The following is a 57,671-nucleotide window of genomic DNA, read 5'->3' as shown; positions in this document are numbered from 1 at the left end:
GGAGAATCGTTTGCTTTTGAAGTCAACGGTGTGCTTATTTTCTCTACAGGTGCCGACTATATTCTGGAAGACAATCTTCTACCTCGCGTGTCTAGGGATCGCACGGATCGCTTGCTCCAAAGCTGTGTCGCTGCCAATTTCAATACGATTCGCGTATGGGGTGGCGGGTATTACCCGGATGATTATTTCTATGATCTCTGCGATGAATATGGCCTCATTGTCTGGCAGGATCATCTGTATGCCTGCGGCATTTATGCTCTGACGGAAGCCTTCGAGGAGAATATCACTCACGAGACCATCGATAACATGAAACGTCTTCGCCATCATGCTTCGCTAGGCTTGTGGTGCGGCAACAACGAGCAGGAGCTGGCTTGGGACGAATGGGACTGGGAGAAGCATTACTCACTGCAGCTTAAGGCAGATTATATTAAGCAATATGAGGTGCTTCTACCGGCAATCGCTAAAGAAATTGATCCGAATACCTTCTACTGGCGTGCTTCACCATCCTCCAAAGGTAGCTTTGACAAGCCAAATGACGAGAATTACGGAGATATGCATTATTGGGGAGTCTGGCATGGGAAGGAACCGTTTACCGATTACCGGAAGCTATATCCGCGCTATATGTCTGAATTCGGGTTACAGTCGTTTCCGGGCCTGAAGACCATCGAGTCGTTCACGCTGCCGGAGGATCGCAATATCTTCTCTTATGTCATGGAGTCCCATCAGAAGAACAATACCGGGAATGAGAAAATTCTCTATTATATTGGGGAGACCTACAAATATCCGAAAGATTTTGATTCTGTATTGTATGCCTCACAGCTGATCCAAGCAGAAGGGATGCGTTGCGGCGTTGAGCACTGGCGTAGACATAGAGGTCGCTGCATGGGTGCATTGTACTGGCAGTTGAATGACTGCTGGCCGGTAGCTTCTTGGTCCAGTATCGATTATTATGGCCGGTGGAAGGCTATGCATTATGCGGCTAAACATTTCTTCGCGCCGATTCTTGTTTCTGCCCATGACGAAGGAACGAAGGTCTTCCTTCATGTCTCTAACGAAAGCAGAGAACAAGTTATTGGTGAACTGAGTTGGAGACTGCTTACTACGACATCGGAGGTCTTGCTGGAAGGCACAAAGCCAGTGGAGATTGCCGCGTTAAGTACTGCTGAGTTCGAACAGCTTGATTTCGGCCACATACTGGATACGAAAGGGAAGAAACGTGAGACTTATCTGGAATATTCTTTTGAGGTAGAGAGCGAGACAAAGAGTGGCGGCACGGTCCTGTTTGTGAAGCCGAAGCATTTTAGCTTCGTTAACCCTGAGCTTGAAGCTATGCTTACCGAGGAAGAAGAAAAATTTGTCATTACCGTGAAGGCTAAGACGTATGCTCGTTTTGTCGGCCTAGACTTCAAGGAGAGAGATGCCATCTTCAGCGACAACTATTTTGATATGTCGGGTGGTACAACTAGGACCATTACCATCGCTAAAAAAGATCTCGACAAGCCAGCTACGGTGGAAGAACTTCGTGCACAGCTTACTGTACGTTCCGTATTTGATATTTAATTAGGAAGATTCACAGGAAGTAGGCCCTTATCTTGGGGCCTCTTTTTTTATGTATTTTTTTTACTATAGCCGCTAATAATCATTTATTGGTCTGCAAAGCTTAATAACATGAAATTGAATTTTTTATAGATCAATATTTTACTACTTAAGGTATAGATATTAAGATTGTATCCCCTTCCAATTATCTTTAAAATAGACTTCAAACAACAAGATAAATTAAGTCAGTTATATTACAACAAGATCTGATAAGAAGAGTAGGAGGATATTATGAGCATTTATTATGATGACAGCCGCAAGGTGTTTCATTTACAGTCTGAGCAGTCCAGCTACGTTATTGAAGTCGTTAGAGGTGAGCTTCCAGCGCATGTCTATTGGGGTCCTAAATTAGAAGGAATAGTGCAACCGCTGAATTTGGTGGAACGTTGCTCTTTTAGCCCGACCTACACAATGGAGGACAAGAGAATCTCCCTCGACACTATTCCGAGTGAATTTCCGTCTTATGGGAATGGTGATTTCCGGGAACCAGCGCTTGAGGTTCATTTGGTAGATGGTACGACCGTTACGGATTTCCTTTATAAGAGCTATAAGATCAATAAAGGGAAGCCTGAGTTAAAGGGATTGCCTTCCACTTATGTTGAAAGTGAAGAAGAAGCAGAGACACTGGAACTTTTTCTTCAAGATGACAAAAGCGGGCTGATTGCTGTATTGAGCTACACCGTGTTTAATAATCAGGATGTGATCACACGTTCTGTACGGATTGAGAATCAAGGTAAGGACAATGTGGTGCTGAAGCGTGTGTTAAGCGCAAATGTTGACTTCCATGATTCTGATTATGACATGCTGCAATTATCTGGTACTTGGACAAGAGAACGTCATATCCACAAAAGACCACTCGTGCCTGGTATCCAACGAATTGACAGTAAGCGCGGCGCTAGTAGCTCCACGCAGAATCCTTTTATGGCTTTGCTTGCAAAAGATGCAACAGAGGACCACGGTGAAGTATACGGGTTCAGCCTTGTGTACAGCGGAAGCTTTCTTGCGCAAGCAGAAGTGGATCCATACGGTATTTCCAGAGTGGGCATCGGCATTCAACCGTTTAATTTTCAATGGTTGCTTGAACCGGGAGAATCCTTCCAGGCTCCTGAAGCAGTGCTGGTAAGATCCAGCCAAGGCCTTGGCGGATTATCAAGAACATATCACCGTCTGTACCGGACCCGGTTATGCAGAGGTGAATTCCGTGATCGGAAGCGCCCTATTCTCATCAACAACTGGGAAGCGACCTATTTTAATTTCAACGCAGATAAAATCAAAGAAATTGCTCAAGCAGGTAAAGATCTTGGCCTTGAACTGTTTGTCTTAGATGACGGCTGGTTTGGGAAACGAGACAATGATGATAGCTCCCTCGGAGATTGGGTAGAGGATCGCCGCAAGCTTCCAGAGGGTCTCGGAAAACTCGGGGAAGACATTACGGCAATGGGCATGGAGTTCGGATTATGGTTCGAACCGGAAATGGTGTCGCCAGAAAGCGATCTTTATCGCGAGCATCCGGATTGGTGTCTTCATGTACCAGGTCACAAAAGAACGTTAGCTCGCCAGCAGCTTGTTCTGGATTTATCCCGTAAGGATGTATGTGATTATATTGTGGAATCGGTTAGCTCCGTGCTGTCATCGGCTCCAATTACTTATGTGAAATGGGATATGAACCGGAATATGACGGAGATTGGGTCTGCTCTTCTTCCTGCAGAACGTCAACGCGAAACGGCTCACCGCTATATTCTTGGACTTTATGATGTGCTGGAACGTATCGTCACCCGTTTCCCTCATATTTTGTTCGAAAGCTGCTCCGGCGGCGGCGGACGATATGATCCGGGAATGCTGTACTATATGCCACAGACCTGGACCAGTGATGATTCGGACGCGATTGAAAGATTGAAGATCCAATATGGAACAAGCATGGTGTATCCTGCAAGCTCTATGTGTGCTCACGTATCGGCTGTTCCTAACCATCAGGTGCACCGTATCACACCACTCGAAACACGCGGTCATGTTGCGATGTCTGGTAACTTTGGCTACGAACTAGATATGACCAAGCTAACTGATGATGAGCGGGAGGATATCCGGAAACAGGTTTCTGAGTACAAGGAACTGAGAATGCTGATTCAGTTCGGTGATTTCTATCGACTGCTTAGTCCATTTGAGGGGAATCAGACTGCGTGGATGTTTGTTTCGGATGATAAAAAAGAAGCTTTTGCCACGTACTTCAGAGTTCTGGCCGAGCCTAATGCACCTCTCCGTAGATTGCGGTTGAAAGGACTCGACCCAGCTAAGAACTACAAACTTGAGCTTAACGGTGAAGTGTACAGAGGGGATGAGCTGATGCACTTCGGACTCTCACTTCCACAGCTTGAGGGCGATTTCAAAAGCTTATTATTTGTACTCAAAGAGGTTTAATAAGAAAAGGAGTAAGCCACTGGCTTGCTCCTTTGTTATATGGATCAATTTTCGAAAAATACATGTTTGGTTTGGAACGCTAGATCCTGTTCGCGGTAAGTCGAAGGATTGACCCCAAAATAGGACCGGAAAACCTTTCCGAAGTAGCTGGCATTATCAAATCCGCTTTCCGTCGCAATCTGGTTGATACTCAAATCTGTTGTTTTGAGTTTGGAAGCTGCCAACTCGATCCGCCGTCTTTTTAAATATTCAAAGGGTGAAAGATTGATGTTTTTTTGAAACAGTCTGCAAAGATGATGTTTGGAAACACCAACATGAGCGGCAACATCGTCTAAGCTTAGATTATTATTATGCAGATCATCCTTCATGAATTGAATAGCGGCGTGAAGCTTGTCATTTTTTATATAGGTGGTTAACAAATTTGGTTTCTTGAGGTATTTCTCCATGGACAAGATCCACTGAAAGACTTTTCCCGTTAAAAGATGCAAATCTCTTTCTTCATGAACCTGAATGTCCTTGAATGTACTCCACAATAAATCTATCGAAACCGATTCTTGGGGGAGTTCTACAATTGGACCGCAATGAGCAGCGAGTTGGTTCCAAAGTGAAATCGCTAAAGGCCCCCGTAGATTGAGCCATAAAACTTCCCAAGGCTCGGTGCCTTCTTCCGGATAATAATACCTGTGTATGCTGGGGACAGTCACTAGAAAAGCTTTGCCCTTCGTTAACCGATGAACAACCCCATCTATTTCAATTCTACCTTCTCCCGATAATGTGTACTGAAAAATAACACAACTTCTCTCCGTCCGGTTCTGGCCGTTGAAGGAGTAGGCAGGTGAATCGAGTTGTTCCCAACCGATAGAATCAAACAGAAGCATGGAAGCTTCTTCTTCCGAGCGAAAGGTGTAGGAGGAACGGAACATTAGCAAAATTCCTTTCTAGAAAAAGCTTTTGAGTACAGATCAATAATTTACTACTGTTGTTTACTCTATCAAAGTGTAAACTTTTTTCGTTGTCTGTTCAATCTCTGTTGAATACGCAGGTCTGGATGCTCATTTTTTATAGCACATGGATGCACTCTAATGAACAGTGATCTCGTTCGGTCTGGATTAGATTATTCTCAGCTTTAAAAAAATCAGATCCGGTGTGGTGGGGGAAATTACCTCACCTTTTTTGTTGCTTAAAATTCCCGATTACGCATATAATACAAACAAGTGTTCTTATTTTTATGGAGGCGATCGCATGCAAATCAGCATCGGCCAAATAATTGAAATTATATATCAGGATAAGGCGAGAAATATCAGCCAGCGGAAAATTGAAATACACAGTATCCGTGACGGACGCATACGAGCAAGCTGTCTGACTACAGGAACGCCTCGCATGTTCTTGGCAGCAAATATTCTTTCATGGCAGCCCGTGCAGGAAAAGCGTCATGCCTAAGGAGCGTGTCATACTACTGTCTGACTGCCAGGCATTTTACGCCTCTGTGGAGAAGGCTGCCCATCCTGAATATCGAGATAAACCTGTTGCAGTAGGGGATCCGACAAGAATGAACGGTATTGTGTTGGCGGCCTGCCCGCTTGCAAAAGCGAAGGGGGTAACAACGGCTTCGCGTGTAGGTGAAGCTTTAGCAAAATGCCCAGAGCTAATCGTAATAAGGCCACGCATGGGGACTTACATTAAAGTATCACTCTTGATATCAGAGATTTACCGAACATATACCGATCTGGTAGAACCCTACAGTATCGATGAGCAGTTTCTGGATGTCACAGGATCTCTTGCGTATTTCGGAGGATCGCTGCAGGATATGATTCATAAAATTCAGCACCATGTTTTACTTTCGACGGGAGTCTGGACACGGGTAGGTATTGGATCTACTAAGGTTATGGCAAAGATGGCGACAGATAACTACGCCAAAAAGATGAAGGATGGGATATATGAACTTTCTTTTGACCAATTAGAGACGACCCTTTGGAAACTTCCCGTGCAGGATATGTTTATGGTAGCGGCTAGAATGACCAAGAATTTTTGGCGTATGGGTATATCCACAATTGGAGATATTGCGCGAATGGAACTGTCAGAATTTAAGCGACGAATGCGAACTACCATGGGTAAGCAAAGTGATATTCAAGCGGAATATTATTGGCAAACTGCGCGCGGGCTAGATCCTAGTCCAGTGGTCACAGGAATGCGTCATCAAATCAAATCAGTGGGACATGGTAAGGCTCTGCGCTGGAATTTATACACCAGGCATACGGATATTGAGGTTGTGCTGCTTGAGCTCGTCATTGAAGTATGCCAGCGAGCCCGGCGGTATGGTTATATGGGATCGGTAGTATCTATTTCAGTTTTAGAGACGGACGGAGAGCGTTCAAATGCTTACGAGCGTCAGATGACATTGCCCGAACCCACATCACTAACACACGAAGTAGCTGCTGCTGCGCAAAAATTATTTGCAGACAACTGGTCAGGCCTTCCCATAGGTCGATTAGCGATTTCCTTGTCTAACCTATCAGATGATAGCGTCATCCAACTTACACTCTTTGATGACAGGGTTCGGGCTTACAACAAAGAACGTGCAATCGATCAAATAAAAGCTCGTTATGGCAGTAAAGCTCTAATCAGAGCTTCATCTATGCTTGAATCCGGTGTTGCCTTAGAAAGAGCTGAACAGATTGGAGGTCACTATAAATGAGTAAACTTGAGGGTAATGAACGCTGGAAAACGAAAATGATCATGACCGAGCATGTTGAGCAGTATGAGGAACAGCAGCGTGAGAACCCAGATAAAATGATAACTATGGAGGAACGTACGATGGTTCGAGACCTCATTTTGCTTCCTTATATAGATACTATGGTTAGCAAGAGTCTGAAGGAGATCGAGCCCTCCAGCAATATTCTTAAACGTGCCTATTTGATGGCTGGTCAAGCCATTCAACGCCGGATCATGCAGGATACTTATCGGCTGCAAAAAGAGCTGAAACAGCGGAATATCAGGGTGCTGGCAGATGAACAGGAGGAATTCTTGGTGTATTACAAAATCTTTTGCCGAGGATATCAGGAACGCTTTGGTTTAACTCGAGATGTTATGCGTACAGAGATAAGCTTAAGGTTGACTAAATACACAGCTGAACTCGGAGCAATATTAAAAGATCATTTGAAATAAAACAAGGCTTTGTCAGTAATTATACTGGCGTGGTCTTGTTTTATGTGAACCAGAAATTAATCCCGGAGACCTTCTACTGATGGAATAATCGCCCAGGGATATGATAAGCTCATGTAGAGTTATCATATCCCTAAACAGAGGAGGGAAATCTATGAGCCGTTTGATCACAGGGAACACTTATTATGGATTTCAGGTTGTTAATGAGGAATTTATCCCGGAGAACGAATCCAACGTATTCACGCTGGAACATCTGAAGAGCGGCGCCAGGCTGCTGTTCGTGCAGAATCAGGATGACAACAAGGTATTTAGTGTAAGCTTCAGGACCCCGCCTGAAGATAGTACGGGGGTCTTTCATATTTTGGAGCATTCCGTATTATGTGGTTCAGAGAAATATCCGGTCAAGGAACCTTTTGTAGAATTACTGAAAGGCTCGATGCAGACGTTCCTGAACGCATTTACGTTTGGGGATAAGACGATGTATCCAGTAGCGAGCCGAAACGATCAGGACTTCTCTAATTTGGTGGAGGTTTATCTGGATAGTGTTTTTCAACCAAATATTTATAAGCAACAAGAAATTTTTGAGCAAGAGGGCTGGCATTACGAGCTTCAGCATCCCGAAGATGAGTTAATCTATAAAGGCGTGGTTTACAACGAGATGAAAGGTTCATATTCCTCGCCGACTACGGTATTGATGGATAGAATCAAAAAGTCATTGTATCCGGACACGATTTACCGTCATTCTTCAGGTGGAGATCCACAGGAAATTCCTGCGCTAACCTATGAGCAGTTTCTCAAGGCGCACAGCAATTATTATCATCCGTCCAACAGTTATTTTTATCTCTACGGAGACGTTAATATTGAAGAAAAGCTGCAATTTATAGACCAGGAATATCTTGGGTCTTATGAACGAAATAGCTTCGATACTTCCATTGCGCTACAACAGCCCATTGGAATGACGGAGCTGGTAGCGGATTATCCGATTCTGGAAGCTGAAGCAGCCACTGATAAGACTTATTTGAGTCTAAATTATGTGATTGGAACTTCTACTGATCGGGAACTGAACCTTGCTTTTGATATTTTAAAAAGCATGCTGATGGACAGCAACGCAGCTCCGCTCAAGCAAGCCTTGCTCGAAAGCGGACTTGGCAAAGACGCGTTTGCTTTTTATTCCGACAGTATGGTTCAACCGCTGCTTGGTATTACGCTGACGCATTCCAATGCCTCCTCCAAAGATGCCTTTGTGGAGCTGGTGAAGACTACATTAAAGCGTTTGGTCCAGGACGGACTAGATGAGAAGCTGGTGCTGGCAGCGGTCAACAGTAAGGAATTTGAACTGCGGGAAGCGGACTTTAATCAGTATCCGAAGGGTCTTACTTACAATATCGAAGTGATGAAGTCCTGGCTCTATGACGGTCAGCCGACTACTCACATGCGCTATGAAGAGGTGCTCACAGCCATTCGGGAAAAGCTTGCGGACCGTTATTTTGAGAAGCTGATTGAGGACTATTTGCTGAACAGTGATCATTTCAGTGTGGTGGTACTGAACCCGTCCAAGACGATCGCAGCGGAAAAGGAAGCATCCACTCAGCATCAATTGAGTGAATACAAAGCGTCACTGCAACCAGATCAGTTGGAGCAGCTTGTTCAGAGTACACAGCATCTTCTGGCGCGGCAGAGTCGTGCGGATGCAGCCGAAGATTTACAGAAGCTACCGAGCTTGTCTTTACAGGATATTAACCGCAGCGTAGAACCTCAGGTGCCGACCTATGAACAAATCAATGAGGGAATAAAAGTGATCCACCATGAGGTAGCTACCCATAAGATTACCTACTGCAAGCTTTATTGGGATACGGGTGTTATAGCCCCTGAAAAGATTCCTTATTTGGTGCTATTGGCAGAGGTATTGGGACAAATGGAGACTGCGTCCTACAGCATCGAAGAGCTCACCAGTGAAATCGGGATCAAAACCGGGGGCATATATTTCAGGAATGAGCTCTATGGCGCTGCAAAAGCTACGGGGGCGAGCTATCAGCCTAAATTCTCTGCGCTGGTGAAGGTGATGGCGGGGCATATTGGTGAATCACTGGACCTGCTGCGAGAGATACTCTACACAAGTGCGCTCGACAATCTGACCAAGCTGCAGGAAATCGTCCGCCGGGAAGCCTCGCAGATGGAATCGATTCTGAATCAAAGAGGGAATGAGATTGCGGCCAGCCGTCTGATGTCCTATTTCTCGGACATGGGAGCGTATCAGGAACAACAGGGCGGCGTTACTTATTACCGCTTTATCCGCGAGCTTGCGGAGACGTTTGACCAACAGGGAGCTCAGGTGGCAGACACACTGAAGGGCATCTGTGGGGATTTGTTCAATAAAAACAATTTGATCATCAGCGTGACTGGTACGCCTGATTTGTATGAAGAATTCATAGCTAATGCAGCGAAGCTGGGTATCCAGGATCGGCCAGTAGTAAATAAGCCTAAGATTACGGCACAGGGACATGCGGACAATGAAGGATTCATGTCTTCCAGCCAGGTGCAATATGTGGTCAAAGGATACGACTTCACTAAGCTAGGATTCACATATTCAGGCAAAATGCAGGTGCTCAAGAAAATCATGAGCCTTACCTATCTGTGGAATGCCGTACGTGTGAAGGGCGGTGCCTATGGTGGAAACCTGGTTCTGCGCAGAGATGGGATGATGATGTTCACGTCCTACCGTGATCCGAATTTGCAGGAGACGCTGGAGGTTTATGATCAGGCGTACCGTTTTGCTGAGGGGTATGAAGCAGATCCCGACGAGATGACCAAAGCGATCATTGGCACCTTATCTATGCTGGATCAGCCTCTTAGTCCCAGCGCACAGGGACGGCGGGCGGACCGGCATTATTTTGAACAGGTGACGGAGGCCGAGCTGCAGCGAGAGCGGGATGAAATCTTGTCGACAACACCGGAAGATATCAGACAGTACACCGATTTACTTAAGGCTGTGACGGAACAGAACTATTTCACTGTAGTCGGCAATGCGTCCAAGCTGAAATCGACAAAAGCATTATTCGGAAGTTTAGAGGAACTTGTGAAGTAAGTTTCTCTAATCGCTCCTTTTCAGTACATGTCTACGGGCATGTGCTGGAGAGGGGCGTTTTTTAATAAGGTGAACTAAAAAAACATTCTACAAGGGAACAGTGGCCGGAAGTCCAAACATTCACCGCCGTCATGTACTTACCTTAAAGGAAGAATAAAACCAGTTTATTTAGTTAGAATATTGACAGTTAGAGTTCTAACTATTATGATAATGATGTTACTTAGAGTTCTAACTAATACGAATGCGGAGGAAATAATAATGAGCAAACCCGTTGAAAATACACCATTTTCTAATTTGATTCGAGAGATCGGGATGAAACTAAAAAGTACAGCTGACGCCAGGCTGAATGAGCTAGGGCTGAATTCACAGCAAGGACGCATGATCGGTTATATTTTTGAGCATCAAGAAAAAGGTGTAATTCAAAAGGATTTGGCGGAAGTCTTTAATAGAAAAGGGGCGAGTATCACCAGCATGCTTCAAGGGTTAGAAAAGAAAGGCTATATCAAGCGTGTCACACCTGAAAATGATGAACGGCAGAAGAGCATTTTTGTTTTGGAAAAGGGCGCTCTTTTGGTCGAGGAGTTCAATGAGATTTTCTCAGGGGTAGAAGCAAGCATTACAAAAGCACTCAGTCCGGAAGAAACAGCAAACTTAAAGTCTTTACTGCAAAAAGTTAATTCAAGTCTATAAACGTTCGGAGGGTTAATCATGGAAACAGAAGTCTCCAATCAATATTATTTAGAATCGGCGCCGATCAAGAAGGCAATTGCTCATTTATCCATTCCTATGATGATCGGGATGTCTGTTGGTACCATCTATAATGTAATCAATGCTTATTTCATTGGCTTACTCCACAATACTAGTATGCTGACTGCCATTACGCTGGGTCTACCCATCTTCACAGTCCTTATGGCCTTTGGGAATATGCTTGGCGTAGGTGGCGGAACATTTATTACAAGGCTCGCGGGGCAAAAGGATACGGAGAAGGGAAAGAAGGTTGCCGGATACACTTTTTATGGAAGCATTATAGTGGGTATTCTTATTGCTCTAATAGCGATGTTAGCGATTGATCCAATTACGCGATTACTAGGCGCAGATGCTGCTACTCTAGACTTTACTAAGGCTTATGCTTTGACCCTTTTTGCCGGTGGATTTGCCATTGTGCTTAATTTTGCCTTGGAACAGCTAGTCCGTTCCGAAGGTGCCTCCAAAGAATCGATGTACGGTATCTTTATTAGTACGGCTTTAAGTTTAATTTTTGATCCACTCTTTATTCTTGTGCTGAAATGGCATGTGGCAGGTGCTGCGTTGGCGATGGTTTTAGCGAATGTGGGTTCCGCGATTTATTATGTCTATTTTTTAGAAACGAAAAGTGAGCATTTAAGAGGATTTTTGAAGCATTTCAAGATATCTGTTCGAGATCAATTAGAAGTATACAAAATAGGTGTATCAGAGTTATTGCAATTTAGTTTTGTGATTGTGAGCACGCTTTTGTTAAATAACTTCGCGATTCAATATGGAGAAAATGTGGTTGCCGGATTTGGTGTGGCCTTAAGAATTGTGCAAGTTCCGGAGTTCTTATCAATGGGCTTATTCTTAGGTTTGATTCCGCTATTTGCGTTTAACTTTGCTAGTCAAAATATGGCGAGACTTAAATCAACAATTAAACATGCTTTTGCCTATATCGGAGGTATTGCTTTTGTCTTTGTAGGTCTAGTGTTTCTGTTTAGAGGAACGATCCTGCACTTCTTCTCTAATGACCCTTCAGTGTTAAGTATGGGAACTTATATTTTGGTAGCCATGCTGATTTCTGCTTTATTTAATGGATTTACAGGTTTGTTTATGAGTATTTTTCAAGCGACAGGACAGGGAGTACCAACCAACATTATGGCCATCACACAAGGCGTATTGTTTATCCCTATGATTATCGTGTTACATTCTGTTTTTGGACTTCATGGCGTGATCTGGTCAATGACCATAACAGAAGTTATAACGAGCTTAATGGGCGTCATCTTGTTTGTGATTTTTAGTAAGAAGCTGAAAAGCACGGGTGGGGATGGAAAAGGTGTTGTAGAGGTTGCGTCCGTGTAAAACGATCTTTACTTTACGTGGAAAAATAGAAATGTAGTGGATGGCGGGAGCTTGGCTCGCGCTTTTTTTGCAAATATAAGAAAATATAAGTTTTACAATATACTTTATGTCTTATATTTCTCGCATAAACGCCTTTGGCGTCCTTATAAGGACGCCAAAGGCGTTTATGCTTGGTTGTCTAGAAAACTTCGCAACTAAAGGATCGGTAAAATTAGTTCCAAAATGAACAATTCTAGTTCTTATGATTACGGCTTACTTTTTCTACAATTATGGATAAGTAAAGGAGGAGAACTATGATACGAAAATTTCATCTTAAAATGGATACGCGCGAAGCAATCGCTGGGTATTTATTCGTCGCTCCACTGATGTTGGGGCTGATCATCTTGACGTTGATCCCAGTGCTGGGCTCACTGCTGTTAAGCTTCACGAACTGGAACTTTGTGGCTGGGTTAGGGGGGATTAAGTTCGCGGGCATGGATAATTTCATAAGGCTGTTTCATGATGATGCTTTTATGAAAAGCTTGCTGAACAATCTGCTCTTTATTATCACAGTACCGGTTACGATCATCGTTGCTCTGCTGTTAGCGATCCTGATTGATAAACAGGTGTTCCTGAAGGACTTGTTTAAAGTGATTTACTTCCTACCCTACATCTCCAGTGTAGTTGCCATCGCTATGGTTTGGCAGGTAATGTTTCATCCCTCATTAGGACCTGTCAATCAATTCCTGATGTCACTGGGGTGGAGTAATCCGCCAAAATGGTTAGCTGATATCCATTATGCTTTGCCGTCGCTTATGTTGATCCAGATTTGGATTCAGCTCGGTTACAACATTATTATTTTTATCGCTGGGTTACAGAGTATTCCGAAGGACCTTTATGAAGCAGCTGATATTGATGGGGCTAATAGCTGGCGGAAATTCCGCAATATCACGGTTCCCTGCATTTCGCCAACTACCTTTTTCCTGCTGGTTACAGGGGTCATTGGTTCATTTAAAATATTCGATCTGATTCAAGTACTGACACAGGGTGGACCGGCCAACTCCACGACCGTTATCGTTTATGAGCTATATGACACCGCCTTCAATCAATTGAAGACTGGTTATGCCTCTAGCATGGCACTTGTACTGTTCCTCATCTGCCTAATCATTACAGCCCTGCAGATGTTAGCGCAAAAAAAATGGGTCAATTATTAAAGGCAGAAAGGAGAAATTACAGTGAGAAAAGAGCTTCTATCCAGAACCATCTGGACAATCGCAATGGGCCTGCTAGGCATCGCATTTCTTTTACCATTTCTATGGATGTTGTCCACTTCCTTTAAACTGGAGAAAGATGTGTTTGATTTTCCGATACAATGGCTGCCACAGCAGTGGAACCTCATTGAAAATTATAAACAGGTTTGGTCGGGTGACTTCGCTCGCTATTATGGAAATTCCATTTATATTACGCTAGCCACGACTATAATTAATGTGCTGATATGCGCACTGGCTGCTTATGGGTTCTCCAAGCTGCGTTTTCCGGGTAGAGATGCGATGTTTGTAGTTGTATTGGCCCTTTACATGGTTCCTCCGCAGGCTTCGCTGGTTCCACAGTTTCTACTATTTAACTGGCTGAATCTGATTGATACGCATTTAGGATTGATCTTAATTAACAGCTTTAGTATTATCGGTGCGTTTATGCTCAAGCAATTTTTTATGGGGGTAAACAACGAGTATCTTGAATCGGCGCGGATGGATGGAGCAGGTCATTTTCGTTCTTTTCTACAAATTGCATTTCCGCTGATCCGTCCCGCTGTAGCTACTTATGCTATTCTGCGTTTTATCTGGACCTGGAACGACTATCAGTACCCACTCATTTTTTTGAAATCTAAAGAGCTGTTTACTATTCAGTTAGGTATTCGGTTGTTTGGGGACCAATACGGGGATGTTTATTCCCTCATGATGGCTGGTGCGGTATCTGCAATTCTGCCACTGCTGATTATTTTTGCTCTCGGTCAGAAGCAGGTTATTGAGGGAATTGCCCTCGGAGGCGTGAAAGGATAATAAAAGTCAAAATAGTTTCTCTTCGGTAGAATATGAGAACTTTCCTCGTCTATCCTGCATGTTAGGATGTTCTTGTAAGCAGTTACATAGCTTTGGCTGTAAAGCGAGGTATACCCAACACATTTATAGGAGGGTCTATATGAAAAAGAAATTATTATCCGTGCTTATGATCACATCTATGGCGTTGTCATTGGCCGCTTGCGGTGGAAATGCGAAAACAAATAATGCAGGAGCAACAGATGCGCCTGATGCTGGTGGAAATAAGGAGCCTGCAGCAGAGAAGGTTACGCTGAAGCTGAGTACCTGGCAGACGGAAGCTAAAGCGAAGTGGAGTACGATTATCGCAGAGTTTGAGAAGGCGCATCCCGACATTCATGTAGAAGTGGATCTACTGAATGAAAAAGGCGATTCAGTAGCCTCTATGCAGAAACTGGATTTGATGGCCGCTGCAAGTGACCCGCTGGATATTGTCGAACTGCCGTATACCAACTATTCGCAGCGAGCAGATATCGGTGTGTTAGCGCCGATGGACGAATATATTCAGAAAGAAGGGTATAAGCTCTCCGATGAATATCTAGTGGACACTACGGTCAATGGCAAAGTCTATGCGTTACCGTCATCTATGCAGCGCTGGTTCGTGCTTCTTAACAAAGAAATGCTAGATGAGGCTGGTCTGCCGGTACCGACCGACTGGACTTGGGCGGATTTCGAAGAGTATGCCAAGAAATTGACCAAAGGTGAGGGCGCAACGAAGCGTTTTGGCGCATATCTGCACAATTGGCCAGATTATTTCCAACTCCAGCTGATGAGTAAACCTGAGGATAATACTTTTCTGAAATCTGACGGAACCTCCAATGCCCTGGACCCGCAATTTAAGGCTAATCTGCAGATGATGAAGAAAATGATGTACGAAGATAAGAGTGCTACTCCTTACGAGGATATTATTTCGCAGAAGCTTGCCTACCGGAATCAGTATTTTAATGGTTTAGCAGCGATGCTTCCGATGGGTGACTGGATGGTTGCGGAATCGGGTGGAACGGATGCCATTCCAGCAACCTTCGTTACCGCGTTTGCGCCGATCCCTCGACTGGATAGTGAGAGCAAACATTACTCACCTGTTCAGCCAACCTATATGGGGATCGCTGCTAAATCCAAGCATAAGGAAGCTGCTTACACCTTTGTACGCTGGTATACCTCAGAAGGACTGGAAATTGGCGGACGTGTCTTCTCTGGCTGGGCGAAATCGGATACGAACAAATTGGTGGATACGATTGTGAGTGGTTCTAAGGATCCATCTATGATTGATGTTGATTCCCTGAAATATACGATGGAGAATTCGGCACCTGGTGCGACGCAAGTTCCGGCTAAATATGCGGATGAAGCTAAGAACAACGTTATTCCAGAAGCGGAAATGTATCTCCTTGGCCAACAGGATCTGGATGTCACCGTTACCAATATCGATAAGAAAATTTCGGAAGTCGTTCAGAACAACAGCGGAAAGTAGGCGGAGACTGATTGTACGCTTCCCCAAGGGGGCTTATAATGTGGGGGCAGGAAAGCATTTCTGCCTCCTGCTCCAAATTTAAAACAGATATGGGGCCTGTCATCCGTGTTTAGAAAGCATCAATCACTTCGAATGAAACTTGTCTGGTCTTCAATGATTTGCGTACTGATCCCGCTAGTCTGCATTTACATGGTTACAGATTATTTAACCCGGGATCTGATTCTGGAGAAGGCCGTTGGCAGCGCAAGAGAATCTCTCAATGCGTCCAGTGCCAATATGAATGCCATTTTTGAACAAACGCTGGAGCAGTCCAATTTTGTGCTTCAGAACAGCGAAATCAGGCAGATGATGTCTGCTGTTCCAGAGTCGCTGCATTCAGCGAAAGAGATCATCCAGTATAACCGTATGTCGCGGATGCTGGATGATATGTTCGTTCTTTCAGAGTATTTGAAAGTGACACTGATCGGTAAGAATGGATTTATTTATACGAGTTATCCTTATAGCGACTTTAATCCGAAAACCTTTTATAGCGAGCGTTGGATGTCACTATTGAAACAAACTCAGCCGATTTCGACTTTCTGGAGAGCGGAGCACGACACCTACTACAACTATTCTGATAAGGGCTCAGCCAATTGGGTAACTATTGCGAGACCTATACAATCGACCTCCAGCAGCACGATCGGATATATGATTATCAACATCAATGAGCGTAAACTCCGCCCTTATCTGAACAATGACAATGGCAAAGAGATGATGCTTTTGGATGACAAGGGAACTGTAGTCTCACATGCTGATCCAGCCCGAATTGGTGAAACAATGACGTGGTGGAAAAAGGAAGGTCGGCTTGATACTGTCGAGATCAGTGGGGAGAAATTTTTGTATGTTGACCAGGAGCTGAGCAGCAACAGATGGCAGATGGTGAGCATTATCCCTATGAAGGCGGCATTGTCAAAGAATAAACAGATTTTATTTATCAGCTTAGCCGTGCAAATTCTATTCTTTACCTTCTTTTCCGTTCTCTTAACCGTTCTAATCTCTAAGCTGACTCAGCCCATCGTGAAATTAAGTGCTTTTGTAAAGCGAATAGGTCGTGGTCAATTGGACGAACGTTCGCTAATCCGTGGGAATAATGAGGCGGCTCAACTGGCTCGTACCATCGACCAAATGCTAGATCGAATCGAGTCGATGATTGAACAAATCACCTATGAGCAAACAGGAAAAAGAAAAGCTGAACTGGAAATGCTGCAGGCACAGATCAATCCGCACTTTATGTTTAATCTGTTGAATTCGATCCGGTTAAATATTCTGATGCAAGGAGACAAGGAGAACGCCGAGTTGATTGGTTCGTTGTCGTCTTTGCTCCGTATGACCTTTAACAGAGACAATGAGTTTATCCCGCTTCGTGAGGAGACAGATACGATATCTCATTATGTGACTTTGATGAATTTTCGTCATGCCAATCAGGTCAGGCTGGAAATGAATTTAGCAGACGGAACTGCTGAAGCACTGGTGCCTCGGTTTATGATTCAGCCTATGATCGAAAATGCCATCATCCATGGTTTCGAGCAGTTTGGTGGTGAGATCTTTATTGAAGCTCGTATTATTGCAACTACAGGAACCTTGGTTATCACCATTAAGGATAATGGTATCGGAATGTCACAGGAGAATTTAAAAAGACTTCGTGAAACCGCATACAGTAGTGAGCAAATTGCAGAAGAGGACAGAAAAGGATTCTCCGGCATAGGCTTACGTAATGTGGCCCAACGCCTCAGTATGATTTATGGTGCTTCATTTAAGTTGAATATATCAAGCGAACCTGATGTGGGTACGGAGATTTGTTTGGAGTTTCCACTGAACTACGGAAAGGTGGGTATAGAGAATGCTGACGGCAATTTTGGTGGATGATGACTATCCGGTTATCCGTTATTTGTCGCAAGCCGTGTCATGGAGTGAGCTCGGGATTGAACTCACCGGATGTTATTATAGCGGTCTTGAGGCTTGGGAAAAAGCACGGCAGAATCCACCGGATCTGATTATCACCGATATTGGCATGCCTAAGATGAACGGACTGGAGATGCTTGAGAAATTCAGAGCGATGAAGCCCGGAATTCGTGCGATTATTCTGTCCTGCCACAACGAGTTCAAATACGCTCAGCAGGCGCTGAAATTAAACGTAGGAGAATATATTTTAAAAGAATCACTGAATATCGAGCAGCTGGAACATGCACTCAGAACACTTGTGAAGGAAGTGGGTCTGAACAGGCAGCAGCATACCGAGATGCAGGTATATAAGCAAAAGCAATCACAAAACCGTGCTGCGCTAAAAGAAAAGTTTCTAAAAGATACGTTATACCAATCTTGGGACAAGGTAGCTTGGATCGAGCAAGCCCGGTCAAACGGAATTATGATCCATGCCAAGACCTACATTCCAATGCTTATAGTGATTGACCGTCCAGAGGAAGCCTCACGGGTGCGGCGTATGAGTGAATATACGATTTCTTTTGCCGTCGAGAATATTATGCAGGAAGTGCTTGAGGCTGATCACAGTTTATTTATTTCGAGATACAGCCATAAGGAGATTGTTATTCTTTTCTGCAGCGATCAGTCTTCCAGAGACCACCAAGCGATCTATCATTCCATTCAAAATGCAGCCTCTGCGGTACAGAAATATCTCAAGCTGTCTGTCTCCTGCATATTTGGTGCTGAGGCACGCAGTCCTGAGGAAATTCGCGGAACACTGCAGCGGATGTTAAAGGAGAAGATCCAGCGGTTTTATTTTCAAGCAGCGGGCATCCACCGTTTTGAAGAGATTAGCTTTTCGCGGGATGATATTTATGCCGAATATGGAAGTCTGTACGCTGTTATTAATGATGATATTGCCCTGAATAGGGAAACAGAGCTTCATGTTCATGTAAAGGAATGGCGAGAATGGGTGGCAACGCAAAAGTTTCATCCAAATGAAGTTAAGGAATGTGTTCTCCGGTTGCTGATGGACTTGCAATTGAAGACGAAACAGCTGCTGCAGTCTCCATTGCCTATGGCGGAAGAAAAGCTGTTTAGCGTGGTGAGTGACATTGATACCCTCGAGCATTTGGAAGAGTGGTTAGTTCAGTACTTGGAAGAATTAGCGCGGAAAATAAGTATATTCTCTATTAAGTCCAAACGGAGCGAGGTTATTAAAGCCCAGCAGTTCGTGATCAGTCATGTAACGGAGAAAATAACGCTGGAGGATATGGCTGGACGCCTGAACTTGAATGCCAGCTATTTCAGCCGCTTGTTCAAACGGGAAACAAACCAGAATTTCATCGAATACGTAAATATGCTAAAGCTTCAGAAGGCAAAAGAGCTGCTTAATCAGTCTGGAAAGACTGTGGAAGAGATCTCCGAGTATCTGGGCTATGCCAACAAAAGTTATTTTATCAAGCTGTTTAAACGGGAAATGGGCATGAGGCCTAGTGAATATGCGGCTTGGCATTAAGTTTGGATTGGAGGAACCATTACTGTGGAACTGAAGGGTACTAAAAATGAATTACAAATGTTCTTAAATGACCTATATGCTCCGCTGGAGAGTCGATTTACTTCTGGATGTGCAGGAATCGATATGGGAGCTACAGGATCAATATACAATGAAGCTACCGCACTTATGGAAGCCTTCGCTCGTCCGTTATGGGGGCTTGTTCCCCATGCCAGCGGGGGAGGGGAGAGTGCGCTTTGGCCGAAGTTCCTCGAGGGGATCGTCAATGGGACTGACCCTGAGCATGAAGAATACTGGGGTGAATTCTCGACTAAAGACCAGCGCATGGTGGAACAGGCTGTATTGGGACTGGGGCTTGCTCTTGCGCCGCATAAGCTGTGGGAGCCACTGAGTGATGTTCAGAAAATGCAGGTATATAACTGGTTGAACCAGATCAATCATGTGGATCGTTCGAACCCGAATAACTGGCTGATGTTCACGGTTCTTTTGAATGTGGGCTTTAAGAAAGTCGGATTGCCCTACGATCAAGAGATAATGAATCATTATTTGGAGAAGATTGATACCTACTACTTGAGTGATGGCTGGTATTCCGACGGGCTGACCGATCAGAGAGACTATTATATTGCTTTTGCTATGCATTATTATACGCTGATATATGCTAAATTGATGGCGGATGATGATCCTCAGAGGGCTGCAGTTTACCGGGAAAGATCCGCGCAATTTGCCAAAGATTTTATGTATTGGTTTGCTGAGGACGGAAGTGCGATTCCTTTCGGACGTAGTCTGACCTATCGTTTTGCGCAGGTCTCTTTCTGGAGTGCGCTGGTGTATGCTGAGGTCCTTCCTTTTTCATATGGCGTTCTCAAAGGAATTATAATGCGACATTTTCGTTGGTGGTTTGAGAAGCCTATTATGGGAATAGACGGATTACTAGGTATCGGATATGCGTACCCGAATCTGGTAATGACGGAGAACTACAATGCCCCCGGATCACCGTATTGGGCCTTTAAAGCTATGCTTATTCTTGCCTTACCGGACGATCATCCTTTTTGGCAAGCGGAAGAAGAACCACTGCCTGTATTGAAAGATCAACTGCCGCTTCAAGAGGCGCGTATGCTGGTGAGTCGTCCAGAAGGAAATAAGCATGTTATTGCCTATACCTCTGGTCAGATGGCTAACTTTGATATGGCCCATAGCGCAGCTAAATATTCCAAGTTTGCTTACTCCACGCTGTTCGGATTCAGTGTGCCGAAGGCGGGTTATGGCTTAGTTCAAGGCGCTTACGACTCTACATTAGCATTGTGTGAATGCGATGAACATTACCGGGTACGCAGATTCTGCGAGACGTGGGAAATTGGAGAGAATTATGTATATTCACGCTGGCATCCCTGGAGCGATGTACATGTGAAGACATGGATTATTCCAGCGGGTCTGTGGCATGTCCGTATTCACAGCATTCACAGCGCCCGGTGTCTCGACGTAGCGGAGGGTGGATTTGCCATTGGCCAGTCTGCTGGTTTCTCACGCAGTGATCGGGAAACCATTCATGTATCTAACACTGCTGTCTCGGTGCAATTGCCTTGGGGAATCAGTGCCATACATATGCTAAACGGTTTTGACCGGGGAGAATGCGTGCTACCCGAACCGAATACTAATCTGCTGAAGCCTCGGACGTTTCTTCCGAGCTTGATCTCCAGATTGGAGCCGGGAGATCATGTATTAATATCTGCAGTCTTCGGAGCTACGAATACCCCAGAGAACCAGGAGAGTCTGTCATCACCGCCGATTATTCAGCGGCAGTCGGACGGAAGGATTGTTATCTACGATCCTCGTAACCAAGCAGTACTTCATACGGTTGATTTATCGGAAAGGAGAGACAAAGATGTGGACAACGGCAATTGAGGATGCTATTCGCAAGATCGAGAGTAATATCGCGGGCCATCCGGGCAAACTGCCTCATATCGCTGAGGGGCAACAATACGAATGGGGAGACAATGACGATTGGATAGAGGGATTCTATGTTGGTATGATGTGGCTTGCTTATGAATATAGCAAAGATTCATTCTATAAGGAGGCGGCAGCTTCTTGGTTAGGAGACTTTAAGCATCGTCTGGATCATCACATCGCCCTGGACCATCATGATATTGGCTTTTTGTACTCACTGACTGCAGTAGCAGAGTGGAAAATAACAGGCAGCGAAGAAGCCCGAGCTGTCGGTCTACAGGCTGCGGATACACTATGCAAGCGCTGGCGTGAAAACGCTGGAATCCTCCAGGCCTGGGGTTTAGAGAGTGACCCCGAGAATGCGGGACGTATCATTATTGACTGCTTGATGAATTTGCCTCTGCTGTTCTGGGCTGCGGAGGAAACGGGGGACAATCGCTATTATGATATAGCACTCGAACATGCGTTAAAGAGCCGGAAATTTCTTGTGCGTGGGGATGCTTCCTCTTATCATACTTTTTACTTTGATCCAGCTACAGGAAGTGCAATTCGTGGAGGAACACATCAAGGCTATGAGGATGGATCGACCTGGACACGTGGTCAAGCGTGGGGAATATACGGATTTGCCCTGGCTTATCGTTATACACGAGAGGAAGACTTTCTTAATACCTCTAAAAGTCTGGCTCATTACTTTATCAGCCATCTTCCAGAGGATAGTGTGGCGTATTGGGATTTTGATGTGCCGATGGAAGCGAGTACCCCTCGCGACAGCTCGGCTTCAGCCATTGCGTCTTCCGGTCTTTTGGAGCTGCTGGATCTTCTGGACGCAGATGACCCGGATCGTGCTATTTATGAAGCAGCCTTACTCCGCAGCATGAAATCCTTAGCGGAACATTATGCGACATCCGGAAATCCGGAGGCGGAGGGGCTTCTAAAGCATGGTTCCTATCATGTGAGAGGTGGACGTGTGCCTGATGGCCATATGATTTGGGGAGACTATTATTATTTGGAAGCGCTGATCCGCATGCAGACCGGAATCCGAGGATATTGGTAGTAGGATGAATGGAACAACGGTCCATTCACGTAGTGACCACAACGAGCGTCAACATACATCCTAATCTGAAAGTAAAGGGAGAGTTCCACAGCCATTTCATGGCTTGTGGGACCCTCCCTTTTTGTGATGTGCGTGTATTTATTCTCCATACAACATTCCTGTCTATATGAACTGATTATGTATTTGGATGTTGTGTGGATTCCCGAATGATCAGATGGGTAGGAAGGAGAACTTCTATAAAAGGCTCCTCGGGATGATCAATGCGCCAGAAGAGTTGTTCTATAGCTTTTCGTCCAAAGTAAGACAAATCTACATCCATCGTTGTAGTCAAAGGAGTTGTTATCCGCGATAACTGTCCATTATCAAAGCTCACAATAGATACATCTTGGGGGATCTGATACCCAAGCTTGTACATCACGGAATTGATCAAGAACCCAAAGCCGTCATTGACACAGAACCAAGCCGTAGGCTGCTTATCCAACTTTTGTACAGCGTTGAACACATCATCCATTTCTTCAATGGCACGATCGAACACCCATATTGGGTTGTATTCAATGGCAGATTGGTATAGAGCCAGGCGATAACCTTCTAAACGCTCGTAATAGCTTGGTGAGAATTGAATATTGCCGATGAAGCCAATACGGGTATGTCCCAATTCAATTAAATGCTGCACCGCTGTATAAGCGGCATAACGATTATTGGTGAGAATACTATCGGCCTTAAGATCAGGGTGATGGTGATCAATTAATACGGTGGGAATCCCTGTGCCCGTCACTGCTTGAATATATGGGGTCGTAATATGGGACAGAATCAAGATTCCTTCTACGGAAGGATCAAATAATATAGGAGGCAAAATCAATTGTTCGGAAGCGTGATGATCAATAGATTGAATAACCATACGCTTATTTCGCTTCGCTGCTTCCTTCTCAATACTCAAATAAATTTCTCCAAAAAAGTTACGTTTGGAAAATGCGAATTCTGATGCCAAAATGACAAAGGTTCCAGCTTCTTCTTCTGTGCTTTTGCGCCCTCGCGAATAGGTGTAACCCATTTCATTCGCAGTATCGATAATTAACTGTCTCGTTTCCTCACTCACACCGTCTTTACCGGACAGAGCCTGAGAAACAGAGTTCTTCGATATATTCAATCGATCGGCGATATCTTGCATTGTTACCTTCACCTTCATGCGAAGATACGTCCTTTCTAATTAGAAGTGTAATGAATATTCTTCCATACTGTCTCTCATAATACTAAAGATTATGCTGTAAAACTACATTACAACTATAAATTATTTTAACATTACAAATCATTCAAGTAAAGTTAATTTGTAATGTGATTAATTGTGTCTTTTTCATTAATACTCGAATAACAGGTTGACATTTTCGCTAAAAACTATAATAATAGCAATTGTAACGCTTACAAAGCTGCTTACAGGTATATATTTATCTAATTTTGTAACGTTACAAAATTATATCTAGGAATTACAAAATGCTGCACTGATGTGCATCGATACTCAGGGAGGGTTTATTTTATGAAGAAGAAGCTTTCAGTAATGCTTGCACTTACGCTTGTATTCACGATTCTTGCCGGTTGTGGATCAAAGAGCAGTAATTCAGGCACTTCAGCAGATGGAGTAACAACTATTGAGTTCTGGGCTGCACCTAACCCGACTCAACAAGCATATTGGCAGAAAATCGCCAAAGAGTATGAGACTGTTAACCCTAAGGTGAAAATTAACGTAAGTGCGATCAAGGAGTCCCCTACTTCTGAGGCAAGTATTCAAGCCGCAATCGCGGGTGGAAGCGCTCCGACGATGACTGAGAACATTAGCCGTGGTTTTGCAGCACAACTTGCAAACAGTAAAGCGTTAGTTCCATTGGATACGATTGCTGGCTTCAATGATATTGTGACAAAACGTAATATGACCAAAACGATTGAGCCTTGGGAATTTGCCGATGGCCATCAATATGTTCTTCCAATCTACTCCAATGCAATGTTGTTCGGATGGAGAACGGATATTTTGAGAGAAGCTGGTGTGAACGAAGTTCCAAGAACATACAGTGAAGTGATTGAGGCAACGAAAAAATTAAAAGCAAAATACCCGGATAAATATCTTTGGGCGAAACCTGACTTAGCAGACCCTACCTCTTGGAAAAGATGGTTCGACTTCTTTATGCTGTACAATGCAGCTTCAGATGGCAACAAATTCATTGAAGGCAGCCAATTTGTTGGCGATGAAAAAGCTGGTGTAGACGTTCTTACTTTCGTGGACAATCTTCGTAAGGAGAAAGGGCTGTTGTCTCAGAATGTAACAGAACCTTTTGAAAATGGAGTGGGCGTATTTACGGATGTAGGACCTTGGACATTCAGCACATGGGCTGAGAAATATCCAGAGCTACAGTACAAGGAGAACTTTGAAGTAACATTGCCTCCTGTTCCTGACGGTATGGATCCAGCGAATGCAAAAACATTTGCGGATGCTAAAGGAATTGTTATCTATGCATCGGCAAGTCCAGAGCAACAAGCTGCTGCAATAGAATTCATCAAGTGGGTATATTCGGATGACAAAAACGATGTTGCCTTTTTCCAAGAAACAAACTTGCCTCCAGCACGTGATGATGTAGGTACAAATGAAGTGTTTAAACCAGTATTTGAAAAAACGCCTGTATTGCAAGAGTATGCAAAAGCAATCCCGAATGCTGTTCCATCCATGGACAATCCGAAATTCAACGAATTGCAAACCTTTATTGGTCAAGAGGCCTTTAACAAAATCGTTCGTGGTGAGATTGATCCAAAAACGGGTTGGGACAATATGAAGAAGGCGATTGAAGGGGAACTTCAATAATGATTGAAAAAAATAATAATCGGTTAGGCTGGCTTTTTGCCAGCCCTTACCTTATTTTTTCGACTGTGTTTTTCTTGGGCCCGCTTATTTGGTCTCTATATTTGTCTTTTACTAACTGGGACTTGATTTCACCGACTTATGATTTTGTAGGATTCAAGAATTTTACCAAAGCATTAGGCACACCAGGGGTAAGATCGGCATTTTGGGTAACGTACAAATTTATGATCGTATTTGTACCGATTGTCACAGCCATGTCGCTTTTTGTAGCGGTAATTGTAAAAGGCTTACCTAAATTAAAAACCGTATTTCTTATTGGATTCTTCTTGCCTTACCTATCCTCAGGGGTTGTTGCATCCCTTATTGTTAAAGGCTTTTTGTCACATACAAGTCCTGTTCAGACGTTTCTAAGGGATCGGTTAGGGCTTGATATTGACTGGCTCGGGGGATCTTTCTCGGCATTGTTCGTCGTTGCGATGATTATGGCTTGGAAATTTACAGGTTACTATGCGTTAATTCTTACTTCAGGTTTAGAGAGCATTGATCAGGAAGTATATGAAGCAGCGGCAATTGATGGCGTGAAGGACAGCCAAAGGTTCTGGAAAATTACCTTGCCTTTGCTTTACCCTGCGATTTATACAACCTTAATTTTATCCTTTGGTGCAACATTCGGTATCTTTACTGAGGTCTACCAATTAACAGGCGGCGGACCGAACTATGCAACGAATACATGGCAAATGGAAATATACAGTCAGGCATTTAAGAACCTGCAGGCAGGTTACGCATCAGCTATCGCGATTATGGCTGCGGTTGCGACATTTATATCTATATTCGTAATCCGAAAAATTCTGGAAATGTGGGGTAAGCGCAATGGTTGGGTCTAATTCAAACATCAAGCTCCGGCTGTCGATCCGCTATCTGATTGCGATCGTACTGCTCGTGATTATGGTATTCCCCTATTTATATATGGTATTGAACTCACTTGCAGATTGGTCACAGGTAGACCGGAAGCTGATACCGACGAAATTTACGCTGCGCTCGTATCAATGGCTCTTTACAGGTGGTGAGACCGGGATTACAAGACCATGGATTCACGCCTTCTTTAACAGTGTGTTCGTTTCCCTGGTATCTACAGCCTTAATGATGATGTTCGCGATTATGGTCGCTTATGCGTTGGCGAAGCTGAAATTCCGCGGGAGAGACTCTATTAACAACTTTGTGTTGTTTCATATGTTCTTTCCGGCAATCATTCTGATCATCCCTAACTTTTTGATTATTCAAAAAGTAGGACTGTTCGATACGTATTGGGCGCTCATTATTCCCAAGGCGATGAGTTTATGGGGGATCTTCATGTACACCAACTTCTTTAAGGCGGTACCCGACGCTTTCATTGAAGCTGCCAAGCTGGATGGGGCATCCGATTTCAAAATCCTGTATAAGATTATGATGCCGATGTCGAAGTCCATTACGACCGTTGTATTCCTATTCCTGCTAATGGAACGCTGGACAGAGCTCCTATGGGATATGATCGTCGTCCGAAGTGACGGCATGTTAACATTGAACGTTTTATTATCTCAGATGTTCGGTCCGTATCAATCGTATCCGGGTCCGATGTATGCCGGTGCAGTGATGCTCACCTTGCCAATCATTATTTTGTTCATTATTTTCGGCAAGAAGTTCCAGGAAGGCATGCAATTTAACTTGAAATAGGTCTGCACAGGAGGGGTTATCGGTTGGAACAGCCGTGGTGGAAAGGGACGGTATTCTATGAAGTGTATATGCCAAGCTTCTGTGATAGTAACGGGGATGGGATTGGTGATTTCGGCGGTCTTACTTCCAAGCTGGATTATTTGCGGGAACTTGGCATCGGAGGAATTTGGCTAACGCCGTTCTATAAGTCTCCAAAAGTAGATAACGGGTATGACATTGCAGATTATTGTCAGATTGATCCAGACTTTGGAACGATGGAAGATTTTGAACGGTTTATTCAGGAAGCGAGGGCTCGAGGGATCAGAGTGATTGCCGATCTTGTCCTGAATCATACGTCTTCAGAGCATGCATGGTTCAAGGAATCCCGATCCTCAAGGACGAACCCGAAGCGGGATTGGTACATTTGGAAGGATGCTGTGAACGGCGGCGTACCTAATAACTGGGAATCATTTTTTGGTGGAACCGCGTGGGAATGGGATGCTGCAACAGAACAGTATTACTATCATGGGTTTGCGAAAGAACAGGTCGATTTGAACTGGGCGAATCCCGAAGTTAAAGAAGCGATGAAGGATGTTATGGCTTATTGGCTGGGCAAAGGCGTAAGTGGCTTCCGGTTAGATGTTATCAACTTCTTATCGGTGTCCGATCAATTCCCGGATAACCCGATGGATGAAGTAACGGGTGAGCAGAAGCATGTACATGATCAGAATCAAGATGGAATTATGGATGCCATCGAGGAGATTAGCAGGTTTGTTCATGCGCATAGCGGAATGTTCATGGTAGGTGAAGTCGGCTCTGAAGATATGGATATGCTGAAGCGTTACAGCGGAACGGGTAAGTTTGATGTGGTCTTTAACTTTAATCTGGGAAGCCAGAAGGAATTTAGTCCAGAGAATTTGTTCGCCGAGCTTAAGACGATGGAGAAGGTGCACCGTGCAGATCAGGTTCCAACGTTATTCTTCGGTAGTCATGATATGGACCGCGTAATTTCGCGTTTTGGTGAAGGGGACGCGGAGATTGAGGAAGAACGGGCCCGCCTTATGGCAACGCTGGCCTTGACCGCAAAAGGGGTACCTTTCTTATATTTCGGTGAAGAGATTGGGATGCGGAATTTCGTAGCCCATAAGCTGGAAGATATGCGGGACATCCAAGGATTGAAGGCATATGAAATCGCACTACAGCGGGGGATAACCCGGGCGGAAGCCCTGAAAATTGCGAATGCAAAGGGAAGAGATGCGTCTCGCTCACCAATGCAATGGAACGCAAGTCCACATGGCGGGTTTACGTCAGGAACACCATGGATTGGCATGGGCCCAAATTATCAGCAATTAAACGTGGAGTCCGAATGCAATCAACCGAATTCATTATTACATTATTATAAAAAGCTTCTCCACTTGCGCAATACACAGGATGTATTTCAATTCGGGGATTATGACGTGCTGGAACGCAGAGGCAATCTTATTTTATATGTAAGAACATTGAAAGAAACCAATACCAGAGCGCTCGTAGCCTTGAATTACGATAATCAGAGCATACAGATTGATCCTAGTGAGCTGCTGGATGGGCAAGCAACTAATATATTATCAAGCCGCCGAGACATAGTGAGCGGTACAGACTTGGTAACTCTGTTGCCGAATGAAGCCGCAATATGGATGCGTGCGCCGCTATTATTTGACTAGAGAGGAATTTTATTATTATGAAACTGCTCAAGAATGCTGTGAAGACATGTGAACAACTGCTCATGGAATACGCGATGAAAGACGTATCCGTAACCAATACACAGAAATTAACATTCACAGGTGTAGATCATAAAGATGTCTACAATATTACAGCTCCATTCCAAGATGAGGGTGAGTGGGTGATTGCGGGTCGGGTTGAATCCCGTGACAGCGAGCATTCCGATGTCGTTTTTTTTGTCGAACGTGATGGAAAATGGGTACCCCGTGAAGGAGCGCCTACTCTTGAACTTCAAGATCCTTTTTTCACGAAAATTAATGGCGAATTGATAGTTGGAGGCGTTCAAATTTATCCACATCCGGTAAAGGCTGATGCCTTAATGTGGCGTACAGTATTCTACCGCGGGAAGAACATCGCGAGCTTAGAACCATTCTTTAAAGGACCGGATGGGATGAAAGATCTGCGCCTAGTGGATCTGAAAGATAGCATCGGAGTACTGACCCGCCCTCAAGGAGATAAAGGAGGACGCGGTAAAATCGGCTTTACCCGCATTGCATCGTTAGAAGCGTTATCTATTCCATTGATCGAAGAAACACCGTTATTGGATGGACAGTTTGTTGATGAAGAGTGGGGCGGTGCGAACGAAGCACACTTGCTAAAGAACGGACTGCTCGGTGTTCTTGGGCATATCGCATATTTTGATGATTCGGGCGATCGTCACTATTACCCGATGGTATTCGCTATCGATCCGGCAACAGGTGAGTACTCGGATATTCAATTAATCGCTGTACGCAATCAGTTCTTGCCAGGCGTTGCCAAACGTTCTGATTTGGAGGATGTCGTGTTCAGCGGCGGGCTCGTACGTCATGAGGACGGTACAGCTAATATATATGCAGGAATCAGCGATGCGGAAGCACAACGAGCAACAATCCCTGATCCTTTTGCTCAATTTGAAATTTTATAAGTATGAAATCCATTTGGTTAAGGGAGTTATTACAACATGAAAATCTATCGTTATGAACAAAATCCACTGATTACACCGGCGGACGTTAAGCCGTATCACGATGACTTTGAAGTGATTGGTGCATTTAATGCCGGTATTGCTAGCTATAATGGTGAAATATTAATGTTTCTCCGTGTAGCAGAACGCCCAATTAGCAAGGATCCAAAAATTGTGAAAGCTCCGATTTATAATCCGGAGACCAATGAATTGGATATTTTGGATCTGAATACAGATGATGAGCGCTTCGACTTCTCTGATCCGCGTGTGATTAAGAATAAATCCGCTAGTGCTACATTTCAGTACTTGACTTCATTATCTTATATCCGAATCGCTCGAAGTAAGGATGGACATCATTTTACGGTGGATGAGAAGCCATTTGTGTACCCTTCCAATTCACTGGAGACCTTCGGGGTAGAAGATCCTCGGGTAACCCAAATTGGGGATACCTACTATATTTATTTCTCGGCAGTCTCCCCTGTGGGCGTTGGAGAATCGCTGGTATCAACTAAAGATTTCGTGAATGTAACTCACCACGGCATGATCTTTGGGCCGGATAATAAAGACGTATTGATTTTCCCAGAGAAAATTAACGGCAAATATTATGCATTGCACCGTCCAACAACGAAAAGTACGGGAGATCCGGAAATATGGATCGCAGAATCGGACAACTTATTATATTGGGGTAACCATAAGCATCTGATCGGTTTGCGTGAGGGGATGTGGGATAGCGGCCGGATTGGCGGCGGTGCGGTTCCATTCAAGACCGAGAAAGGCTGGCTGGAGCTGTATCATGGAGCCACGCTGGAACATCGTTATTGCATGGGAGCAGTTTTGTTAGATCTAAATGACCCCTCGAAGGTGATTGCGCGCTCCAATGCTCCTATCATGGAGCCGGAAGCGGATTATGAGAAAAACGGATTCTTCGGCGATGTTGTATTCTCTTGCGGTGCACTCGTGGAAGGCGATGTTGTTAAAATGTATTACGGAGTCGCGGATACATCAATGGCTTGCGCAGAACTTAGTGTACAAGAAATTTTAGATAGCTTGATATACGTATAACAATAAACGTCAAAACCGAAGTGGTTTTGGCGTTTTAATTTGGGAGAGAGGATGAAGAAAATGAACATTAAATTAACTGAAAACTGGAAACTTCGTGATTTTCATGTGGGGGAAGCCCGGGATCTTGAAGTTGCATCGCCAGAGTTTATTGATTATTTCTGGATGACCACAACAGTGCCCGGTGACATCCATACGACGCTTCGGGAGAAAGGCATTATTGATGATCCTTTCTTTGGCCACCAAGATCAGAAATGCCGTTGGATTGAAGAAAAGGTATGGTGGTATCGTACGGTCTTTTCATACGATTCTGATCTTAAACCTGGTGAGAAGATGGAGCTGTTATTCGAAGGGTTAGATACCTATGCAACCGTATATCTCAACGGTGTGGAGCTTGGATCAACAGATAATATGTTCATTAGCCATTCATTTGATGTAACCCGTGAATTAAATCAAGGGAAGAATACGCTTGCCGTAAAATTTGATCCTATTCATGTACACGCAGGCGATAAAGTTCAATATTATTGGTCAGGCTTTAGCAAGAAGCGGATTTGGACCCGTAAAGCGCAGAGCCATTTTGGCTGGGACTGGGGTCCGCGTCTGGTCTGTGCAGGCATATGGAAAGAAGTGCATTTAATCAAACGCCGTCATGCACATCTAGACCATGTGTTTGCTCGAACAACTTCGATTCATGATGATGCAGGTATCGTTGATGTGGATTTATGCGCACATGCTTTTGATCGCGAGTGTTCGTATACGGCGTGTGTAGAACTTATAGAAGGTACAGAGCGTGTTGCGGAAGCATATGTCTCTTTGGATAAGGCTTCAGGAATTACAGTTGACGGGGCGATTACAGCGCGTACGCTTCATCATTCAGTTACCTTGCAAGTGATGGATCCAAAGTTATGGTGGACCCATGATCTAGGAACGCCTTTCTTATATCAATTACGCGTTACATTATTTGCCGATGAGGAGCCAATAGATACCTATGAGCAGCCATTTGGGATACGCAAAATCGAATTAATGCAGCGTGATGAAGAGGGGCATCATGCCTTCACGTTTGTGTTGAACGGCGTAAAAGTTTTTGCCAAAGGTGCAAATTGGATCCCTATTGATAGCTTTATTGCGACCGTGCCGGATAGCCGTTATATGCATCTCCTTCAAATGGCCAAGGATGCTAATATGAATATGATTCGCGCTTGGGGTGGAGGCATTTATGAGCGGGATATTTTCTTTGATGAATGTGATCGGTTAGGAATCTTAATCTGGCAGGACTTCATGTTCGCTTGTGCGTTGTATCCAGATTATAATCGTAATTTCATGAATAATGTTCACCGTGAAATTGAACAGGTCGTTAAACGTCTTCGCAGTCGTACGAGCCTTGCTCTATGGTGTGGGAATAACGAGAATGATTGGTTGTATGAGGCACTGTCCTCTAACGGCGAGATCACGCATCCGTTTTATGGAGAAAAAATATATCATGAGCTCATGCCCGCAGTACTAGAGCAACTCGATCCCACACGAACGTTTTGGCCTAGCTCGCCTTTTGGCGGCAATGATCACAATTCACGTGATGTGGGCGATACCCATAACTGGCAAGTCTGGCATGGGAATAATGAGCCGCGTCAGTTTGGTGAACCGCAGACACAGGATTATAGTGTTGAAGGGATATCGTTCAAACGATTCAAGTCAGACTTCACGAAATTCGCCAGTGAATTCGGGTTGCATGCCGCTTCCAATCGTTACACCTTAGCAAAGAACATGCCGGACAATCAGTTCTATTGGGATAGCGATGAAATGAAGTATCGTAATAAAGATGTCCATTATCCAAAGGGCATTATGCTCATGGAGGGTTATACAGGAGTTCCGAAGGATATCAATGAATATATTCAATTCTCGATGCTGACCCAGGCAGAGGGATTGAGGTATGGCATTGAGCATTACCGCCGTAATAAGCCGGATACAAGCGGGGCTTTATTCTGGCAGTTCAATGATTGCTGGCCGGGAACAAGCTGGTCTGTTATCGATTATTATGGTTTACCAAAGGCGAGCTACCACTATGCGCGTAAATTCTTTGCACCGGTACTCTTATGTGTGGATCATGATCCGAATGGACTGCTGCAGTTATGGGCTCTCAATGATCGCCGCGAAGCTTATCAGGATGAGGCGGAATTAACGATCTATCGGATGGATGGTACAATTGTATATCAGCGTGCATTCGACGTTACCGTTGATTTGAACAGTAAAGTTAATTTTGCCAAGTTAACTGAAGCTGAGGTACTGCAGCAACATAGCGCTGGCGAGGTTGTAGTCGTACTTCGTTCGAAGAAACGGGTAACAGAAGATTATGTACTCTATTTAAGAGACTATAAGGATATGAATTATCAACCCGCACATGTTCAGATCTCCGTGGATGAAGCGAAAGGACATATCCACTTGATCTCAGATCGCGTTGCCCGGATGGTGATGATCGAACTAGATGCACCCTGGGTGATTATGGACGATAATTTCTTTGATCTGATTCCGGGTGAGGAGAAGACGGTTCGTGTGCATCATGTGGATGCGGGGGCACTGCCTTGGGAGACTTTACGTGTAACGGCAATGAATGCTGCGGGTTAACAAAAACTTGGATTTAAGGAGATGAGTTAAGATGAAGGCGGCTGTATTTCAAGGAACTGAGCACATTGAAATTAAGGACTGGGAAGCTCCGGCTGTTGGCTCTAAAGAAGTTAAACTTCGTGTGAAATGCTGCGGGATCTGTGGTACAGATCAGCATATTTATCATGGATACCCAGGGTCTGCGGAGGTGACAGCTCCGATTGTGTTAGGACATGAGCTTGCGGGCGAAATAGTGGCTGTGGGTGATGAGGTTACGACCTTACAAGTGGGGGACCGTGTATCGGTTGATCCGAACATCTATTGTGGAAACTGTTATTTTTGCCGGAATGGAAAAGTACATTTATGCGATAACTTGCAGGCTGTTGGGGTGACTCGTGACGGTGGCATGGGCGAGTATTGTGTTGTTCCTGTAGCGAACTGTTACTTGCTACCTGATGAAATGAGCTGGATCGAAGGGGCGATGATTGAACCTTTAGGTTGTGTACTTCACGGTTATAAGAAGCTGGATATCCGTAAGGCACACCAAGTCCTGATTATCGGCGGAGGTTTTATTGGTCAATTGTTCTTGCAGCTCGTCAAGGCTGCGGGTGTTAAAGGGATTATTGTCAGTGAGCCAGAAGTGTTCAAGCATGACCGATTAGTCGAATTAGGTGCGGATGAAGCCGTATCTCCTGCAGCAGAAGGTGTGATGGAAGCTCTCCATCATCAATTTGATATTGTGATCGAATGTGTAGGCCGGGCGGATTCCATGGAGCTGGCGGTTAAGGCATCACGTAAGGGTGGACAAGTCTTAATGTTTGGAGTTGCTTCCCCGGACACGTTGATTCAAGTCTCACCATTCGAAATTTTTACAAAAGAGTTGAACATCATGGGTTCTTTCATTAATCCATATACCCATGAGGAATCGATTGCGTTAATTGAGAAGGGGATCGTTCAGATTGAGTCGTTGATTAGCCATCAGTTTTCGCTAAAAGATATACCGGAAATCATGGGCGAATATCCGAAACTGCGTGTTTCTAAAGGGATTATTGTGCACGAGAGGTAGTATTTAATTTTAAGTTTACACAAGCGGTGACTACTGGCTATTTCGCCAGGGGTCATCGCTTTTTTAAAATATAAGAATTTATATGTTCTACGTAATAAATCATCCTTATATTTCTCGCTTAAAAGCTTACCGTCCTTAAAGGGACGCCGAAGGCGTTTGTGCTTGTGCGCTTTAAACCATTCTCCTTTAGAAGGAGTTAATAAATATTTAATAGATAGCGAGTAGACTGGCAATACAGCCTCGAAAATTAAGTTTTAATATAGGTCGAACATGGAGAGGAAGCCTATGAATAAAATATTATTAATAGTAGAAGAGAAGCGTCTAGCTAGGGTTATGGAATTGGAATTGCGTCATGAATCGTATTCTATTACCGTTACTCACGAAGGATTTAAGGGATTACAGTTAGCACTAGAAGAGGAATGGGACCTCATATTGCTGGATTTAATGATCCCTGGGCTAAGTGGAACGGAGTTGTGTAGCAGAATACGTGAGACTAAACAAACGCCAATCATAATCATTGCGGAGGAAGCGGGGCTCGCGGATAAAATTAGAGGTCTGGATAGCGGTGCGGATGATTACATTCTAAAGCCATTTGCTATGGAAGAGCTGCTGGCACGAATGAGATCTCTGTTAAGAAGGGCAGGCACTTTTAACACAGGACGGATGCTAATATTTCGCGATTTAGAGATGGACATTGACGGACGGGCGCTTAGAAAGAAGAAGATATTTGTTAATTTAACGAAACGGGAATTCGAAATATTATTAGTGCTATTGGAGAATAGAGGCAGAGTAATGACTCGGGAGATGCTGCTAGAAACCATATGGGGATATGATTCCGAGGTGGATGTTAAGGTAGTTGATGTGTATATCAGCTACCTTAGGAGTAAAATTGATGAGGTGGGACAGCCAAGTATTGTACAGACGATGCGCGGCCTAGGATATGTGATTCGAAAATAAGTTACTCCGTCGCTTTGAGGAGTGAGAAGACACTGCCATAGGTTCCTGAATAAACGGGTTGTCCGAATTTTTGTGCCCATTCATTGAATAGCTTATGTGAGACGCCATTGCCGGTAATTACATAATCGGGATGGTCATATTCTACAATTTCAGGGAGATATTCTGAGAATCCGTACATGGAACGCTCAAAAGCAGTCCAGCCGAGCACTCCAAGTGAATCCTTCGTAACGAAGGGATCCTGTCTGCCGTCACACAGTATATCTCCACCTCGGAACATGACATAACCGGATGAACCGTATCGGGCGAGCACTTTGGGACGAGTGCCTTCAGGTGTATGCTGCATAATATAATTCATTTCATCAACGGGATAATTCTTAGCATCAATAACTGGCGGTACAGTGAATATATACGCAATATTTAGGAGTAGCCCAATTGTAAGCCACAGTCGTAAAGTGCTTTGCCGAACTAGAACACCGGGTTTACGGAAGTATGGAATGGCGTCAAAGAATACGGCTGCAAAATAAGGAATAAACAGCCACATAAATAGGTTCTGCTTGAAGTTCGATACACCAAGATACAGAATCCCAAGCATAAGAAAGAAGCGGAATGGTTTACGTTGAAGTGCGAAAGGAAGCGTACAGGCAAAGAACAGAAGCAAGAGTAGAATGGGTAAATTCTCCAAACTATTGAACTGAATAGGCTGCCATTCGTTGATCAGCAGGTTAAAGTTCTTTTTCGTAACCGTCAAAATAAATAAGAGGCTTGTTGCACCACCGGGATTTAAAAGGCCAGCTAACCAAACTAGAACAAAGACTGTGATTTTACGCCAATTGAGCGTTTTGTTAATCAAGGATTCTAGCAGAGCCATCCCTGTAAATACAGCAATTACAAGCCATACACCTGCATGAAAGTTGGCAATAGCTATAGAAAGAGCAACCATTGCAGCGGCGTATTTCATATGAACTACCATCTGGTATTCCCGTAAATAAACGAAGAACCAGACAATCATAAACGAGGAGATCATCTGCGGACGACCCTTGAAATAATTGTAGTAAATCCAGCAGGTGATTAGCAGTACAAAAGGGAGCATCAGCACATGGTCTTGTTGAAGTCCCAGCTCTTTGCGGGAAACCTTACCTAGCCGAAGCAAACCGAGTACTAAAAAGAACAAACACACAGCGGTCAAAATATACACCCCTGGCCATCCAAATGCAGCATAAAGCGGAGCGACGAGCAGCTGAAATCCAAATTCATGAGGGACATAGGGAAGCTCATCTCCGTAAAAAGTATGTATGGCATGATGCAGGATTTGTCCATGATCGATCATATATTGTCCCAGCTCAATATGCCAGAAGGTATCAGGATCGTTATAAGAGAATTTGGGAATCATCAGCAGAATAATAGCTATTACGAATAGACCATATAAAAACTTAGGTGCTTGTAATTTTTTCATTATGGTACTTCCCCCGGCTTTTTGTTCAATTATAGCGTTATATTCTTAAGGAACAGTAAAATTTATGAAGCGGAGTGAACACTCATGCATCAATTATTAACTTGGATATCTGAAACTGCGCTCCAACTTGTCAATACGATGGGAATTTGGGGCATATGGTTAGGGATGATCCTGGAGAGTGCCTGTATCCCCATTCCCAGTGAAGTTATAATGCTCAGCGGCGGCTGGCTGGTTGCGCAAGGCTCACTTACTTTTTTGGAAGTTGCTGTCGCTGGGATATTTGGGAATCTATTAGGTTCCGTCATTGCTTACTATATTGGGAAAGCCGGAGGTAGACGGTTATTAGAGAAATACGGTAAATATATCCTCATGAATGAGCATCATCTGGAGCAATCCGAGCGATGGTTCAAGCGTTATGGTGAGAGTACTGTGTTTTTTACACGTATGTTACCCTTTATCCGAACATTTATTTCACTACCCGCAGGGATTGCTGGAATGAAGGCATGGAAATTCATTGTATTTACAGCGCTGGGCTGTATCCCATGGAATCTAGCGTTAATCTATCTAGGTTACCGATTAGGAGACAATTGGAGTATTGTGGAACAATATATACGTCCGATTAGTTATACCGTTTGCGGGATTGTACTCCTCCTGCTCTTATGGTGGTTAGTACGGAGATATCGTATGATAAGCTCATCAAGAAACAAGAAGAGGTAGGGTGAGTATTCCATTATGTCTATACGTTGGAAATTTCTGCTATCCTATGCGGCAATGCTTGTAGTTCCTCTTCTTCTCCTTATCATTACGGCTATGTTAATGAGCATTGTCTATCACGGTGATGTGCAGAGCTTAAAGAGCACGTATGAAAGTAAATTTGAAGGAATGGAAGAGAACGATACCCGCAATCTTATTAAACATACTTTTTTGCAAAATACAGATTTACTGACAGATACTGCTTTCCTGAATGAATTATCGGCAGATATGCTCAAAAAAAATACGTCTGTCTATATCCGTTCTGAGGACCAGACATTGTTTGCTTCAGAGGATCTGAAGCTTAAGCAAGGATTAATCGATCATTTGCCTGGATACAAAGGAGACAGATCGCATATAGAACCTATTAGACAGCAATTTAATAATGAATGGTATCAAGTAGGCCAGTTTGATCTGTTATCCAAGGACGCCAAGCCAGTAAGTATATTTTTTCTGACTCCGATCGATCCTCTTGTCCAGTTTGTGCGAACGTTCTTTCCGACACTATTTTTGATTACATTGGTCATTCTGGTACTGACACATACATTGTTGACTAAATATATGTCCAGACGGATTATCCGTCCCTTGCTGGAACTTCGTAAAGCGACAAAACGAGTCACCGAGGGGGATTTGGATTTTCAGGTGGAGATTAATGGTAAAGATGAGCTAGGACAGCTAGGGATGGCTTTTGAAGAAATGAGACATAGGCTTCAACAGTCTATTCTTATACAGCAGCAATATGAGACGAACCGGAAAGAGCTAATCACCAACATTTCACATGATTTAAAGACACCCATCACTGCTATTAAAGGGTATGTGGATGGAATTTTGGAAGGTATAGCGGATTCTCCAGAAAAAAATGAAAAATACATGCGTACGATTGCGGCCAAAGCTGGAGAAATGGATCATCTAATTAATGAATTGTTTCTATACTCCAAGCTGGATATGCAAAAACTGCCGTTTTCTTTTGAATCCGTAAGAATTATACCCTTCTTAAATGATTGGGCAGAGGAACTAAAGGTAGAGCTGGAGAAGCAAGAGGTCGCCCTAAACATCGAAATGACAGGTGGCGAGGAAGTATGGGTCACTGTAGATCGTGATTCCTTTAAGCGCGTACTTGGCAACATAATTCAGAACAGTCTCAAATACATGGATAAGCTTGAAAAGAAAATTACAGTTCACAGCTGGCAGGAAGCAGCGCAGTTTATTCTCGCTATTGAAGACAATGGGCCTGGAATTCCTCCAGAAGCAACGGAGCATATTTTTGAACGTTTTTACCGTGGGGAGCAGTCCAGAAACACGCATACTGGCGGAAGTGGATTAGGTCTGGCTATTGCTAAACAAATCATCGCTGGGCATGGGGGTACGATTTATGCGAATAGTACGGAAGGGATAGGGACTATTATTTATATCGCCTTGCCGATCGTGAAAGGAGACATCGGAGATGAACCGAACCATATTGATTGTTGAAGACGAGTCTGTTATTGCTGAGCTACAGCGTGATTATTTGGAGATGAGCGGGTATCAGACGGAAATTGCCAAGGATGGAGAAAAAGGCTTGGAGATGGGCTTAACGGGGAAATATGATCTGATCGTACTGGATGTGATGTTACCCAAGCTGAATGGATTTGAGGTCTGCAAGAAAATTCGTGTTGAGCTGGATATTCCGGTTCTTATGGTCACCGCCAGACTAGAGGATATAGATATTATTCGTGGGCTGGGCCTTGGTGCAGATGATTATATCACAAAACCATTTAAGCCAGCCGAGCTTGTTGCCAGAGTGAAAGCACATCTTTCGCGTTATGATCGGCTGAAGGGACGAGGTTCCTCAACGAATGAACTGGAAATTAAGGGGTTGCGGTTAAACCCTGATTCTAGACGTGCCTTTGTAAGGGATGAGGAGGTCACCTTAACGACCAAGGAATTTGATCTGCTGTATTTCTTGGCGCTGCATCCCAATCGGGTATTCAGTAAAGATCAGCTCTTTGAGCGATTGTGGGGAATTGATTCTTTGGGTGATACCCAGACGGTGACAGTCCATATCCGTAAGCTCCGCGAGAAAATTGAGGAGGACTCTGCAAATCCACTTTATATCGAAACCCTATGGGGTGCCGGCTATCGCTTTCATGTTTAGAGTTACTCCAAGCGATCACATTAATCCTGACCCAACCACAAGAGGTGTCTCAGTTAGCCATTTTTCATGGCTTCTGAGGCACCTCTTTTTTTAAAAAATACAAGGAGTTAAGAATTATTTAAGGGTCTGTTCACGGGCACTTTAGATTTACGATTTAGTCTAATATTGCAGGAAAATGGAGTTGCTAAATTGGAGGACAAGAATTGAAGAAAAGGGGGAACTAAGATGGAGAGCGTAGTCAAGCTAACAGGTGTGACCAAAGAATTTCGTAATGGCAGTGGGATTAGCGGGATCTCCTTGGAGCTTCAAAAGGGTGATGTCTATGGATTGCTTGGACCTAACGGTGCAGGGAAAACAACACTCTTAAAAGTAATAACGGGTCTGATTTCACCAAGCTTCGGCAGTATCTCATTATTCGGGCACGATCTGGAGTTATCCTATTCCTCTAGTATGAGGAAAGTAGGCTGCATGATCGAATCGGCTGATTTCTACGACTATCTTACACCTGTACAATATTTGAAACTGACAGCCAGCTTTTATCCGAATATTCGTCCAGAACGGATCGCCGAGGTATTGGAAACGGTGGGTCTTGCCTCGTTCGCCAAAGAAAAAATCAGACATTTCTCTACAGGAATGAAGCAAAAGCTCGCCATGTCTGCTTCCATCATCCATAGCCCAGCGCTGGTGATTTGGGATGAGCCGACGAACGGACTGGACATCGAGGGGGTTGTTCATTTCCGTGCATTAGTTAAAGAGCTTTCTGTTAATCAGGGTATCACCTTTCTCATCTCCAGCCATATGATTCATGAATTGGAACAGCTATGTAATAGAGTAGGGATTCTGAATCAAGGCGTTCTGATTCGTGAGGGTGAAGTGCAGGAGCTGCTTACCGACAGCCTATCGCTTGAGGAGTTTTACATTACAGAGCTGAAAAGAGGAAAGGAGGTGCTTGAGAATGGACGGCTTAAGAGCGGGTATTAAAAATGAGCTGCTACTGATGTTTTACCGCAAAAAGACCCTAATGTTCTTCATTATTTCTGCCTTTATTCCACTATTGCTAGTGTTTTTATTTCAAGCGCTTCACCCTATTTTGGGCCTTGTCGCTGTTGGCTCCTCCTATCCAGTCCAGATGCTGGGGATTTACACAACATTCCTAATTCCATTGTTTATGTTCGTAGAGATCTCTGAGCTTTTTCCACAAGAGGTTTCCTCTCGTACCTTGAAGCTGACGTTACTCAAACCGATTACGCGATTGGGAGCGTACGCCGCTAAGTTCCTCACGCTTGGGATAGCGATCGGAGGACTGCTTCTTCTATTAGGGATAGTGAGCACTTTATGTAGCTTCTTGTTTGGAACTTTGAATATAGGGAGCGTAGGCATTATTGGCTTGATAAAAGCTTATACAGCGGCGTTTCTCTCCATGTGGTCACTGGCTGCCTTGTTTGTGTTCATCGCTCAATTTTTTCGCAGCGCAGGTGGGTTTCTAGTGTTCTCAATCTTTGTCTTCAGCGGAGCCAAAGCTGTGCCTTACTTTATAAGTGGATTCTCATCCTTTTCTATAGTTTCTTATACAGATTGGTACTCTCTATGGTTAAGTCATACAATTTCCGCAGGCAGACTTGCCACAACTTCCTTGTTCTTACTCTCAGGATTAATGTTATTTCTATCGATGGGTTACATCTTCTTTGATCGGAAGGAAGTTTAGCCTTAGAGCTATTCTTGATTCTTGTAACATTTGTTTCGCTAAAGGAAGGGGAGATGATTGGTGAAGGAAACCAGTTCATTATTAAAAGAAGATCAGAGATTATGGAACAAGGTGCCACAGGTTACGATTTTTTTCTGGATCATAAAGATTATGGCTACCACCGTGGGGGAGACGGCAGCGGATTTTCTCAATTTTAACCTCTACTGGGGCTTGACCAACACAACCTTGGTGATGGGTGGACTACTGATTGCAGAACTATACTTCCAGATGACTGCTACAAAATACGTACCTGCTCTATATTGGCTTGCAGTTGTATTAATCAGTGTGGTCGGTACGCTCATCACTGACAATCTGGTGGACAATCTGGGCGTATCGCTGGAGACGACCACTATTGTTTTTTCTGTACTCTTAATCCTGACCTTTGGAGTCTGGTATGCCAGTCAGAAGACGTTATCCATCCATTCGATTACTACCAAAAAGCGCGAGATGTTCTATTGGCTAACGATTCTATTTACCTTTGCCTTAGGGACAGCCGCAGGTGATTTAGTTGCAGAAAGTCTGAACTGGGGATACCTACTTTCAGCTATTATTTTTGCCGCTCTGATTGGCGCGATAACACTCGCTTATCGCTTTAAGCTAAATGCAGTAACTGCCTTCTGGTTTGCTTATATTCTGACTCGCCCATTAGGAGCATCACTAGGTGACTATCTTTCACAGGACCGAAGTGAAGGTGGGCTAGAACTGGGCACAACGGGAACAAGTATTATTTTTATTGTTATTATTCTAGGGTTAGTTATCTATTTAACCAAGACAAAGACAGACGAGGTCTCTCTTTAGAAAATATTGAAGTTAATATTCAGTTAAGAATCCCTTTACTATCCCTTTACGATTCAGAGTTAGAGTTAGAGGAGGCCATGAGAAAAAGGAGCTTTGTCATGAACACAGATCCTAAAGTACTTATTGTTACTTCGGCATTTGGAGACGGGCATATGAAAGTGGCTGAGGCCATCGAACATTCATTTAGACGAAGAGGTATCAGTCGGATTACCACCATGGATCTATTCGCTGTAGTCCATCCTTACCTGAATGAACTGTCCCGAAGATTCTATTTGAACAGTACGGGCTTTACACAAGAACTTTATGGATTACTGTACACAGTGACTAGCAAGATGAGACCAGAGCAGTTCATGGGTAGACTCATCCATTCTATGGGCAAGCGAAAAGTGCAAAGAATCATCGACGATATACAGCCGGATATTATTATTCACACCTTCCCTTATTTGGCCGCTGCTGAGCTTGCATCAACAACAGGAAGTCGAATTCCCATGTTCACGGTGATGACGGATTATGTGGTTCATGGCAGGTGGCTCCATCCTCAAACTACGAAATATTTTATCGCTACGGAAAGCATGAAGGCAACGCTGATATCGGCAGGGATTGCTGAAGAGAAGCTTGTGGTTAGCGGGATTCCAATACGAGAGGCTTTTGAGCAAACGCTGGATCGAGAAGGACTTTTGCGCAAGCATAAGTTAGACAGAAATCGTCGTCATCTATTACTTGCGGCAGGAGCTTACGGCGTATTAGGTGACATTAGCAGTTTAATAAAAAGAGTACTGCTTAAATCAAACTTCGATGTCATCGTATTATGCGGAAATAATCATAAGCTTCGATCAGCTACGAAAGAGCTGTTTCAAGAGAATCCTCGAGTTCACATTTTGGGATATACGGAAGAAATGCAGGAGCTGATGTGTATATCTTCCTGTCTATTGACCAAAGCGGGCGCGATTACCTTGACTGAGGCGATGGCTCAAACACTTCCGGTTATCGTCTATCGACCACTCCCCGGCCAGGAAGCAGGCAATGCAGAATGGTTATCTGGGCACCATCTGATAGAGATCGCACGAAATGAGGAGCAGTTAGTAGAGCAGCTTCAGCGATTGGAGCATATGGCGTACAGAGAAGAAAGGGAGCAGCGTATGAAGGCTTTTTCACGAAAATACACTTCAGATTGTATCGTCTCCGAAGCTTTAGATGCAATTAAGCTAAGACAGCCGTCAGTTCCATCAGCGAAATCTATGATAGTTGAAGGGCAGGCGAAGACGATTCATGGATACTATTAGCAAGGTAGAAAAACGACAGCAGACGTTCACCCGTCTTGCAATGCTCCTTTTCTTTATAGAGTGGATAAGAGGAGCTGTTCTGATTACTTTCTTACCAACCTATGTATTGACTAGCTGGGGACTTACAACCTCAGTAGTTGGCATTGCGGTCTCCGCTCACTATTTGACGGACAGTTTGATCAAAAGCTTCATCGGCTATCTCTTAGACAGATTTCATGGGCGAACCGTACTACATGGAGGGTTCTTCCTCGGGTTTATTGGACTATTGTTGATGGTTACAACGCATAGTCCGTGGATACTTATTGTAGCTTCTGCTTGCTTGGGAGCTGGATTCTCACCGATCTGGATCATTTGTATGAGCCAGGTATCAGAGGAGAAACGAGCAGAGCAGATGGGAACCTTATATGTATACTGGATGGCTGGTTTAGGTCTGGGACCCGTGACTATGAATCTGTTAATTGGCGGTGGGATGTCGTTGTCCCTTGGTGTGATTGGATTATTTTTTGTAGCTGGTTGGATCATGGTAGGTCTTGTGAAGATGAATAAGGTATCGGTGCGGAACGTGAATATATCTGTAGGGCAACAATTTGTTTCTTTGTGGAACAAAGTGAAGAAGGGCGGTTTTCTGGTTCCTGGTATGCTACTGCAAACTACAGCGGGCGGGATACTGGTTCCGTTTCTAACAAGCTTTGCCATTTCGCATTTAGGCCTGTCGCATTCTCAGCTGTCCATCGTGCTATTTATGGGAGGAGCTGGGGTAGTTCTATTTCTCGTGCCTATGGGAAAATGGTTTGATCATGTCGGGGGTAAATGGTTCCTCGTTGTTGGGTTCGGCGTGTTTGCAGTTGCCTTGTTCGGCTTAACTTCTATTAGCTCCTTTTCCGCCGCCATTGGCCTCTCACTTCTGCTGGGGTGTGCTTATGCTGCTTTGCTACCCTCTTGGAATGCCTTAATGGCCAGTTATATTCCTGAAGATTCTGTGGGTATAAGCTGGGGATTACTGTTCTCTATAGAAGGCTTAGGTGTGGTTATTGGCCCCTTGATAGGGGGATGGTTGGGAAGCTCAGGAGATGAATTGCTACCTTTTCAAGTTAGTGCCGGTTTATTTGGATTGATTAGTGTAGTTTACTTGCTCTCACCTGCCCGATTATTTATTCACAGAAAAAATGTGACCGAGGAACTCCAAAATGTATCGTAGTTAAGATTTATTTAATAGACTCTTCACGATGAATTTAGGAATTGCGCCTAAACTTAATATGAAAGACCAAAAAAGTTATGAAGGGAAGGGAAAAGGATGAAGAAGAAATGGCTAATCACCGGAGGTGCAGCAGGAATTAGCGGGGCTATTATGTTAGTTAGCGGGTTGACGGCGTTTGCGGGAACCTCTGGGTATGAGGATTACAAAGCTGCGCTTAAGAATACGGCAGGGAATACGCAGAGTGTTACCGTACAAGCCAATGCGTTGTTTAAAGATAACGGAAGTATTCTGAGTCAGGCACAAGGAAGCATAAAAGCAAACCTACAAAATGAAGCGGTCAGCGGCGATGTGAAGATTACCGGGTCACAAGGTTCTCAGGTACTTAGCCTCTACAGTCAGTCTGACGGACAAGTCTGGAAGAGTGATGCTTCCGATACTTATTACGTAAAGCAGGATTTACAGGATAAGAAGGATCAGGAAGCCGAGAAAGAGTCAACGGAAACAGCTTGGCTAAGCAGCCAAGAAGAGAAAATAATGGATGCGCTGATTGGGAATTTGAAGAACGAAATCACATCTACCACCGATAAAGACGGTGCCAAGCATATCTCGCTGCAGCTTGACAATGCGCAAATCCCGGCAGTGGTGCAGGCGTTAGCCCCGGTTTTGTTCAAGAGTCTTTCTGAAGAGAAGGATCATGAGTCCAGTAAGGAAACCACTGTAGATTCGAACGATCCAGAAGATCTAATTCAGCGTAACCTGTTTGATTTCCAAGCAATTGCTCTGACGAACGGTGTACAGATTCAAAGCATCCGTTTGAATGCTGATATCACTCCAGCGAATGAGCTTCAGCACCAGCAGTTAGATCTTACGTTTGTGGGTAAGGATGCGCAAGGAACCTCCCATACGTTGGCTGCTAGTTTGGATGTTCAACTCTCCGCATTTAATACCACTACAACAGAGTCTATTGACTTGACGGGTAAACAAGTGCAGCAATTGAAAGAGGATCATGAACACGAACATCGTAATTAAGTTAGTGTGGAACAACTAAAAATACTGCAATTATAAAGTCTCTATGATGTGATTAGTCATAGGGACTTTCTTTATTAAAGTTTTTTTCACATCAATTTATCCTCTCCTGCAACTCCCCTGACTTCCGGCGCCGCCGACTCATGAATACCAAAGACAATGCAATGATCGTGAGAATAATCCCAAGTACTTGAAATCCCTCAAAGCTGAACTTGCCTCTCATTACGATGCCTATCAACAAGGAAGAGAGAATGGTTCCCAAATATCTTGAAGTATTAAATAAACCGGATGCTACGCCGATCATTTCCTTGGGTGAACTTTGGAACAAAGCTGCTTGCATACCTACATTATTCAACCCATTGCTAATCCCGAATGCAGCCAAAGCCAGGCACACGCTAATAACCGGTGAAGATTGATTCAATGTCACGAGCCATACCGATCCCGCAGTCATCAATATTGCAGACACTAGTAGTGCCGGTCCTGGTCCGGATTTATCGATCCATCGTCCTGCTATTGGAGAAGTAACTAGAGAGCATAGGCCTAAGGTTAGCATAAGTATCCCTGTTTGATACTCGTTGACATGGCGAACCATTTGCAAGTAGGACGGAACTCCGAAAAAGAGTGAGTAAAAGAGTACATTAACGAGCATGAATTCCACATTAACCCATGTCATTGCAGGATATTTAGCAAATGTGCGTAAAGGGATAAAAGGCGAAGTCGCTGTTAACTCATGTCGTACGAATACCCCTAGCAGAGCGAGTCCTATCAGTGAAACAATGACATTTCCTAAAGCAATGTGCCCGGATGATTTTGCTGAGAGCAATCCAATGAGCAGGGCAACCAGACCCATTGTGAAGAGCAGAATCCCAGATCCATCTATCCAATCGAACCATTTGCGAAGAGACATGCCCGGTGCAACGGTTAATGACGAGTTTTCCTTAGGAATATTTCTCCAAGACAATAGAAAGCTCACTACCACAAATGGAATATTAACGAAAAAGATAGCGGGCCAGCCCCACCAGTGTATAATAACCCCGCCAATAAAGGGTCCAATGGCTGCCGCACCAGATAGGAAGATGGATAAAACAGACAGCGCTGTCGCTTGTTTTTCCGTTACATGAATTCGCACTATAGCCATCCCAACGGCAACCATCATGCTAGTTCCAATGGCTTGCACAATGCGGAACACGAGGAGCCACGCGAAGCTTGGTGCGAATGGAGCTAATAATGAGGCAATGAAGGCTACTACAAGCCCGGTAAGAAATATTTTTCTCCTACCAAATAAATCGCTGGCCTTTCCCATGACAGGTTGAGCGATGCTACTAGCAATGTAGAAAGAAAAAATAATCCAGGAAACACCTGTATAGTCAAGTTGGAATACATTTTGCAATCTTGGAATAGCAACAGAAACCATTGAAGAGTTTAATGGGTTCAATAGTATCCCTAGACCCACTGAAATCATTAACCACCAATTCCGAGCACTCATTTTGTGTCCCCCTAAAGCGTATTAATGTCATCCTACTTGATTTTAGTTATTCATTCCAACGCATTTTATGTTATATTCTCATTGACTTAAAGGAATGAATGGGGTGCGAAATGGAACTTCTACAGCTGCAATATTTTCTCGCGGTAGCTCGGTTGGAACATGTGACCGAAGCTGCGCGCAATCTGCACGTTACTCAATCATCACTTAGCAAAACAATACAGCGCTTGGAGGAGGATCTAGGGGTCCCTTTATTCGATCGAGTAGGGCGGAACCTGCGTCTGAATGAGTTCGGAAGCAGATTCCTTCGCCGTGCAGAAAGAGCTTTGTTTGAATTGGAGCAGGGAAAGCAGGAGCTTAGCGATTTATCTCACCCGGAACATAACACGCTAGAATTAGCGGTTACCACCGCCAGTACATTACCCAGTATCCTTCGCGAGTTTCGAAAAAAGAGACCTGATATTCAATTTCATGTGCAGATGCTGACTACGAAGGAAATGGTTACACTTTTGGATAGAGGAGAGGTGGATTTCTGCCTGTCATCTCCCCCTATAGAAGGGAACGACATCGAATGCCAAGTCGTATTTATCGACCCAATCCTTGTAGCGGTTCCTAAGGGGCATCGGTTGGCAGATCGAAGCAGCGTATCTTTGATAGAGCTGAGAGATGAATGGTTCGTCGGGGTTAAGAGTGGTTATGGAACTCGGGATTTAATAGACTCTGTGTGCCAATCGGTCGGATTTACGCCTAAATATGTATATGAGGGGGATGAGCCTGCAAGGTTGATCACGCTTGTGGAAGCTGAGATTGGTCTTGCCTTCATACCAAGTACAGCAAGAAATTCACGGGAAGACATCAAATATCTCCAAATAGAGAATCACGAATTGGTACGGGAAATTGCTTTAATATGGCACAAGAGTCGGTATATTTCGCGAGCTGCTCTGGAATTTCGTAAGGTAGTTGTAGAATATTTCGGATCGTTATCCAAAGAGGCTTAAGACAATCGGGGATGGTTATCTAGAGGTATTTAACTGGATGCAAAAGAACAATTGCATCCAGCTCAAGAACGCATAGTCTATAGAAATATTTTATAATGAAGATGTAGAAAAATCAGGTAGTGTTTAGTTATCTGATGTTGGTTCTTCCATAAACCATGAGATATGGGTGCATTTCTTACAAATAAGTATAGCAGCGTTTTTATTCGCCCAGTCAAATCCTAGAAAGGATGCTCCACTTGTGTTAAGCAGTTTATAATCCAGATGAAAGGTATCGTTTTGACAACAAGGACAGGTTATTCGCGCGCCTGCAGCACTGTATCTCATTTTAAAAACCTCCTGTGAATTTGTATAGTTCTTTAACGCATCTGAGGTTATTAAGGTTTCATGTACTCGAACTTACTAGTCAATTTGGGGTGGAATTATGAATAGCTGGGAAACAGCATTGTCAAAGGTATGTGAGCTTTATTTTTCATCGGAAGTGAATTCGAAATTAGAATGGATCTTGGTTGGCTCGGTGGGTTCGGTTTTACAGGGCTGTGAAATGACTCCGGGAGACGTTGATATTTATACAAAAAATAAAGAAGGGGTTGCACAATTTGCAGAACTTCTGAAGGAATATTCCTTGCTGGATAAATGTGAATTCCCTCATGGGGAGAACTGGTTATCCTCTTTAGAAGAACCTACATACACTCAGACCTTTTCTTCGGGCTTCTCATGGACAAAGGGGAGTTGGATCATCGATGGGTTTAAAGTGGAAGTTGTTCATATCTCCAATTCAGCGGGAGTTCCTGATTCTATGGATGGTGATGGGATATGGGAAGGTGGTCAATTCATTTGGAATCGTTTTAGGAATGTAACAATCGGACGGTACACTATTCCTACGGTTCCTCTAGAAATACAGCTAGAATCAAATTTAAGAAGACAACGATCAGACAGGACACAAGCGATTATTACTGCATTGCAAAAATATGGATACGATCAAGAACTAATCGAAAAAGCTCTATCAAAGAAACACTTACCTTATTTTTATTCTCAAATGAATTGAGCTAAGAAGGTTATTACTAAAAAGGGAATTAACTGGTATAATATGGTTTATAATCGAGAAAGGTGTTGATTTCTATGTCTGACTTTTTTGATCCAGGACCTAATCCAAATGTGACGGACCCTGGCGGTCATAAAGCAAACCATGATGTCAATGCGCAAAAATATCATACACAAGGTGTTCCTGGATTTTGGAGCGAGGTAATCAATCTCTTTATCGTGGTGGCAATAATTGCAGTTATTTTCTTACTCATATGGATCTTCTAATGGCCTTGTAATGAAAAAATGACAGCCCTCATTTAACTTGAGGGCTGTCATTATCGTTATTGAGCTGAGTATCCTCCATCGATGGAATTAATTTTCTGCCAATCCTCATCTGAGACAACGTGCAATTTCATTCCATAAACATTCTGTTTCTGGCTTACTATCTCTAGCGCTGCCTCATTAATGTCTGCGGCAATAACGATCAGATCATTGTTAGTGTCAAAAATAGCCCGCCTGCGGTCATAACGCCACTTTTTGCAACTCCAACCATTAAAGCAAGTCCTACTAATACCCACCACGCAAAATGGATTTTTCTTGTTGTGATTCATGATGTCCGCCTCGTTTTCTATGATGAAATAATCTACATTTGCTCCATGCCGGACATTCGCCCAGTCATTCTTAACAATTGTGATATTTCCTATAGACTTATCATAGTTGTCCTCTATACAAATCTCATTCCTCAGACGGAGAAAGTATCCATCTGGAGCCAGTTATCTAAATTTAGATACTAAAATAAAATAAATTTAACAATGAAATCACTCTTTTAAATCGTACGGGAGAGGATGGTTATAAGGTGGAGAAAATTATAGAAGTACGGGGGATTAGCAAGGTATACGAGAAAAGAAAGACGAAAGAGAAGATTCATGCCGTTCGTGATGTTTCTTTTTATGTAAATCGTGGAGAGGTTCTCGGTTTACTAGGTCCCAACGGTGCTGGGAAAACATCAACGATAAAGATGCTCTGTGGTTTGTTAGAATCGGATGGGGGTTCTATATCCATTAATGGCTTAGATATTTGCAAGAAGAGACTTAAAGCGCTAGAGCATATCAGTGCTGTATTAGAAGGGAACCGGAATTTATATTGGCGTCTTACGGTTCGGGAAAATTTAGAATATTTTGCAGGTAACCGGGGGTACTCTCGGAAGCAAATTGCCGATCAGACAGATAAATTATTAGAACAATTCAACCTTAAAGAAAAGGAGAATGAGCTGGTTAATGGATTATCTCGGGGGATGCAACAAAAGCTGGCAATCGCTGTGGCGTTATTAGCTAATACGGATGTCATCTTGCTGGATGAGCCAACGCTCGGTTTGGATGTTGAGGTTAGTTATGAATTACGAAATATTCTAAAAACGATAGTGAGGGAAGAGAAACGTACGATCATTATTAGCTCACATGATATGCCTGTCGTTCAGGAGCTGTGTGACCGTGCCATTATCATTAACAAAGGTGAAGTTGTGATTGACGACAGGGTGGAGAATTTACTTAAGTTATTTGAAACAAGGGCATATTCCATTAAATTAGGTGAGCAATTAAGCCCTGAACAGGAGAACAAACTGTTGAGTATATTCCCTTTAAGTACTTATAAAGCAAGCTCTCATGAAACGATCGTGGAAGTGAATTTAGAGCATGGTCAGGATATCTACGAGTTGTTCGATCTTCTGAAAGAGGAAGGAACGATGGTGGAAAGTATTGATCGAATAACCATTGATTTTGAACAAGTGTTTATTCAGATTGTGAAGGGAGGTAAGACTCATGAAATGGCTCCATTTATTTAATGCTAATTTTCGTAAGGAATATATTGAGTTGAAACGATATTTACCGAACACGATTGCATTAGTAGTCACTTTTTATATTATATTTCTGGCTGCATTTTTTGGAATTATGTTCATAGGAGATCCAGCCAGTTTTGATACGAATGTTCAATATTCAATTGTAAGTGTGGTCTTTTGGAGCTTAACGATGATGACGATGAACTTTATTGGTTATTCGGTAATCACAGAAGCGACGCGTGGAACGTTAGAGCAGTTATATATGTCTCCCATGGGTGTGTGGAAAATTATGCTCACGCGGATCGTCAGTCAATTGGGCTTACAGTCCGTCATTATGATTCTCTTGCTGTTTGGTGCGATGCTAACCTCGGGACAATGGTTGAGTCTTAATCCCATGACAACGATCCCAATCATTATAGTTACTATGATAAGCATGGTAGGCGTTAGTTTTATGATTGCTGGTTTGGCTATTATTGTGAAACAAATTCAAGCATTTCTACAGATTTTCCAATTTGTCTTGATGGGACTTGTATTTGTTCCGATCACTGTAGCTCCGTTTTTAGCTTTTGCCCCATTCGTTAAAGGCGTGAATATGGTAAGAACGGTGATGCTGGAGAATCTAACGTTAACGGATCTATCTTTATCTGACTATGGCGTATTAATATTAAATTCGCTGGTTTATTTGATTCTAGGGCTCGTTGTGTTTGATCGCTGTGAGAAAATAGCCATGAAGAAGGGGCTTCTGGGGCAATACTAGCGCACACAATCGTTTATTTATTAGGTATAGCTAATACTTATAACCTGCCATAACTCATTGGTGTAACGGTATAGGCAATCGGATATGCTATATTAATTTTAATAATTTGTTCACGAGGAGATTAATATATGAGCACTCAAACCGAACCTAAAAAGCGAACCGTTACTCCATTTCGATATGATATTGTTGGCAGCTTCCTGCGTCCTCAAGCGTTGAAAGAAGCTAGATTAAAATTCAAGAACAGCGAAATTACTGCCGAGCAGTTGAAGGAAGTAGAGAACGACGAGATTGTAAAGCTCGTGCAAAAACAAAAAGAGGTAGGTCTTCAAGCTGTAACCGACGGCGAATTCCGCCGCTCTTGGTGGCATCTCGACTTCTTCTGGGGTTTTGATGGTGTAGAGCGGACCATTATTGATCAAGGCTACCAATTTAATGGCGCAGAATCCAGACCAGAAACCGCACGACTGACCGGAAAAATAAGCTACAGCAGCCACCCTTTTGTAGCGCATTATGAATTCTTAAAAGGCGCTGCTGGTGAGGATGTTGTTGCGCGCCAATCGATTCCTGCAGCAGCGCAATTCCTGTTTGAGCTGGATCGGGTAGAAAATAAGGAAAGCACGAATGAATTATACCCGAATCGTGAAGAGCTAATTTCGGATATTGCCAAAGCATACAAAGCGTCAATTCTTGCCTTTTATGCAGCGGGCTGCCGCAGCATTCAAATCGACGATTGCACGTGGGGAGCGCTGTGCGACGAACAGTTTATAGCATTTATGAATCAGGTTGGTGTGAATGTAGCTGAATATGCGAACGAGCTTGCGAAGTTGAATGAAGAAGTGGTGTCTGGTCTGCCGGAAGATCTCGTTGTAACGACACATGTATGCCGAGGCAATTATGTTTCTACTTATGCTGGAGTAGGCGGAGGTTATGAACCTATCGCGCAAACACTTCTGAACATCAATAACTACTCAGGTTACTATCTGGAGTTTGATACTGAACGTGCAGGTGACTTCAAACCATTACGCTTCCTAAAAGACAATCAGCAGGTCGTGCTTGGCCTGTTCTCTTCCAAATTTGGTGAGCTTGAAAGCAAGGAGGATATTCTGAAGCGTATTGAGGAAGCGAAGCAATATGTCGATCTAAACCGGATTTGCCTGAGCCCGCAATGTGGCTTTGCTTCCACTGAAGAAGGTAACCACCTTACAGAAGAGCAGCAATGGCGCAAGCTTGCTTATATTAAAGAGATTGCTGAAGAGATCTGGAATTAACTCTAATTAAAAAGTAGACAGAGACAATACACCTTTAACCATTCGGATGTTCATCCGTACGGTTAAAGGTGTATTTTGATATAGAGTGGGTACATGGATTTACTTGGCGTGCTGTCACTATACCAGTGGATTGTGAGTAATTAGGGAAAAGCTCCCTAATAAAAGCCGATAATTGCTTTAAATGAATGCAATCAGGGAATTCCTCCCTAAAAAACAGAGTGAAATCAAGATTTACCGTCAAATCAGTCGAATTTCAGGGAGGAATTCCCTAATCTATCAATGCCTTGATATGAAAGAGGGCGCCGCAAAGTAAAAGGGGCCCTCGTTTAGAGGTCCCCTTGTTGTGCTTATCTTATTTTGTATAGTTATCGAAGTAACCTTGAATATAAATCATCGGTGTTCCTTTATCGCCACTACCAGAAGTCAAATCAGATAATGAACCAATCAGGTCCGTTAATCTACGAGGAGTAGTCCCTTGTGCTTCCATCGCACCAACCAGGTCATCATTTTTATTCTGGATGTATTTAGAAATGGCTTGTTTCAGCTCTTCACCACGAAGATGAGAGAAGTTGTTATCGGCCAAATATTTCAATTTCACTTCATTTGGTGTTCCATCAAGTCCGGCAGTGTAAGCAGGGGATACAACCGGATCTGCAAGCTCCCAGATTTTTCCGACTGGATCTTTGAATGCTCCATCGCCATAAACCATAACTTCTACAGTTTTACCTGTTATTTCTTTGATTTTTGCTTGGATACCATCTACGATAGGTTGGCAGTTGTTTGGAAATAGCTTTACACTTTCTTCTGTAGCTTTGTTTGATCCTAGCAGACCATAGGCTTCGTTAAAGCCGCTGCCATCGATTGATTGTGTAAGAATATCATCCAGACCAAACACTTTTTCAGCACCATTGCTCATGAGAATGCGTTTGGTTCTGAACCGTGTGTGAATATCGCAAGTTAATACATTTTTTGTATAGTTTAAAATGGTTTTTGGGTTGTTGGAGAAGATGACTTCGCAAGCCACACCTTCAGCTTCAATCAAACCTTTATAATATTCGATATAGTCAACACCTGTGAATGGGTGCTTAATATAGCCGAAAAGCTCACGGAATTGAGCCTCTGTTAACACATCCGTCCATGGATTAACGCCCTTAGCATCTAATTCGTCGATGTCTACAAGATGGTTGCCCACTTCATCAGCTGGATAGCTTAGCATTAAGACTACTTTTTTTGCTCCTTTGGCAATACCGCGTAAGCAGTTAGCAAATCGGTTACGGCTAAGGATTGGGAAAATAACACCCACGGTTTCCTCGCCGAATTTCCCTTTAATATCAGCAGCAATATTGTCAATCGTCGCATAGTTTCCTTGTGCCCGAGCCACAATGGATTCCGTTACAGTTACAATGTCACGATCCTCGATCGAGAAACCTTCGACTTTTGCAGCATTCAATACGGTTTGAACTACGATTTCTTCAATATTATCCCCATTGTTAATGATAGGCCCGCGGAGTCCACGTACCACTGTTCCAACTACTCTTTCCAATATGATCTCTCCTCTAATAAGGGTATACTCTATATAATTAAAATGGTTATAAACCCTATATTACTATACCCTTTTAGAGCGATATAAGTAAAATTAATGTTTATAATATCTAATATAAAAATGATTTATAGATATAGAAGCTTTTAGAGATTTTTAACATTGCCGTTAGAGATAGAAAAACAATTTCTCGGGGAGGGATATCCGTATGAACAAAATGGACCGTTTGTTAGCTATAGTGCTTGAATTGCAGCGTAATAAAGTGTTGCGAGCGGAGGATTTGGCGGCTACGTTTGAAACGAGCGTGAGAACTATTTATCGGGATATTCAGGCACTTAGTGAAGCGGGCGTATCCATAATAGGAGCGCCAGGGCAGGGCTACTCCTTGATTGAGGGCTATTTCCTGCCACCCGTTAGTTTCACGCTGGACGAAGCAGTGACATTGCTTATCGGGACTGACTTTATCGAGCAGTGGTTTGATGCTCACTATGGCAATAAGGCTAGAAGTTCTAAAGCGAAAATAGAAGCTATCCTGCCAGAAGCCATCCGCAGTGAAGCATCACAGATCCGCAAAAGTTTTCGTTTATTTGCATCCGCAGCAGATATAGCACCAATACAAGAAAAGGCATGTCTGGAAGCCATTCGTCGAGCGATATTGGAGGAAAGGAAAATAAGATTTCGTTATTCCAAAAGAATCGCCGAAGCCGATGGGAACCGTCAAAGTGTTCGTACGGTTGCTCCTTACGGACTTGTGCTTCATCAAGGATCATGGGTACTCGTCGCCTGGTGTGAATTGCGTCAAGACATCCGTCATTTCCGGTTATCCCGTATGAGGGAGCTTATTGAACTGGAAGATAAATTTATACGGCCAGCGGATTTTCAATTGGAGGTATACCAACCTCCTGATGATCGTAACGTTCATGTGGTTATCTTAGTCCATTCTGACATAGCTGATAAGGTAAGGGAATCGAACAATTTCTATATGGAAACTATAGAGGATCATGCGGAAGGCTTACGGGTTACTTATCGAGTTCGAGAGCCAGCAGAATTGCTGCAATGGGTGTTGGGCTGGGGAGGCGGTATGGTTGTACTAGAGCCGGAATCTTTTCGCCATCAAGTTAGAAACGAACTAGAAATAATGTTAAAACGCTACTGACATAACGCTGTCAGTAGCGTTTTTGTATACTTGGATAATCAATGACTACAGGAGCTGATATATAATGAATATAACAAAAGAAGCCTTACAACGTTTTGAAGAAACTGCGACATACTATATTCATGAAGTAGAGCGATTCAATCTGGAGCAGCTGAAGCTAAAGCCAAGTGAAAACGAGTGGTCCATCGGACAGATGGTTCAACATCTCATTAACTCGGCACTGCATATGCAGCTTCGTAATATTGATCAATGTCTGGTGCCCAACCAAGATCCCTTAGCATCTCATGTAGGGAAAACTGAGGATGGTGCTGCTATATTTGCACAAGGCAGCTTTCCGCCCATTCGTATTCAGGTTCCGCCTTCCGCCCAATATACGCCGGAGCAGCCGGAGAGCAAAGAACAATTAATTCAAGGGTTACACACAGTCATCCAAAGGATGAGAGAAATCGAACCGTCTCTTGAAAAAGCGTCCAATCAAAATACCGTATCTCACCCACGATTCGGTGGACTATGCGCGGAGGAATGGTTCCTGCTTATTGAGATGCACTACCGTCATCATCTTCTGCAGCTGAAGCGATTAAACAATGAATTGTTTCGGAAAGTGCTGTAATACCAAAAAAGAGGCCGTTGCTGATCTACAGCAACGGCCTTTCGTCGTAAAAGAAAGGATCTTAATTTCCTGAGCCAAGCGTCGCTTGAACATAATCTTTATATTCACTCGGATTAACTCCAAAATGCTTCTTGAAAAGTCTGGTGAAATAAAATTGATCATGTATACCGATTTGCGTAGAAATCTCTTTGACATAAGGGTTGCCCTTTAGAATTAACTCTGCGGCTTTCTCCATTTTTACGGTGTTAATGTAATGAATGATACTTTGGCCGACTTCTTCTTTAAAGATTCTGGATAGATAGTTCTCACTTAAGTTGACCTGCTTGGCAATCAGAGATAAGGTCAGCTTTTTCTGATAATTTGCATTGATATAATCAATTGTTTGTTTAACATCCCTATTATGGGTAGTTACAATCTGTTGTTTTTGATGTGAGAATAATTGAAATAAAAGCTCCATCTGCGTTAGAATCTCAGCACTTCGTTTACTGTTTGCAATATTCTCAATAGTTGTTTTCAAAAGCTTTGGATCTTCAACGATAATGTGAGCATCGCATAATGGAAGATAGTGCAGACAATTGACGATGAATGTTTTGGCTTCAGCCGGCTTTATTTGTTTCGATCTGCAGGTTTCAAGGAAATTTTGAGTGGCTTGATTAACGGCTTCAACGCCCGAACGTTTCCAGGCCTGTATTAAATTCGTAGAGAACTCATGAACGTTTTCGAAATCGAGCGTATCATTTAAATGGACAATCTCGGGATCAATAATCGTTATTTCGTTGTAAAATTGGATTTCCAAGGATTCTTTACATCGCTCTAGCATTACTTTCGCCTCAGCGTATCCTCTAATGGGCTGGGAATAAACAATGGTAGGGGTAATGGAAATATACATTTTGATCAACTGAATGACTCTATGGATAAAGTCGGTACGGATAATTTGCTGATTGTCTAAGGTATCAGTGGAGATTAGCAGCAACAATGCATTCGATTCAAGCTGAATAATTTCGAATTGATCTACGGTTTCCAGGATATCTAAGATGATGTTTTCAATGAAGGATACCGATAGCTGGTTTTTATGTGCGCTAGGGCTGGCGCTATTTTGCTCAAAGGTAATGTAGAACAAGTAGCAGCTATTTTCACTAAAAGCGAGTGTTATAGAATTTTGCTGCTCAAGCTGATTCATATCATAATATGGGTCGGTAAAATAATCTTTTAAAATCGCATTCTTTACACTCTTTAAATTGTGTTGCAATAGCTGAGATTGTGTCTCTAGCTGCTGCTTGGACTGAAGCTGTTCTTGGATTAGCTGCGTGGATTTCTCCAGCAACTGGATGAGGTCCGCAGT

The 57,671-nt window shown here is 43.5% G+C and carries 49 protein-coding genes (2 of these 49 cut by a window edge); 41 read left to right on the top strand and 8 right to left on the bottom strand.

Annotated features, from left to right (window positions below; all coding sequences use genetic code 11):
* Both NSS87_RS23175 and NSS87_RS23170 read left to right on the top strand, forming a co-directional pair.
* Positions 1-1,560, top strand: the 3' portion of a protein-coding gene (locus tag NSS87_RS23175; protein WP_339243033.1) for a glycoside hydrolase family 2 protein. The gene continues 906 nt to the left of window position 1, outside the view; only the last 1,560 of its 2,466 coding nucleotides appear in the window; its start codon lies off the left edge, out of view; it ends in the stop codon at positions 1,558-1,560.
* Between the two features lie 267 nt (positions 1,561-1,827).
* Entirely contained in the window at positions 1,828-4,011 is a 2,184-nt protein-coding gene (locus NSS87_RS23170) for an alpha-galactosidase (protein WP_339243031.1), read from the top strand.
* 44 nt (positions 4,012-4,055) lie between these two features.
* Here the strand turns inward: NSS87_RS23170 and NSS87_RS23165 are convergent, their stop codons facing one another.
* Complete coding sequence (locus NSS87_RS23165) at positions 4,056-4,934, bottom strand: AraC family transcriptional regulator (RefSeq protein ID WP_042190729.1); 879 nt, start codon at positions 4,932-4,934, stop codon at positions 4,056-4,058.
* Positions 4,935-5,253: 319 nt separating this feature from the next.
* Here NSS87_RS23165 and NSS87_RS23160 point away from each other — a divergent pair, with 319 nt between their 5' ends.
* The 13 genes from NSS87_RS23160 to NSS87_RS23100 all read left to right on the top strand — a co-directional run bounded on the left by NSS87_RS23160 (position 5,254) and on the right by NSS87_RS23100 (position 22,365).
* Positions 5,254-5,451 (top strand): hypothetical protein, encoded by a 198-nt coding sequence (locus tag NSS87_RS23160; RefSeq protein WP_076284709.1) that lies wholly within the window; start codon positions 5,254-5,256, stop codon positions 5,449-5,451.
* Positions 5,444-6,706: a DNA polymerase IV gene (locus NSS87_RS23155; protein ID WP_339243030.1), complete on the top strand. Its 1,263-nt coding sequence runs from the start codon at positions 5,444-5,446 to the stop codon at positions 6,704-6,706. Before NSS87_RS23160 ends, NSS87_RS23155 begins: the two co-directional genes overlap by 8 nt.
* Complete coding sequence (locus NSS87_RS23150; RefSeq protein ID WP_042190722.1) at positions 6,703-7,176, top strand: hypothetical protein; 474 nt, start codon at positions 6,703-6,705, stop codon at positions 7,174-7,176. The genes NSS87_RS23155 and NSS87_RS23150 overlap by 4 nt, the downstream gene beginning before the upstream one ends.
* Positions 7,177-7,327: 151 nt before the next feature.
* Positions 7,328-10,258 (top strand): insulinase family protein, encoded by a 2,931-nt coding sequence (locus NSS87_RS23145; protein WP_339243029.1) that lies wholly within the window; start codon positions 7,328-7,330, stop codon positions 10,256-10,258.
* Between the two features lie 258 nt (positions 10,259-10,516).
* Positions 10,517-10,948: a MarR family transcriptional regulator gene (locus NSS87_RS23140; protein ID WP_042190718.1), complete on the top strand. Its 432-nt coding sequence runs from the start codon at positions 10,517-10,519 to the stop codon at positions 10,946-10,948.
* Between the two features lie 18 nt (positions 10,949-10,966).
* Positions 10,967-12,349, top strand: a complete 1,383-nt coding sequence (locus tag NSS87_RS23135; protein ID WP_339243026.1) for an MATE family efflux transporter — start codon at positions 10,967-10,969, stop codon at positions 12,347-12,349.
* Between the two features lie 293 nt (positions 12,350-12,642).
* A complete protein-coding gene (locus NSS87_RS23130; RefSeq protein ID WP_076284705.1) occupies positions 12,643-13,542 on the top strand; it encodes a sugar ABC transporter permease in 900 nt (299 codons plus the stop codon).
* Between the two features lie 63 nt (positions 13,543-13,605).
* Positions 13,606-14,388: a carbohydrate ABC transporter permease gene (locus NSS87_RS23125; protein WP_042194330.1), complete on the top strand. Its 783-nt coding sequence runs from the start codon at positions 13,606-13,608 to the stop codon at positions 14,386-14,388.
* A gap of 139 nt (positions 14,389-14,527) precedes the next feature.
* On the top strand, positions 14,528-15,892 hold the full coding sequence (locus NSS87_RS23120) for an extracellular solute-binding protein (RefSeq protein ID WP_076284704.1): 1,365 nt from the start codon (positions 14,528-14,530) through the stop codon (positions 15,890-15,892).
* A gap of 105 nt (positions 15,893-15,997) precedes the next feature.
* A complete protein-coding gene (locus NSS87_RS23115) occupies positions 15,998-17,797 on the top strand; it encodes a sensor histidine kinase (RefSeq protein ID WP_256716403.1) in 1,800 nt (599 codons plus the stop codon).
* A complete protein-coding gene (locus NSS87_RS23110) occupies positions 17,772-19,370 on the top strand; it encodes a helix-turn-helix domain-containing protein (RefSeq protein ID WP_339243023.1) in 1,599 nt (532 codons plus the stop codon). Before NSS87_RS23115 ends, NSS87_RS23110 begins: the two co-directional genes overlap by 26 nt.
* 24 nt (positions 19,371-19,394) lie before the next feature.
* Positions 19,395-21,269, top strand: a complete 1,875-nt coding sequence (locus tag NSS87_RS23105) for a DUF2264 domain-containing protein (RefSeq protein WP_339243020.1) — start codon at positions 19,395-19,397, stop codon at positions 21,267-21,269.
* Positions 21,250-22,365: a glycoside hydrolase family 88 protein gene (locus NSS87_RS23100; protein WP_339243017.1), complete on the top strand. Its 1,116-nt coding sequence runs from the start codon at positions 21,250-21,252 to the stop codon at positions 22,363-22,365. Before NSS87_RS23105 ends, NSS87_RS23100 begins: the two co-directional genes overlap by 20 nt.
* Positions 22,366-22,540: 175 nt before the next feature.
* Here the strand turns inward: NSS87_RS23100 and NSS87_RS23095 are convergent, their stop codons facing one another.
* Entirely contained in the window at positions 22,541-23,551 is a 1,011-nt protein-coding gene (locus tag NSS87_RS23095) for a LacI family DNA-binding transcriptional regulator (protein ID WP_076284701.1), read from the bottom strand.
* A gap of 345 nt (positions 23,552-23,896) precedes the next feature.
* Here NSS87_RS23095 and NSS87_RS23090 point away from each other — a divergent pair, with 345 nt between their 5' ends.
* The 9 genes from NSS87_RS23090 (at position 23,897) to NSS87_RS23050 (ending at position 35,274) form a co-directional block, all read left to right on the top strand.
* Positions 23,897-25,210 carry an ABC transporter substrate-binding protein gene (locus tag NSS87_RS23090; RefSeq protein ID WP_339243014.1) on the top strand — a complete coding sequence of 438 codons (1,314 nt, stop codon included), beginning with the start codon at positions 23,897-23,899 and terminating at the stop codon, positions 25,208-25,210.
* A 2-nt stretch (positions 25,211-25,212) separates the two neighbouring features.
* The gene (locus NSS87_RS23085) at positions 25,213-26,091 is read left to right on the top strand and encodes a sugar ABC transporter permease (protein WP_188114673.1); all 879 of its coding nucleotides are present in this window, start codon (positions 25,213-25,215) and stop codon (positions 26,089-26,091) included.
* Positions 26,078-26,917 carry a carbohydrate ABC transporter permease gene (locus NSS87_RS23080; RefSeq protein ID WP_076284699.1) on the top strand — a complete coding sequence of 280 codons (840 nt, stop codon included), beginning with the start codon at positions 26,078-26,080 and terminating at the stop codon, positions 26,915-26,917. The genes NSS87_RS23085 and NSS87_RS23080 overlap by 14 nt, the downstream gene beginning before the upstream one ends.
* Before the next feature lie 23 nt (positions 26,918-26,940).
* Positions 26,941-28,596, top strand: a complete 1,656-nt coding sequence (locus NSS87_RS23075; RefSeq protein WP_339243012.1) for an alpha-glucosidase — start codon at positions 26,941-26,943, stop codon at positions 28,594-28,596.
* A 17-nt stretch (positions 28,597-28,613) separates the two neighbouring features.
* On the top strand, positions 28,614-29,558 hold the full coding sequence (locus tag NSS87_RS23070; RefSeq protein ID WP_339243010.1) for a DUF1861 family protein: 945 nt from the start codon (positions 28,614-28,616) through the stop codon (positions 29,556-29,558).
* Between the two features lie 36 nt (positions 29,559-29,594).
* On the top strand, positions 29,595-30,656 hold the full coding sequence (locus NSS87_RS23065; RefSeq protein WP_042190695.1) for a glycoside hydrolase family 130 protein: 1,062 nt from the start codon (positions 29,595-29,597) through the stop codon (positions 30,654-30,656).
* Between the two features lie 66 nt (positions 30,657-30,722).
* Positions 30,723-33,272, top strand: coding sequence for a glycoside hydrolase family 2 protein (locus tag NSS87_RS23060; protein WP_339248639.1), 2,550 nt, complete (start codon positions 30,723-30,725; stop codon positions 33,270-33,272).
* Between the two features lie 31 nt (positions 33,273-33,303).
* Complete coding sequence (locus tag NSS87_RS23055; protein WP_339243007.1) at positions 33,304-34,317, top strand: zinc-dependent alcohol dehydrogenase family protein; 1,014 nt, start codon at positions 33,304-33,306, stop codon at positions 34,315-34,317.
* A gap of 285 nt (positions 34,318-34,602) precedes the next feature.
* Positions 34,603-35,274, top strand: coding sequence for a response regulator transcription factor (locus tag NSS87_RS23050; RefSeq protein ID WP_042190691.1), 672 nt, complete (start codon positions 34,603-34,605; stop codon positions 35,272-35,274).
* A gap of 1 nt (position 35,275) precedes the next feature.
* Here NSS87_RS23050 and NSS87_RS23045 read toward each other — a convergent pair whose 3' ends face one another.
* A complete protein-coding gene (locus tag NSS87_RS23045; protein WP_339243005.1) occupies positions 35,276-36,727 on the bottom strand; it encodes a hypothetical protein in 1,452 nt (483 codons plus the stop codon).
* Between the two features lie 84 nt (positions 36,728-36,811).
* Here NSS87_RS23045 and NSS87_RS23040 point away from each other — a divergent pair, with 84 nt between their 5' ends.
* From NSS87_RS23040 to NSS87_RS23000, 9 genes are all read left to right on the top strand, one after another.
* The gene (locus NSS87_RS23040) at positions 36,812-37,444 is read left to right on the top strand and encodes a DedA family protein (protein ID WP_339243004.1); all 633 of its coding nucleotides are present in this window, start codon (positions 36,812-36,814) and stop codon (positions 37,442-37,444) included.
* A gap of 15 nt (positions 37,445-37,459) precedes the next feature.
* Positions 37,460-38,947 carry a HAMP domain-containing sensor histidine kinase gene (locus NSS87_RS23035; RefSeq protein WP_339243002.1) on the top strand — a complete coding sequence of 496 codons (1,488 nt, stop codon included), beginning with the start codon at positions 37,460-37,462 and terminating at the stop codon, positions 38,945-38,947.
* The gene (locus tag NSS87_RS23030) at positions 38,922-39,611 is read left to right on the top strand and encodes a response regulator transcription factor (protein ID WP_339243001.1); all 690 of its coding nucleotides are present in this window, start codon (positions 38,922-38,924) and stop codon (positions 39,609-39,611) included. Before NSS87_RS23035 ends, NSS87_RS23030 begins: the two co-directional genes overlap by 26 nt.
* Positions 39,612-39,836: 225 nt before the next feature.
* A complete protein-coding gene (locus NSS87_RS23025; RefSeq protein ID WP_042190680.1) occupies positions 39,837-40,592 on the top strand; it encodes an ABC transporter ATP-binding protein in 756 nt (251 codons plus the stop codon).
* Positions 40,567-41,316, top strand: coding sequence for an ABC transporter permease (locus NSS87_RS23020; RefSeq protein ID WP_042190678.1), 750 nt, complete (start codon positions 40,567-40,569; stop codon positions 41,314-41,316). Before NSS87_RS23025 ends, NSS87_RS23020 begins: the two co-directional genes overlap by 26 nt.
* A gap of 60 nt (positions 41,317-41,376) precedes the next feature.
* On the top strand, positions 41,377-42,153 hold the full coding sequence (locus NSS87_RS23015) for a hypothetical protein (RefSeq protein WP_339242999.1): 777 nt from the start codon (positions 41,377-41,379) through the stop codon (positions 42,151-42,153).
* A gap of 98 nt (positions 42,154-42,251) precedes the next feature.
* Positions 42,252-43,436, top strand: coding sequence for a glycosyltransferase (locus NSS87_RS23010; RefSeq protein WP_042190674.1), 1,185 nt, complete (start codon positions 42,252-42,254; stop codon positions 43,434-43,436).
* Entirely contained in the window at positions 43,423-44,634 is a 1,212-nt protein-coding gene (locus NSS87_RS23005; protein ID WP_042190672.1) for an MFS transporter, read from the top strand. The genes NSS87_RS23010 and NSS87_RS23005 overlap by 14 nt, the downstream gene beginning before the upstream one ends.
* Positions 44,635-44,730: 96 nt before the next feature.
* Entirely contained in the window at positions 44,731-45,663 is a 933-nt protein-coding gene (locus tag NSS87_RS23000; protein ID WP_042190668.1) for a hypothetical protein, read from the top strand.
* A gap of 91 nt (positions 45,664-45,754) precedes the next feature.
* Here the strand turns inward: NSS87_RS23000 and NSS87_RS22995 are convergent, their stop codons facing one another.
* Positions 45,755-47,146 (bottom strand): MFS transporter, encoded by a 1,392-nt coding sequence (locus tag NSS87_RS22995; RefSeq protein WP_339242996.1) that lies wholly within the window; start codon positions 47,144-47,146, stop codon positions 45,755-45,757.
* 110 nt (positions 47,147-47,256) lie between these two features.
* Between NSS87_RS22995 and NSS87_RS22990 the strand changes: the two genes are divergently transcribed.
* A complete protein-coding gene (locus tag NSS87_RS22990; RefSeq protein WP_339242994.1) occupies positions 47,257-48,141 on the top strand; it encodes a LysR substrate-binding domain-containing protein in 885 nt (294 codons plus the stop codon).
* A gap of 123 nt (positions 48,142-48,264) precedes the next feature.
* Here NSS87_RS22990 and NSS87_RS22985 read toward each other — a convergent pair whose 3' ends face one another.
* The gene (locus tag NSS87_RS22985) at positions 48,265-48,465 is read right to left on the bottom strand and encodes a hypothetical protein (RefSeq protein WP_339242992.1); all 201 of its coding nucleotides are present in this window, start codon (positions 48,463-48,465) and stop codon (positions 48,265-48,267) included.
* A gap of 97 nt (positions 48,466-48,562) precedes the next feature.
* Here NSS87_RS22985 and NSS87_RS22980 point away from each other — a divergent pair, with 97 nt between their 5' ends.
* The gene (locus NSS87_RS22980; protein ID WP_339242990.1) at positions 48,563-49,186 is read left to right on the top strand and encodes a hypothetical protein; all 624 of its coding nucleotides are present in this window, start codon (positions 48,563-48,565) and stop codon (positions 49,184-49,186) included.
* Positions 49,187-49,260: 74 nt separating this feature from the next.
* A complete protein-coding gene (locus tag NSS87_RS22975; protein ID WP_042129995.1) occupies positions 49,261-49,449 on the top strand; it encodes a hypothetical protein in 189 nt (62 codons plus the stop codon).
* Positions 49,450-49,505: 56 nt separating this feature from the next.
* Here the strand turns inward: NSS87_RS22975 and NSS87_RS22970 are convergent, their stop codons facing one another.
* Positions 49,506-49,775 (bottom strand): hypothetical protein, encoded by a 270-nt coding sequence (locus NSS87_RS22970; RefSeq protein WP_339242986.1) that lies wholly within the window; start codon positions 49,773-49,775, stop codon positions 49,506-49,508.
* A 245-nt stretch (positions 49,776-50,020) separates the two neighbouring features.
* Here NSS87_RS22970 and NSS87_RS22965 point away from each other — a divergent pair, with 245 nt between their 5' ends.
* The 3 genes from NSS87_RS22965 to NSS87_RS22955 all read left to right on the top strand — a co-directional run bounded on the left by NSS87_RS22965 (position 50,021) and on the right by NSS87_RS22955 (position 53,023).
* Positions 50,021-51,004 (top strand): ABC transporter ATP-binding protein, encoded by a 984-nt coding sequence (locus NSS87_RS22965; RefSeq protein ID WP_339242984.1) that lies wholly within the window; start codon positions 50,021-50,023, stop codon positions 51,002-51,004.
* A complete protein-coding gene (locus NSS87_RS22960; RefSeq protein ID WP_076284690.1) occupies positions 50,982-51,755 on the top strand; it encodes an ABC transporter permease in 774 nt (257 codons plus the stop codon). The genes NSS87_RS22965 and NSS87_RS22960 overlap by 23 nt, the downstream gene beginning before the upstream one ends.
* Before the next feature lie 128 nt (positions 51,756-51,883).
* On the top strand, positions 51,884-53,023 hold the full coding sequence (locus NSS87_RS22955) for a 5-methyltetrahydropteroyltriglutamate--homocysteine S-methyltransferase (RefSeq protein WP_042190650.1): 1,140 nt from the start codon (positions 51,884-51,886) through the stop codon (positions 53,021-53,023).
* Positions 53,024-53,375: 352 nt separating this feature from the next.
* Here NSS87_RS22955 and NSS87_RS22950 read toward each other — a convergent pair whose 3' ends face one another.
* The gene (locus tag NSS87_RS22950; protein ID WP_339242981.1) at positions 53,376-54,566 is read right to left on the bottom strand and encodes a coenzyme F420-0:L-glutamate ligase; all 1,191 of its coding nucleotides are present in this window, start codon (positions 54,564-54,566) and stop codon (positions 53,376-53,378) included.
* 205 nt (positions 54,567-54,771) lie between these two features.
* Here NSS87_RS22950 and NSS87_RS22945 point away from each other — a divergent pair, with 205 nt between their 5' ends.
* Together NSS87_RS22945 and NSS87_RS22940 are read left to right on the top strand one after the other, a co-directional pair.
* Complete coding sequence (locus NSS87_RS22945) at positions 54,772-55,719, top strand: YafY family protein (RefSeq protein WP_339242979.1); 948 nt, start codon at positions 54,772-54,774, stop codon at positions 55,717-55,719.
* A gap of 64 nt (positions 55,720-55,783) precedes the next feature.
* Entirely contained in the window at positions 55,784-56,329 is a 546-nt protein-coding gene (locus NSS87_RS22940; protein ID WP_339242977.1) for a DinB family protein, read from the top strand.
* 61 nt (positions 56,330-56,390) lie between these two features.
* Here the strand turns inward: NSS87_RS22940 and NSS87_RS22935 are convergent, their stop codons facing one another.
* Positions 56,391-57,671, bottom strand: the 3' portion of a protein-coding gene (locus NSS87_RS22935) for a response regulator (RefSeq protein ID WP_339248637.1). The gene runs 327 nt beyond the window's last position; the window shows 1,281 of its 1,608 coding nt (coding positions 328-1,608); its start codon lies beyond the right edge, outside the window — the gene reads right to left on this strand; it ends in the stop codon at positions 56,391-56,393.

The organism is Paenibacillus sp. FSL F4-0243, assembly GCF_037963295.1.
Lineage (GTDB): Bacteria > Bacillota > Bacilli > Paenibacillales > Paenibacillaceae > Paenibacillus_AQ.
The sequence above is the reverse complement of the archived record's forward strand: the minus strand, read 5'-3'. Positions and strand labels throughout refer to the sequence as shown.

Excerpts from the sequence above, each read along its gene's own strand:
- NSS87_RS23155 (WP_339243030.1), top strand. The coding sequence starts at position 5,444 with ATGCCTAAGGAGCGTGTCATACTACTGTCTGACTGCCAGGCATTTTAC.
- NSS87_RS23030 (WP_339243001.1), top strand. The coding sequence starts at position 38,922 with ATGAACCGAACCATATTGATTGTTGAAGACGAGTCTGTTATTGCTGAG.
- NSS87_RS23065 (WP_042190695.1), top strand. The coding sequence starts at position 29,595 with ATGAAAATCTATCGTTATGAACAAAATCCACTGATTACACCGGCGGAC.
- NSS87_RS23040 (WP_339243004.1), top strand. The coding sequence starts at position 36,812 with ATGCATCAATTATTAACTTGGATATCTGAAACTGCGCTCCAACTTGTC.
- NSS87_RS23090 (WP_339243014.1), top strand. The coding sequence starts at position 23,897 with ATGAAGAAGAAGCTTTCAGTAATGCTTGCACTTACGCTTGTATTCACG.
- NSS87_RS23050 (WP_042190691.1), top strand. The coding sequence starts at position 34,603 with ATGAATAAAATATTATTAATAGTAGAAGAGAAGCGTCTAGCTAGGGTT.
- NSS87_RS23080 (WP_076284699.1), top strand. The coding sequence starts at position 26,078 with ATGGTTGGGTCTAATTCAAACATCAAGCTCCGGCTGTCGATCCGCTAT.
- NSS87_RS23055 (WP_339243007.1), top strand. The coding sequence starts at position 33,304 with ATGAAGGCGGCTGTATTTCAAGGAACTGAGCACATTGAAATTAAGGAC.
- NSS87_RS23170 (WP_339243031.1), top strand. The coding sequence starts at position 1,828 with ATGAGCATTTATTATGATGACAGCCGCAAGGTGTTTCATTTACAGTCT.
- NSS87_RS23120 (WP_076284704.1), top strand. The coding sequence starts at position 14,528 with ATGAAAAAGAAATTATTATCCGTGCTTATGATCACATCTATGGCGTTG.
- NSS87_RS22990 (WP_339242994.1), top strand. The coding sequence starts at position 47,257 with ATGGAACTTCTACAGCTGCAATATTTTCTCGCGGTAGCTCGGTTGGAA.
- NSS87_RS23035 (WP_339243002.1), top strand. The coding sequence starts at position 37,460 with ATGTCTATACGTTGGAAATTTCTGCTATCCTATGCGGCAATGCTTGTA.
- NSS87_RS23140 (WP_042190718.1), top strand. The coding sequence starts at position 10,517 with ATGAGCAAACCCGTTGAAAATACACCATTTTCTAATTTGATTCGAGAG.
- NSS87_RS22970 (WP_339242986.1), bottom strand. The coding sequence starts at position 49,775 with ATGAATCACAACAAGAAAAATCCATTTTGCGTGGTGGGTATTAGTAGG.
- NSS87_RS23010 (WP_042190674.1), top strand. The coding sequence starts at position 42,252 with ATGAACACAGATCCTAAAGTACTTATTGTTACTTCGGCATTTGGAGAC.
- NSS87_RS23125 (WP_042194330.1), top strand. The coding sequence starts at position 13,606 with ATGGGCCTGCTAGGCATCGCATTTCTTTTACCATTTCTATGGATGTTG.
- NSS87_RS23145 (WP_339243029.1), top strand. The coding sequence starts at position 7,328 with ATGAGCCGTTTGATCACAGGGAACACTTATTATGGATTTCAGGTTGTT.
- NSS87_RS22940 (WP_339242977.1), top strand. The coding sequence starts at position 55,784 with ATGAATATAACAAAAGAAGCCTTACAACGTTTTGAAGAAACTGCGACA.
- NSS87_RS23020 (WP_042190678.1), top strand. The coding sequence starts at position 40,567 with ATGGACGGCTTAAGAGCGGGTATTAAAAATGAGCTGCTACTGATGTTT.
- NSS87_RS23165 (WP_042190729.1), bottom strand. The coding sequence starts at position 4,934 with ATGTTCCGTTCCTCCTACACCTTTCGCTCGGAAGAAGAAGCTTCCATG.
- NSS87_RS23005 (WP_042190672.1), top strand. The coding sequence starts at position 43,423 with ATGGATACTATTAGCAAGGTAGAAAAACGACAGCAGACGTTCACCCGT.
- NSS87_RS22945 (WP_339242979.1), top strand. The coding sequence starts at position 54,772 with ATGAACAAAATGGACCGTTTGTTAGCTATAGTGCTTGAATTGCAGCGT.
- NSS87_RS23070 (WP_339243010.1), top strand. The coding sequence starts at position 28,614 with ATGAAACTGCTCAAGAATGCTGTGAAGACATGTGAACAACTGCTCATG.
- NSS87_RS23095 (WP_076284701.1), bottom strand. The coding sequence starts at position 23,551 with ATGAAGGTGAAGGTAACAATGCAAGATATCGCCGATCGATTGAATATA.
- NSS87_RS23045 (WP_339243005.1), bottom strand. The coding sequence starts at position 36,727 with ATGAAAAAATTACAAGCACCTAAGTTTTTATATGGTCTATTCGTAATA.
- NSS87_RS23110 (WP_339243023.1), top strand. The coding sequence starts at position 17,772 with ATGCTGACGGCAATTTTGGTGGATGATGACTATCCGGTTATCCGTTAT.
- NSS87_RS23160 (WP_076284709.1), top strand. The coding sequence starts at position 5,254 with ATGCAAATCAGCATCGGCCAAATAATTGAAATTATATATCAGGATAAG.
- NSS87_RS22995 (WP_339242996.1), bottom strand. The coding sequence starts at position 47,146 with ATGAGTGCTCGGAATTGGTGGTTAATGATTTCAGTGGGTCTAGGGATA.
- NSS87_RS22975 (WP_042129995.1), top strand. The coding sequence starts at position 49,261 with ATGTCTGACTTTTTTGATCCAGGACCTAATCCAAATGTGACGGACCCT.
- NSS87_RS22985 (WP_339242992.1), bottom strand. The coding sequence starts at position 48,465 with ATGAGATACAGTGCTGCAGGCGCGCGAATAACCTGTCCTTGTTGTCAA.
- NSS87_RS23150 (WP_042190722.1), top strand. The coding sequence starts at position 6,703 with ATGAGTAAACTTGAGGGTAATGAACGCTGGAAAACGAAAATGATCATG.
- NSS87_RS23100 (WP_339243017.1), top strand. The coding sequence starts at position 21,250 with ATGTGGACAACGGCAATTGAGGATGCTATTCGCAAGATCGAGAGTAAT.
- NSS87_RS22955 (WP_042190650.1), top strand. The coding sequence starts at position 51,884 with ATGAGCACTCAAACCGAACCTAAAAAGCGAACCGTTACTCCATTTCGA.
- NSS87_RS23130 (WP_076284705.1), top strand. The coding sequence starts at position 12,643 with ATGATACGAAAATTTCATCTTAAAATGGATACGCGCGAAGCAATCGCT.
- NSS87_RS23000 (WP_042190668.1), top strand. The coding sequence starts at position 44,731 with ATGAAGAAGAAATGGCTAATCACCGGAGGTGCAGCAGGAATTAGCGGG.
- NSS87_RS23135 (WP_339243026.1), top strand. The coding sequence starts at position 10,967 with ATGGAAACAGAAGTCTCCAATCAATATTATTTAGAATCGGCGCCGATC.
- NSS87_RS22960 (WP_076284690.1), top strand. The coding sequence starts at position 50,982 with ATGAAATGGCTCCATTTATTTAATGCTAATTTTCGTAAGGAATATATT.
- NSS87_RS23025 (WP_042190680.1), top strand. The coding sequence starts at position 39,837 with ATGGAGAGCGTAGTCAAGCTAACAGGTGTGACCAAAGAATTTCGTAAT.
- NSS87_RS22980 (WP_339242990.1), top strand. The coding sequence starts at position 48,563 with ATGAATAGCTGGGAAACAGCATTGTCAAAGGTATGTGAGCTTTATTTT.